The organism is Epilithonimonas hominis (assembly GCF_003730015.1).
Classification (GTDB): Bacteria; Bacteroidota; Bacteroidia; order Flavobacteriales; family Weeksellaceae; genus Epilithonimonas; species Epilithonimonas hominis.
Genome location: NZ_RJTU01000085.1, coordinates 1 through 41039 on the forward strand (window position 1 = coordinate 1; position 41039 = coordinate 41039).

44 protein-coding genes are annotated in these 41039 nt (G+C 35.8%); 22 read left to right on the forward strand and 22 right to left on the reverse strand.

Going from position 1 to position 41039, the window contains the following annotated elements; translation table 11 throughout:
• Positions 1-362, reverse strand: a 362-nt coding sequence (locus tag EGH73_RS13560) for a superoxide dismutase family protein (RefSeq protein ID WP_148041713.1), incomplete at its 3' end; no start/stop codon positions are given.
• Positions 363-941: 579 nt separating this feature from the next.
• Between EGH73_RS13560 and EGH73_RS13565 the strand changes: the two genes are divergently transcribed.
• The 5 genes from EGH73_RS13565 to EGH73_RS13585 all read left to right on the forward strand — a co-directional run bounded on the left by EGH73_RS13565 (position 942) and on the right by EGH73_RS13585 (position 5315).
• A complete protein-coding gene (locus EGH73_RS13565; RefSeq protein WP_089769895.1) occupies positions 942-1184 on the forward strand; it encodes a hypothetical protein in 243 nt (80 codons plus the stop codon).
• A 263-nt stretch (positions 1185-1447) separates the two neighbouring features.
• Positions 1448-2056 carry a DUF4271 domain-containing protein gene (locus tag EGH73_RS14425; protein WP_394338744.1) on the forward strand — a complete coding sequence of 203 codons (609 nt, stop codon included), beginning with the start codon at positions 1448-1450 and terminating at the stop codon, positions 2054-2056.
• Positions 2057-2080: 24 nt separating this feature from the next.
• Positions 2081-2821, forward strand: coding sequence for a uroporphyrinogen-III synthase (locus EGH73_RS13575; RefSeq protein WP_089769899.1), 741 nt, complete (start codon positions 2081-2083; stop codon positions 2819-2821).
• Positions 2822-2925: 104 nt separating this feature from the next.
• Complete coding sequence (locus EGH73_RS13580; RefSeq protein WP_123282297.1) at positions 2926-4971, forward strand: S9 family peptidase; 2046 nt, start codon at positions 2926-2928, stop codon at positions 4969-4971.
• 2 nt (positions 4972-4973) lie between these two features.
• On the forward strand, positions 4974-5315 hold the full coding sequence (locus EGH73_RS13585) for a hypothetical protein (RefSeq protein WP_123282298.1): 342 nt from the start codon (positions 4974-4976) through the stop codon (positions 5313-5315).
• Positions 5316-5370: 55 nt separating this feature from the next.
• Here the strand turns inward: EGH73_RS13585 and EGH73_RS13590 are convergent, their stop codons facing one another.
• A complete protein-coding gene (locus EGH73_RS13590; protein ID WP_123282299.1) occupies positions 5371-5859 on the reverse strand; it encodes an SRPBCC family protein in 489 nt (162 codons plus the stop codon).
• Between the two features lie 191 nt (positions 5860-6050).
• On the opposite strand from EGH73_RS13590, the gene EGH73_RS13595 reads away from it, so the two are divergent.
• Both EGH73_RS13595 and EGH73_RS13600 read left to right on the forward strand, forming a co-directional pair.
• A complete protein-coding gene (locus EGH73_RS13595; protein ID WP_123282300.1) occupies positions 6051-7592 on the forward strand; it encodes a sensor histidine kinase in 1542 nt (513 codons plus the stop codon).
• Positions 7593-7667: 75 nt separating this feature from the next.
• A complete protein-coding gene (locus EGH73_RS13600; RefSeq protein ID WP_123282301.1) occupies positions 7668-8357 on the forward strand; it encodes a response regulator transcription factor in 690 nt (229 codons plus the stop codon).
• A 72-nt stretch (positions 8358-8429) separates the two neighbouring features.
• On the opposite strand, the gene EGH73_RS13605 is transcribed toward EGH73_RS13600, so the two are convergent.
• On the reverse strand, positions 8430-9230 hold the full coding sequence (locus EGH73_RS13605; protein WP_123282302.1) for a murein L,D-transpeptidase catalytic domain family protein: 801 nt from the start codon (positions 9228-9230) through the stop codon (positions 8430-8432).
• 191 nt (positions 9231-9421) lie between these two features.
• On the opposite strand from EGH73_RS13605, the gene EGH73_RS13610 reads away from it, so the two are divergent.
• On the forward strand, positions 9422-10180 hold the full coding sequence (locus EGH73_RS13610; RefSeq protein WP_123282325.1) for a nitrilase-related carbon-nitrogen hydrolase: 759 nt from the start codon (positions 9422-9424) through the stop codon (positions 10178-10180).
• Positions 10180-10737, forward strand: coding sequence for a hypothetical protein (locus tag EGH73_RS13615; RefSeq protein ID WP_148041714.1), 558 nt, complete (start codon positions 10180-10182; stop codon positions 10735-10737). The genes EGH73_RS13610 and EGH73_RS13615 overlap by 1 nt, the downstream gene beginning before the upstream one ends.
• A gap of 23 nt (positions 10738-10760) precedes the next feature.
• Here EGH73_RS13615 and EGH73_RS13620 read toward each other — a convergent pair whose 3' ends face one another.
• Together EGH73_RS13620 and EGH73_RS13625 are read right to left on the reverse strand one after the other, a co-directional pair.
• Positions 10761-11063: a thioredoxin family protein gene (locus tag EGH73_RS13620; protein ID WP_123282304.1), complete on the reverse strand. Its 303-nt coding sequence runs from the start codon at positions 11061-11063 to the stop codon at positions 10761-10763.
• Between the two features lie 42 nt (positions 11064-11105).
• Positions 11106-12512 carry an MBL fold metallo-hydrolase gene (locus tag EGH73_RS13625; protein ID WP_123282305.1) on the reverse strand — a complete coding sequence of 469 codons (1407 nt, stop codon included), beginning with the start codon at positions 12510-12512 and terminating at the stop codon, positions 11106-11108.
• Positions 12513-12849: 337 nt separating this feature from the next.
• On the opposite strand from EGH73_RS13625, the gene mutS reads away from it, so the two are divergent.
• Complete coding sequence (gene mutS, locus EGH73_RS13630) at positions 12850-15405, forward strand: DNA mismatch repair protein MutS (RefSeq protein WP_123282326.1); 2556 nt, start codon at positions 12850-12852, stop codon at positions 15403-15405.
• On the opposite strand, the gene EGH73_RS14050 is transcribed toward mutS, so the two are convergent.
• Positions 15406-15582: a hypothetical protein gene (locus EGH73_RS14050; RefSeq protein ID WP_164467759.1), complete on the reverse strand. Its 177-nt coding sequence runs from the start codon at positions 15580-15582 to the stop codon at positions 15406-15408.
• Positions 15583-15726: 144 nt separating this feature from the next.
• Between EGH73_RS14050 and EGH73_RS13635 the strand changes: the two genes are divergently transcribed.
• Positions 15727-16107, forward strand: coding sequence for a ribosomal maturation YjgA family protein (locus EGH73_RS13635; RefSeq protein ID WP_312194272.1), 381 nt, complete (start codon positions 15727-15729; stop codon positions 16105-16107).
• On the opposite strand, the gene EGH73_RS13640 is transcribed toward EGH73_RS13635, so the two are convergent.
• Together EGH73_RS13640 and EGH73_RS13645 are read right to left on the reverse strand one after the other, a co-directional pair.
• On the reverse strand, positions 16094-16426 hold the full coding sequence (locus EGH73_RS13640) for a bacteriophage spanin2 family protein (protein WP_089769917.1): 333 nt from the start codon (positions 16424-16426) through the stop codon (positions 16094-16096). The two genes, EGH73_RS13635 and EGH73_RS13640, sit on opposite strands and share 14 nt — an antisense overlap.
• A gap of 37 nt (positions 16427-16463) precedes the next feature.
• Positions 16464-17681, reverse strand: coding sequence for a BaiN/RdsA family NAD(P)/FAD-dependent oxidoreductase (locus EGH73_RS13645; RefSeq protein ID WP_123282306.1), 1218 nt, complete (start codon positions 17679-17681; stop codon positions 16464-16466).
• A gap of 69 nt (positions 17682-17750) precedes the next feature.
• Here EGH73_RS13645 and EGH73_RS13650 point away from each other — a divergent pair, with 69 nt between their 5' ends.
• The 4 genes from EGH73_RS13650 (at position 17751) to EGH73_RS13665 (ending at position 20530) form a co-directional block, all read left to right on the forward strand.
• Positions 17751-18245 (forward strand): acyl-CoA thioesterase, encoded by a 495-nt coding sequence (locus tag EGH73_RS13650; RefSeq protein ID WP_123282307.1) that lies wholly within the window; start codon positions 17751-17753, stop codon positions 18243-18245.
• Positions 18246-18316: 71 nt separating this feature from the next.
• Positions 18317-19372, forward strand: a complete 1056-nt coding sequence (gene thiL / locus EGH73_RS13655; protein WP_123282308.1) for a thiamine-phosphate kinase — start codon at positions 18317-18319, stop codon at positions 19370-19372.
• A gap of 50 nt (positions 19373-19422) precedes the next feature.
• Entirely contained in the window at positions 19423-20229 is an 807-nt protein-coding gene (locus EGH73_RS13660) for a M48 family metallopeptidase (RefSeq protein WP_089769926.1), read from the forward strand.
• A gap of 31 nt (positions 20230-20260) precedes the next feature.
• The gene (locus EGH73_RS13665; RefSeq protein ID WP_123282309.1) at positions 20261-20530 is read left to right on the forward strand and encodes a lipopolysaccharide assembly protein LapA domain-containing protein; all 270 of its coding nucleotides are present in this window, start codon (positions 20261-20263) and stop codon (positions 20528-20530) included.
• 5 nt (positions 20531-20535) lie between these two features.
• Here EGH73_RS13665 and EGH73_RS13670 read toward each other — a convergent pair whose 3' ends face one another.
• From EGH73_RS13670 to pgi, 8 genes are all read right to left on the reverse strand, one after another.
• Positions 20536-21381 carry an AraC family transcriptional regulator gene (locus tag EGH73_RS13670; RefSeq protein WP_123282310.1) on the reverse strand — a complete coding sequence of 282 codons (846 nt, stop codon included), beginning with the start codon at positions 21379-21381 and terminating at the stop codon, positions 20536-20538.
• 216 nt (positions 21382-21597) lie between these two features.
• Positions 21598-22236, reverse strand: coding sequence for an outer membrane beta-barrel protein (locus tag EGH73_RS13675; protein ID WP_245985541.1), 639 nt, complete (start codon positions 22234-22236; stop codon positions 21598-21600).
• Positions 22237-22267: 31 nt separating this feature from the next.
• The gene (locus EGH73_RS13680) at positions 22268-23080 is read right to left on the reverse strand and encodes an ABC transporter ATP-binding protein (RefSeq protein ID WP_123282328.1); all 813 of its coding nucleotides are present in this window, start codon (positions 23078-23080) and stop codon (positions 22268-22270) included.
• The gene (locus EGH73_RS13685; protein WP_123282311.1) at positions 23080-23832 is read right to left on the reverse strand and encodes an MlaE family ABC transporter permease; all 753 of its coding nucleotides are present in this window, start codon (positions 23830-23832) and stop codon (positions 23080-23082) included. Before EGH73_RS13685 ends, EGH73_RS13680 begins: the two co-directional genes overlap by 1 nt.
• 29 nt (positions 23833-23861) lie before the next feature.
• Positions 23862-25229 (reverse strand): exopolysaccharide biosynthesis polyprenyl glycosylphosphotransferase, encoded by a 1368-nt coding sequence (locus tag EGH73_RS13690; RefSeq protein ID WP_123282312.1) that lies wholly within the window; start codon positions 25227-25229, stop codon positions 23862-23864.
• A gap of 12 nt (positions 25230-25241) precedes the next feature.
• Positions 25242-25874, reverse strand: coding sequence for a 7-carboxy-7-deazaguanine synthase QueE (locus EGH73_RS13695; RefSeq protein ID WP_123282313.1), 633 nt, complete (start codon positions 25872-25874; stop codon positions 25242-25244).
• On the reverse strand, positions 25867-26751 hold the full coding sequence (locus EGH73_RS13700) for a bifunctional 5,10-methylenetetrahydrofolate dehydrogenase/5,10-methenyltetrahydrofolate cyclohydrolase (RefSeq protein ID WP_123282314.1): 885 nt from the start codon (positions 26749-26751) through the stop codon (positions 25867-25869). Before EGH73_RS13700 ends, EGH73_RS13695 begins: the two co-directional genes overlap by 8 nt.
• A gap of 75 nt (positions 26752-26826) precedes the next feature.
• On the reverse strand, positions 26827-28470 hold the full coding sequence (pgi, locus tag EGH73_RS13705) for a glucose-6-phosphate isomerase (RefSeq protein WP_089769940.1): 1644 nt from the start codon (positions 28468-28470) through the stop codon (positions 26827-26829).
• A 216-nt stretch (positions 28471-28686) separates the two neighbouring features.
• Between pgi and EGH73_RS13710 the strand changes: the two genes are divergently transcribed.
• Positions 28687-29121, forward strand: coding sequence for a hypothetical protein (locus EGH73_RS13710; protein WP_148041715.1), 435 nt, complete (start codon positions 28687-28689; stop codon positions 29119-29121).
• 24 nt (positions 29122-29145) lie between these two features.
• On the opposite strand, the gene EGH73_RS13715 is transcribed toward EGH73_RS13710, so the two are convergent.
• A complete protein-coding gene (locus EGH73_RS13715) occupies positions 29146-29619 on the reverse strand; it encodes a YdeI/OmpD-associated family protein (RefSeq protein ID WP_123282316.1) in 474 nt (157 codons plus the stop codon).
• A gap of 80 nt (positions 29620-29699) precedes the next feature.
• The gene (locus EGH73_RS13720) at positions 29700-31241 is read right to left on the reverse strand and encodes a glycine--tRNA ligase (RefSeq protein ID WP_123282317.1); all 1542 of its coding nucleotides are present in this window, start codon (positions 31239-31241) and stop codon (positions 29700-29702) included.
• A 303-nt stretch (positions 31242-31544) separates the two neighbouring features.
• Here EGH73_RS13720 and EGH73_RS13725 point away from each other — a divergent pair, with 303 nt between their 5' ends.
• From EGH73_RS13725 to EGH73_RS13735, 3 genes are all read left to right on the forward strand, one after another.
• A complete protein-coding gene (locus EGH73_RS13725) occupies positions 31545-32246 on the forward strand; it encodes a pseudouridine synthase (protein WP_123282318.1) in 702 nt (233 codons plus the stop codon).
• Between the two features lie 71 nt (positions 32247-32317).
• Positions 32318-33328, forward strand: coding sequence for a quinone-dependent dihydroorotate dehydrogenase (locus EGH73_RS13730; protein WP_123282319.1), 1011 nt, complete (start codon positions 32318-32320; stop codon positions 33326-33328).
• Positions 33329-33444: 116 nt separating this feature from the next.
• Positions 33445-33672 (forward strand): putative signal transducing protein, encoded by a 228-nt coding sequence (locus tag EGH73_RS13735; RefSeq protein ID WP_123282320.1) that lies wholly within the window; start codon positions 33445-33447, stop codon positions 33670-33672.
• Positions 33673-33724: 52 nt separating this feature from the next.
• Here the strand turns inward: EGH73_RS13735 and EGH73_RS13740 are convergent, their stop codons facing one another.
• The 4 genes from EGH73_RS13740 to EGH73_RS13755 all read right to left on the reverse strand — a co-directional run bounded on the left by EGH73_RS13740 (position 33725) and on the right by EGH73_RS13755 (position 38100).
• Positions 33725-36046: a TonB-dependent receptor domain-containing protein gene (locus EGH73_RS13740; RefSeq protein WP_245985543.1), complete on the reverse strand. Its 2322-nt coding sequence runs from the start codon at positions 36044-36046 to the stop codon at positions 33725-33727.
• A gap of 43 nt (positions 36047-36089) precedes the next feature.
• Complete coding sequence (locus EGH73_RS13745) at positions 36090-36482, reverse strand: heavy-metal-associated domain-containing protein (protein WP_123282322.1); 393 nt, start codon at positions 36480-36482, stop codon at positions 36090-36092.
• A 142-nt stretch (positions 36483-36624) separates the two neighbouring features.
• The gene (locus EGH73_RS13750; protein ID WP_148041716.1) at positions 36625-36996 is read right to left on the reverse strand and encodes a hypothetical protein; all 372 of its coding nucleotides are present in this window, start codon (positions 36994-36996) and stop codon (positions 36625-36627) included.
• A gap of 219 nt (positions 36997-37215) precedes the next feature.
• Complete coding sequence (locus EGH73_RS13755) at positions 37216-38100, reverse strand: DUF4349 domain-containing protein (RefSeq protein WP_123282324.1); 885 nt, start codon at positions 38098-38100, stop codon at positions 37216-37218.
• A 481-nt stretch (positions 38101-38581) separates the two neighbouring features.
• Between EGH73_RS13755 and EGH73_RS14055 the strand changes: the two genes are divergently transcribed.
• The 3 genes from EGH73_RS14055 to EGH73_RS13770 all read left to right on the forward strand — a co-directional run.
• Positions 38582-40231, forward strand: a complete 1650-nt coding sequence (locus EGH73_RS14055; RefSeq protein ID WP_184808115.1) for a hypothetical protein — start codon at positions 38582-38584, stop codon at positions 40229-40231.
• Between the two features lie 11 nt (positions 40232-40242).
• A complete protein-coding gene (locus tag EGH73_RS13765) occupies positions 40243-40656 on the forward strand; it encodes a hypothetical protein (protein WP_123902416.1) in 414 nt (137 codons plus the stop codon).
• A 14-nt stretch (positions 40657-40670) separates the two neighbouring features.
• Positions 40671-41039 (forward strand): hypothetical protein (locus tag EGH73_RS13770; protein WP_148041717.1); only part of this gene is annotated, 369 nt, incomplete at its 3' end.

Sequence of the window (41039 nt, forward strand, 5' to 3'; positions counted from 1 at the left end):
CAAGGTTTGAGATTGATCCGAGACTTTCCATCTTTGTCTGCATCCAGATTACCGATATCACCCATATGAAAATGATCAGATTCCCATTTTCCGTGTTCATCTTTAGAAGGATTCCAGTGGCCGCCGGCAGAAGATGCATCGGTAGCACTGCAGTTCCCGAACTCGTGGATATGAACGGCATGCAACCCTGGCTTGAGTTTGAATACGCTAAGATCCATTTCCACTTTGCCTTTTTTCTGGGTAAATGTTGCAGTTCCCTGTGTTTCCGTATACGATTTTGGTCGGACAACATACTGCTTAGAAATTGTTTTGCAGGATGCCAGTGATAGACCGGCAATTCCAATGAGTATTAACTTTTTCATATTATAGTTTATTTATTTTATCGAATATAACAATTTTAAAGCCAATGTAATGGGAATTGTTTTACGTGAAACATTGACGACTCGGTAGTAAAATTTTAACAGTTCGGTAATAATTAACTCGGTTATTTCCAGCAGTAGAAATATTTTTGGATCAAAATTAACATTGTTAAAGTGCAAAGAAGAATCACCACAGCTCTATTTCTTTTGACAGATTTTATTATTTAGGCACAAACCACTGTTTCCGGAAAGTTAAATTATTAAGATAAACCGCTGTAAGACATTAATGTAACAATAAAGGATATCTATGATGTAGCAAATACTGATTCAAATGGGAGTTATTGCTTTACTAACCACGGAGAGGGTAGACAAAACGAATGGTGCGATCAATAATAATTTGTAGACAATAGAAAGAATACAAAGACTTATATTCAGCTGTCTATCATATCGCAAATTGAGCTTTTAAAAAAAACAGTTCAGCAATTAAAAAGAACTATTCAGTATAATAAAATTCATACAATTGAAAACGCAATCTATCTTTGAATCAGAAATTTACAATAATAAAATAATCAAAATATTTTCTTGACTGCAGCATTAATTTTTTTATCAGCAACTACATTTGCGCAGACTGCTTTCGAAAAAATAATAACCGAAAAAATAACCACCGTAGAAGGACAGAAAACAGCTGATGAGTATACAGCATTAGCTAATGATTTTGATAAAATCGCTACGAAGGAAAGTAACAATTGGCTGCCCTACTATTACGCAGCATTTTGCAACAATTCCGAAAGGAACGCTTCTGATGCAATCCCGAAAAACTGTTGAACTGGATGCAGTCGCTGCAGATGAGGAAAAATAAGTTGCAAAAGCCGAAGCACAATATTTTCTTAATCAGAAATAAAACACATTTTTCTATATTAACAAGGCCTTCGCTCAGCGAGGTTTTTTTTTGTTGTAGATCGCATTTTTCAATTATTTAATATCTAATTTGAAAATTTGTTTATGAATAGCAGTCTTACCATTAATCAAATTCTTATTTTTGCAAAAATTTTTAGCTGTTGATAAGGATTGCAGAACATAATGATTGGGTGGTATATTGTATTCTTGGGAGTATCTTTGTCTACATTATCCTTTTATCTGTTTTTCAGAGAGATGCGAATGTCAAAGATTTTCTAATGCAAAAGATGGAAGATTCTAGCAATCTTACACCCACCTGGATCATCGTTTCGTTCGTTAGATGTTTGATGGTAGCACTGCTGCTATCACAGTTTGTTCCGGTGATTCCTAAAGTTATATCAGATATCCATATTTTTGGATGGGAGCTTAATAAATTCGGATTTACTCTGATTACATTTCTCATTTTTGATTTCTTGAGGAATATTCTCACATTTCTGTTCTATTCCAGCGTTGGAAGTAATAAAAATCTGAAAAGTCTTACGCTCATCGCAAGCAAATTCTTTTTTCTGGAATCAATAGCTTTTATTATACTGAGTTTTATTCTCTATTACTATCCGGTAGATTTGGTACAATATTTTTATATAATTATTTTCCTGTTTATGGGATCATTCATATTAAAAAATCTAGTATATATTTTCCATAACCAGCCTATATTGCCGGAAAAGTGGTATTATAAATTTTTGTATATTTGCACGCTTCAAATAGTACCCGTTTTAGTACTTTGGAAGTTCTTGTTTTAATCAATGTAACCAACACGTTTTGAGATGAAAATCAAATCTATTTTAGTTTCACAGCCCGCTCCGAATGAATCTTCACCCTATTTGGAAATTGCTAAAAAGGAAAAAATCAAGATCGATTTTCGGCCTTTTATTCATGTACAGGGAGTGGATGCCAAAGAACTTAGAACTCAGAAAATCGACCTGACACAATACACAGGCATTATTTTCACGAGTAAAAATGCAGTGGATCATTATTTTCGTCTAGCAGAGGAAATGAGATTTGCCGTTCCGGATTCTATGCGTTACATCTGCCAGTCAGAGGCCATCGCAAATTATCTTCAGAAGCATATCGTTTACAGAAAAAGAAAAATCAGCTTTGGTGAGAAGAATTTTTCTGATCTTTCGCCGCTGTTCAAGAAACATCCAAGTGAAAAATATCTGCTACCTTCTTCTGATATCCTTACTCCGGAAATCCCGCGTGTACTGGATGCTGCCAATCTGGACTGGACAAGAGCGATTATGTACAAAACAGTTGCCAGTGATTTGACAGACATCAATGTAAAAGAATACGATATGTTGGTTTTCTTCAGTCCTCAGGGAATTAAGTCCTTAGGAATTAATTTTCCGGATTTTAAACAAGAGGAAACCAAGATTGCTGTCTTTGGAAGCACAACTCAGGCTGCTGCGGAAGAAGCGGGTCTCACCGTAAACGTGATGGCGCCTAGCAAAGAAACACCGTCTATGACTATGGCGATAGAGAAATATGTCAGAAGCATTAATAAATAGATCTTTGCTGAGATAAAATAAAACCGTCCCTCAATTTTGGGATGGTTTTTTGTTTACATTTGTTTAATCTGAAGTAATTCAGGCTAATAATTGATTTAAAAGAAATGAACGCTCCAAAAGCTAGAAAAAGAGAGAAAATCCTTACTGTTCATAATGATACAAGAATAGATCCTTATTTCTGGATGAACGAAAGAGAAAATCCGGAAGTAATCCAATATCTTGAGGAGGAAAATGCTTATTGTGATTTTGTGATGAAGGATACCGAAGATCTCCAAAACGAATTATTTGAGGAGATGAAGGCTCGTTATAAAAAAGACGACGAGTCGTTACCATATTTTTTCAACGGATATTGGTACATAGTTCGTTATGAGGAAGGTAGAGAATATCCAATTTTTTCCAGAAAGTTCCAGACTTTGGAAAACGAGGAAGAAATACTTTTGGATGCCAATATTCTGGCGGGAGACGAAGCATTTTTCGAGACTGGAAGTATTTCTGTAAGTGTTGATAATGAGGTCATTGCTTATTCTACAGATACAGTGGGAAGACGGATTTACACCATTTTTTTCAAGAATATCAAAACGGGAAAAGTTTACCCAGACATCATAGAAAACACTACCGGAAAAGCAGTCTGGGCAGGTGATAATGAACATGTTTTCTACATCAGAAAAGATGCTAGCTTACGGGCATTCCAAATCTACCGACATAAACTGGGAACCGATCCCGAAAATGATATTTTAATATATCATGAGAAGGATGAAACTTTTGATGTTAGTCTTTTCAAAACAAAATCATTGGAGTATATATTCATCGCATCATCCTCCACTAATGAAGATGAGATGAGATTTATTCCAGCCAATAATGTTTTTGCAGATTGGAAACTTATACAGCCAAGAACAGAAGATTTAGAATATTCAGTTGAGCATTATCAGGATGATTTTTACATTATTACCAATGCGGATGATGCTACCAACTTCAAGATTGTGAAAACCAAAGTAGAAACACCTTCTTTAGAATATTGGGAAGATTATATTCCTCACAGAGAAGATGTTTTATTGGAGGGTTTTGAGATTTTCAGAAACTATTTTGTGCTGGAAGAACGCCAAAAAGGACTTTTACAAATTAATATTATTGATAATCAAAACAATAACTCCTATTATCTACCTTTTTCAGATCCGACTTACACTGCATATATTGGTATTAATATGGAGTTTGACACAGATATTCTGAGGTTCGGGTATACATCAATGACCAAGCCTGCGTCTACTTATGAATATAATATGAAGGACAAAACCACCACGCTTCTTAAACAACAGGAAGTTTTGGGTGGAAAATTCTTTCCGGAGAATTATATTTCTGAGCGCATCTGGGCTATTGCAAGAGACGGAAAAGAAATTGCGATCTCACTAGTTTATCATAAAAATACACCAAAATCTGCTGACACTCCACTTTTGCTTTATGGTTACGGGAGTTACGGACACACCGTGGATGCTACATTTTCCAGCGTAAGATTATCATTACTGGACAGAGGTTTTATCTACGCGATTGCCCACATCCGCGGCGGTGAATATCTAGGGCGGGAATGGTACGAAGATGGCAAAATGCTCCGGAAAAAAAACACATTTTTTGATTTTATTGATGCTGCAAAACACTTGATTTCACACCATTATACATCTCCAAGACATCTTTACGCAATGGGAGGAAGCGCAGGTGGACTATTAATGGGAGCTGTGATGAATTACAATCCCGAATTATTCCACGGTATTGTGGCGCAGGTTCCTTTTGTAGATGTAGTGACAACAATGTTGGATGAAACAATACCCTTAACAACTGGAGAATATGACGAATGGGGAAATCCGAATGAAAAAGAATATTACGATTATATGAAATCCTACTCGCCATACGACAATATCGAAGCCAAAAATTATCCTAATATTTTGATAACAACTGGCTTTCACGATTCTCAGGTTCAGTATTGGGAACCGGCAAAATGGACGGCAAAGCTCAGAGATTTGAAGACAGACAATAACATTCTTATCTTCAAAACGGATATGACTTCCGGCCACGGTGGCGCAAGCGGAAGATTCGAAAGTTTAAAAGAAGTCGCTTTGGAATATGCGTTTTTGTTTAAAGTTGAAGGTATAAAAAATTAATTATGACAGGAGAAATCTGGAAAAAAATAGAACACTTTTTTGAAGTTAACTTTCAAACTGAGAAAAACCCTCCAATAGAAACGCTTCTATTCATTATTGGTGTTCAGGAATTGGGAAGTGGACAACAGAAATTCACCAAAGATGATAAGGTCAATTTGGTTCATATTGCTGTTTGCAGGTTGTTGGAACCTTTTGGATATTACAAATTCACGCATTATAAAGATGGCTGGCCACAATTCGAAAAGTTAGATGACCTCCCGGAATTAAAACCCAATGAACAATCATTATTAATGAAAAAAGCGATTATCCAATATTTTATAGATGAGGAAATTGAGTTGATATGATAATTAGGTAATTTGTTGATTATACAATTAATATCCTAATCAACAAATTATCAAATCATCGATTTAACAAATCCTCCAACTGATTCAGTCCCATTTTGAAGCCTTCTTCAAAACCCATATCAATGAGCTGATTCAGTTCTTCTTGGGAATTGAAATGCAGATTGAAAGTCATTCTCGTTCCTTCATCAATTCCTGTGAAACCTATTAACCAAGCAGTTTGTGGCAAATCTGTCTTGACTTTTCCTTTTTCATCTGCAAAAGCATCTGTCCACGCAATACTTCTGTGTGGCATTATTTCGCCATAACTGGCTAAGGCAAATTCTTTTTCTCCGTCCGGACCTTTCATGGCGTACAACCAAATACCATTTTCGCGGAAATCCATTTTTTCGGTTTCACATTGCCAAGGTTTTGGTGCCCACCATTGGTCTATCAATTCGGATTTGGTGAAATATTCCCAAAGTTCTGTCACATCTGCATCATAGATTTTAGAAATATAAGCGGTTGCAGAATCTAAATCTTTGTTAAAAATAATGTCGGAATTCATAACGTTCAATGTTTTTAAAAACTTAAACAGATAAAATCACACCAAACTTTTCTTGTGGCAACATTTTTGTTTATTCACAATAAAATGTTAAAAAACGATGTTTTAAGAAATTTTTAATAATTTTATATCGTTATTATTGTGTGAATATTCTTAAAAGTAGTAATTTTAACGTTTCAAAATCAATAATAATAATGGATAACAGATTTATTCCTATTATTTCTGTATTTATGACGATTTCTCTTATGGTCTTCGTTTCATTGCAGTTATATTGGATTAAAGAATTATATGGCGCATTGGAACAGGATTTTTCTAATAAAGTCTACTCTGCGCTGGAAACATCTACACAGAAAGTTAATCAGATCGAGGTTAATAAATATTGGAATGATACCTACAAAAATGTGGGTAGTGAAGTGCTTGCGTCGAAAGATCAACCAATCAAAACCTACATTCAACAAAGTTCGGACTCTGCAAACCGTTCCAACATCCTTTTCCAGACCAGCATTGTCGAAAAGCAAAATATCCCTGTTTCCGCCAAAGGTGACACACTTTACACCACCAAATTATATAAAGATGAAGGTCAGCTAAAGTTAAAACGAAGCACGCCTGAACCGCTTACTACAAACATCAGCCGAGATATTGACAATAATTCTTATCAGATGAAGGAGTTTGCAAGGCTCAGCGCCACAAATCTTCCGATTGAGAAAAGAGTGGACAGTAAGATCATTGACTCTGTGGTTACTAAAGAGCTTAAATTGAAAGGGATTGATACAAAATTTGGATTCGGCGTTATCAATAAATCCAATCAATTGACAACGATAGCTAACAATATTTACCTGGACCAAAAAGATAAAACCAATTATACTTATCCGCTTTTTACAGACAGTAAAGACAGGACTTTGTTTACGCTGGCACTGGTCTTTCCAAGAAAAGATTACTCTTTGGTAAAACATAATCTTCCAATGCTTTTGGGTACTTTTATCTCACTGCTTACGATATTGGGGATTTATATTATCTCGATTAATTATATGATGAGACAGAAAAAGATTGCCGAAATCAAAACCGATTTCATCAATAATATGTCTCACGAGTTCAAAACACCACTGGCAACAATTTCGGTGGCATCAGATTCTCTGGCCAATGATAAAATCGCCACTGACCCAGATAAAGTCAAATATTATTCAGGACTAATAAAACAGGAAAATCTGAGGATGAAAAAACAGGTGGAAACCGTTCTGAATATGTCCAAATTGGAACGCAATGAAATGCCGCTTCATCTAAAAGAAACGAACGTGCGGGAACTGATTAAAAGCATTGCAGAATCTTTCCAGTTAATCGTCAACGAGAGAAACGGAAGACTTATAACTGAGTTCAACGCTACCAAATACAATTTCAGAGTTGATGAGTTTCACTTGTCGAATGCATTGATCAACTTGCTGGATAATGCCAACAAATATTCCCCAGAAACACCGGAAATAAAGCTTTCTACTAGAAATGAAGGTAATTGGTATGTTATCGAAATTTCAGACAAAGGAATGGGAATGGAATCGCAAAATAAGAACAAGATCTTTGAAAAATTCTTCCGCGAGGAAACGGGAAATATCCACAACGTAAAAGGACAAGGTCTTGGTTTGTCGTATGTAAAGAAAATTGTGGAAATCCATAAGGGCCAAATCCTCGTAGATTCTCATAAAGGAAAAGGAAGTACATTCACTATAAAATTACCGATGGTGTAATTAAAAGTTAAAATTAGCAAATCAAAATATTAACAAACGAAGAATCTATAAATCTTCATTATTAATTTAAAAACAATGAGCAATAGAATATTATTAGTAGAGGACGACCAGAGTTTTGGGGCAGTTCTTAAAGATTATTTGACGATAAATAACTTCGAGGTAACATTAGCAACCGATGGAGAAATGGGACTGAAAGAATTCACCGAAAAAGAATTTGATATCTGTATTTTCGACGTGATGATGCCTAAAAAAGACGGATTTTCTCTTGCTGAAGACGTGAAAAAAATCGATAAAAATACACCGATTATTTTCCTGACGGCAAGAAACATGAGAGAAGACATCCTGAAAGGCTATCAGATAGGAGCGGATGACTATATTACAAAACCATTCGATACAGAGTTACTTCTGTATAAGATTAAAGCAATTCTGCAAAGAAGTGCCGTTTTGGAAAATGAAGATCAGGAGCAGTTTAAAGTCAGTAATATCTTCTTCGATTCTATGTTGAGACAACTAAGAGTTGGCGAAAACGAATACAAATTGTCTCCAAAAGAAAACGAACTTCTGAAATTGCTTTGCATCCACAGAAACGACTTTATGCCAAGAGATTTAGCATTGAGAAAAATCTGGAAAAAGGAAAACTATTTTACAGCCAGAAGTATGGATGTCTATATCGCTAAACTTAGAAAACTTCTTAAAGACGACGAAGGTCTGGAGATCATCAACGTTCACGGCGAAGGTTTCCGACTATTGGTAAAGAATCCATAATAATTATCAGTCAAAAAACCCTTCAGATTTGAAAATCTGAAGGGTTTTTTATGCGATTGAAAAGAGGAATTATCAATTCGTAGCCATTTTCTGCTGCTCCAAAGAATCCAAGATTTTATCTTTCTCCTCAGTTCCTTTAAGCCATTGCGAGCCGGCAAGATAGTTTTGGTCTGGATAATAAATAAAAAGACAAGTCTGATTTTTTATCGTGTTGATGATAGGCTCGGCAAGCTCTCTTGGGATAGCAGGACATCCCCAGCTTCTCCCAAGTCGTTTTTCTGCTTTAATAAAATCTTCACTTACATAATTGGCGCCGTGCATCACGATACAGCGTTCCAAAGCTGCATCATTATAACCTTTATCCATCCCGAATAAACGCAGGGAATAGCCATTGTCACCGGTATAAGTTTGCTCTGTGATGTAAAATCCAAGGCTGGACTGATGCGAGTTTTCTACATTAGAAAACTGGGTCGCAAACTCTTCTCCTGTACCTTTTCCGTGTGCTACAAGAGAATTAAAAAGCACTTTTTTCTCGTCCACGTTAATGACCCAAAGTCTTTTTTTGTTAGAAGACAAACTGAAATCACATACAGAAAGCAGGTTGACGGTTGACTGCAGTTTACCGGATTTTTTCAAATTTTGGAATCCTAAATAAGCTTTTTCAAAGACTTCAAAATTCAATGTTTCATCCGCAAACTGGAGTTGTCTGTAGATTTCTTCAGCTGGGTTTTTTGGAGAGAAATTCTTTTTTGGCGTTAGCTTAATTTCTTTTACTGACAAGGGTTGCAGAGATTTTTTGTTCTCGGAACCTGACGGATAAAAAGAGGTTGTTACCAGGTAAATCAAGCATAACAGTAATGGGAATTTCTTCATTAAGTATAAAATTAATTTTTTGTTTTAGTGGTGCAAAATTATATATAAATCATTATCAGAATGTTACAAACTAAATTTTTAACGGTTTTTTAGTAAACTTTAACGCAATAAGATAGGAGATAATAGATTTTTATTAAGATAATATTATGATTGAAATCTTCAAAGTTATAACTTGCAGTAAATTTATTAGAATGTCGTCAATTAGAATTGCAGGATTGAATCTGGATATTATCTGGAAAAATAAAGAGGCTAATTTCCAGCTGATCGAGCAGGAATTGAGTTCGGTTGAAGCTGATTTATTCCTTCTTCCGGAGATGTTTTCTACCGGATTTTGTATGGAAGCGGATGAAGTTGCCGACAGAAATCTAGAAACTTTGACTTGGATGAAATCCTTTGCTAAAAGGAAAAATTCGGCAGTTGCAGGAAGTGTTTCTGTGGAGGAAAATGGAAAATTCTATAATAGATTTTATTTTGTTTTTCCAGATGAAAGTTTTGAATATTACGACAAAAGACATTTGTTTTCTTATTCCGGAGAAGATAAAATCTACACGGCAGGAACAAATCGAAAAATCATTGATTATAAGGGATTTAAAATTCTTTTACAGGTTTGTTTTGATTTGCGTTTCCCGGTTTTTTCCAGAAATCAGGAAGATTATGACGCAATTCTTTATGTTGCCAATTGGCCAAAATCCAGAGTGGATGCGTGGAAAACACTTCTGAAAGCAAGATCGATAGAAAATCAAACTTTTCTTTTTGGATTAAATAGGATTGGGACAGACGGTTATAGCCTTGAATATGAGGAAAGTTCATTAGTCTATTTTCCGGATGGAAGAGATATTTCTGAACGAGAAAATAATGTCGTCTTTTCAGAATGGAAATTGGACGAGCTGAAAGAATTCAGAGCGAAGTTTCCGTTTTTGAAGGAGAGAGATGGGTTTGAAATGAAATGATGAAAAAGCTACTAATATTACTATTGTTTTCTTTAATCAATTGTAAGCAAAAAGATTTTAAGAATTATACTTTTGAAACAATAAAGGTTTCGGATTCGGCCTCAAATATTAAATGGACAAATGGCAAAATTGTTCAATTATCATCAGAACCAATCAATGATTTCTATTTGGATGAAAAAACACATATTAAATGGGCTAATAATAAATTTATTTGCCTAAGGCATTCTAATGGAAGTGATACTTGGACAGATATAATCTTACCATTAGACAATAATAATTTTAAAATAATAGAAAATGCTTTAGCATATGATAGATTAAACGGGATTGTTGTTTGTGAAACAGATTCAGCAAATTACAAATTGTTTGCTGAAAATATTAATTCGGGAAAAAGGCTTTATATTGGAAGCTATTGGGAGAACTGTTCAAGTATCTTTCCTCATTATTGCATAGATAGCATTAGCATTAAAGATAAAAAGTTATATGTTGAATGGACGTTACCGAACAACATTGAGAAAAGTGCTAAAAAACAGATTAAAAAGATTAGATTAAATCTTTAACTCTTTTTATTTTTAATCAATCTCTAACTAGAAAACCGCTCCAGCAACCCCACCAACGAATTCAGATCGTGGACACCACTTTCTTTCCAAAGCAATTCTCCGTTTTTGAAAATCGCTAAAGTCGGAACGCCACGAACACCATTTTCTGATGCAATTGTTGGAAATTGATCCACATCGATCTTGACAATTCTGGCCTTGTCTCCAATTTGTTCTTTTACCGAGTTAAGAACGGAAGATTGAACTTTGCAAGGCTGACACCACGTTGCAAAAAAGTCAATCAAAACAGGGCGTTCGGATTGTATTAGTTCTTGAAATTTCTGTGACATAAAAAAAGATATTAGAAGTTAAGTTTTAGATGTTAGATTCTACTAAGTTTTACTTTGACAAACAAAATTACTCAATGGAAATTTCTCTGTTTTCTTAATCGCATTGAAGCCACCGTCAACCTCAGTGAAATTTCTATAACCTCTTGCCTGCAAAATACTTGCCGCAATCATACTCCTGTAACCTCCAGCACAATGAATATAAAAATGTTCAGAATTATCTAAAGAATTAACCCAATCATTGATGTAAGCCAAAGGTTTGCTGTAAGCGTCATTGATATGTTCTGCTTCGTATTCTGACTCTTTTCTCACATCAACAACTTTCACATTTTCAGAAAATTCACCAGCAAATTCTTCTGCAGAGATTCTTCTAATTTCGTCGGTTTCTTTTCCTGAATTTTTCCAAGCTTCGAAACTTCCGTCCAAATAACCTAAAACATTATCAAATCCTACTCTGCTCAATCTCGTTATCACTTCTTCTTCTGTTCCTTCGTCAGAAACCAAAAGAATCGGCTGTTGGACATCTACAATCATTGCGCCGACCCAAGGTGCAAAATCACCTTTGATTCCAATATTGATTGAGTTTGGAACAAAACCTTTATGAAAAACCGCCGCACTTCTTGTATCCAAAATCAAAGCTCCGGTTTCTTCCGCCGCAATTTCAAATTCTTCCACAGACAACGGATTTTTTCCTTTTTTCAGAACTTGGTCAAAACTTGCGTAACCGCCTTTGTTCATTGCGACATTCATTCCGAAATATTTTGGCGGAGCAGTTAACCCGTCAAGAACTTCATTAATAAAAGATTCTTTGTTGGGTTGATTAAGTGCATAATTGGTTCTTTTCTGATTTCCCAAAGTATCCACCGTTTCTTTCTGCATATTTTTACCACAAGCAGAACCCGCACCGTGAGCCGGATAAACCGTGACAGAGTCGCCCAAAGGCAAAATCTTGCTATGTAAACTTTCATACAACATTCCGGCAAGATCTTTTTCGGTGATTTCGCCCGCTTTCTGCGCTAAATCCGGTCTTCCAACATCGCCTAAAAATAAGGTGTCGCCTGAGAAAATGGCTGTTTCTTTCCCTTCTTCATCAATCAAAAGAAAAGTGGAACTTTCCAAAGTATGTCCCGGCGTGTGAAGAACTTTGATTTTGATATTTCCGATTTCAAAAATCTGTTCGTCTTTTGCAATAATTGCATCAAATTCCGGCTGGGCACTTGGCCCGTAAACAATTGGTGCTCCTGTTTTGTTAGACAGATCCAAATGTCCAGAAACAAAATCTGCGTGAAAATGCGTCTCAAAAATATATTTGAGTTTCACGTTGTCTTTCTCCAAACGCTCCAAATAAGGTTTCACTTCTCTTAGCGGATCAATAATTGCCGCTTCGTTTTCGGAAACAATGTAGTACGCACCTTGCGCAAGACAGCCAGTATATATTTGTTCAACCTTCATAGGTATCGGTAGATTTTAATCAGACTTTTTTTGATATTATTGGGTTATCGTTTTGAAATACAAATATGAGGTTATTTGGATTAACAATAAATAATTTTTGAAAGATATTATGAATTATTCCAATTCATAGTTAAACGAAAGTTCAACACTCCTTGTTTTCGCAATATTTATGCCTATACTAATATAATTGTCTGTTTTTATACAAGTGTTTTATAAGCTAAAAAAAAAGCAAATCACTAAAAAAGTTTAATTATCAAGTTCCTTTTCTGCGATTTTTTTATTTCGTATTTTAGCGCTTCTAAAATTCAGGAAATTGGCAAAGAAAGAAACTCCGTTAATGACGCAATACAATACAATCAAGGCGAAATATCCTGATGCATTGTTATTGTTCCGAGTAGGAGATTTCTACGAAACTTTTGGACAAGATGCAATAAAAACATCGCAGATTCTTGGGATTGTTCTCACCAAAAGAGCCAATGGCGAAGGTCATATCGAATTGGCTGGATTTCCTCATCATTCTGTAGATTCTTATCTTCCAAAATTGGTAAGAGCCGGAATGCGCGTTGCAATTTGCGACCAGTTGGAAGACCCGAAAACCGTCAAAGGAATTGTAAAACGTGGGGTTACAGAGTTGGTGACGCCAGGAGTTACGTTCAATGATCAGGTTTTATCTTCCAAGAAAAATAATTTTCTGCTATCTCTTCATAAAGAAAAAGAAAAATACGGAATGGCACTTGTGGATGTTTCAACGGGAGAATTTCTCGTGAGTGAAGGTAATCTTGAGAAATTACTTCACATTGTTCACACTTTTGACCCGAGCGAAATTATCTATCAAAGAACTTCTGAAATTCCGAATCAGCTTAGAAATAAGAATGTTTTCAAGTTGGAAGATTGGGCGTTCAAATATCCTTATGCTTACGAAAAACTGACTTCGCATTTCAAAACGCAGTCTTTGAAAGGTTTTGGAATTGATGAACATAAATTAGGAATTACCGCAGCAGGAGCTATTTTCGCTTATTTGGTAGAAGATACGCATCACGCATTGTTGCAACACATTACGAGAATTCAAGTGATTCCGCAGGATGATTATCTGATGATGGATAATTTCACGCTGAGAAATCTGGAAATTGTTTATTCGGCTAATCATCAAGGTAAATCGCTTCTTGATATTATTGATAAAACTTCTACGCCAATGGGCGGAAGGTTATTGAGAAGACGTTTGATTCTTCCCTTGAAAAACATAGGCGATATCAATAGAAGATTGAACCTGATTGAATTTCTAAACAAAGAAGATTCTTTGAAATACGACATCAAAGATTTGTTGAAAGGTATTTCTGATTTGGATAGATTAATTGGAAAATTAGCTGCTGAAAAGATTTCACCGAAAGAATTAGGTTATCTCCGTCAAAGTATCATTAATATTAATGAAATCAGAAAACATCTTCTGAAATTTTCTGATGTTTTGGCTTGGATTGACCCTTTTATTAATCTAGAGGAATTAATAGATTTCATCAAAAATCATCTGAATGAAGAACTTCCTGTGAACATCAACAAAGGAAATGTCATCAAAGAAGGAATTTCGGAAGAATTGGACCATTTGCGAAATCTTCAAAGTAAAGGTCGCGGTTTTTTGGACGAAATGTGCCAACGCGAAATCGAAAGAACTGGAATCACAAGTTTGAAAATTGATTTCAATGGCGTTTTCGGTTATTATATTGAGGTTAGAAATACACATAAAGACAAAGTTCCGGAAGATTGGATCAGAAAACAGACTTTGGTAAATGCAGAACGTTACATCACCGAAGAGCTGAAAGAATATGAAAATCAAATTCTTGGCGCTGAAGAAAAAATTGGAAAATTAGAATTAGAACTTTACAGAAATATCTGTGAAAATGTTCTCATTTATATTGACCAGTTACAAGAAAATTCGAAACTCATTGGCGAATTAGATTGTGCTGTTGGGTTGTCAGATTTATCGGTTGAAGACAATTACACAAAACCGATTCTGAACGATTCTTTCTCAATTGACATCCAGGAAGGACGACATCCGATCATAGAAAAATCTTTACCGCTAGGCGAATCTTATATCCCGAATGATGTTTTCTTAGACAAAGATTCTCAACAAATCATAATGGTAACCGGACCCAATATGGCCGGTAAATCAGCAATCCTGAGACAGACCGCGATTATTTCTTTGTTGGCTCAAATCGGAAGTTTTGTTCCAGCTAAACATGCAGAGATTGGAACTTTGGACAAGATTTTTACGAGAGTTGGCGCAACGGATAATTTGTCTGCCGGCGAATCTACTTTTATGGTGGAAATGAATGAAGCCGCGAATATTCTTAATAATATCTCAGACAGAAGTTTGATTTTGCTGGACGAAATCGGTCGTGGAACTTCTACTTACGATGGTGTTTCCATTGCGTGGGCCATTGCAGAATATCTTCACCAACATCCGACACAACCGAAAACATTGTTCGCAACGCATTACCACGAGTTGAACGAAATGTCTGTCAACTTTGAGAGAATCAAGAATTTTCACGTCTCCATTCAGGAAGTGAAAGGCAATATTATTTTCCTCAGAAAGTTGATTTCTGGAGGGAGTGAACATAGTTTTGGTATTCACGTAGCAAAACTTGCAGGGATGCCTCCCAAGGTAGTAAATCGTGCCAATGAAATTCTTAAAACTTTGGAATCCAGCCGAGCAACGCAAGATTCTGGAGAGAAAATAAAACGTGTGACCGAAGAAAATCTTCAGCTTTCATTTTTCCAGTTGGATGATCCGGTTCTTGAAAATATTCGCGAAGAATTGACAAAAATCGACATCAATACATTGACACCAATTGAAGCTTTGATGAAACTTAATGCCATTAAAAAGATGATCGGGAAATAGCTATTTTACACCGACTGTATCTACCTTTTTATCTGTAGAAAGCGCAGCAGAATCTACACCTTTGTTTCTCATATGTTCTGCACTGTGATCGGCTTTTCTTTTATCTCTTTTGTCTTTATCCGGTACACAACTGACAATAAGTGATGATAATATTCCGATAAACAATAGATTTTTCATAATAATCAGATTTGGTTACAGTTTCCTTTTCAAAAATCAAACCGAAATTGTTCTCGATTAAAATTCATTGTCAGAGTACCGCTTTTAATAAAAAAATCGAGATAATAATTACCTCGATTTTTTGTTTTATTTAAAAATAATGCTGTGATAATTAATTTTAAATTCTATTACAAAAGCTTTCTGATTGCTATTTTCATCTTCGCAGTAGAAGTTCTGATTGCTACAGAACTTAAAAACATCTTCTTCGTAAGAGCTTATTTGGGTGATGTTTTCGTTGTAATGTTGATGTATTATTTCATCAAAGCATTTTTCGATTTCAATCCAACAAAATTGATTGTCTGGATTTTCATTTTTTCCTGCCTGATTGAGTTTGCCCAATATTTTCACTTCGGAGAATTAATGGGTTTCAAAGATAATCGCATTGTGATGATTATGCTTGGCAACTCATTCAGTTGGTTGGATATCCTTTGCTACTTTGCAGGATGTGTGATTTTATTTTTAATCACAAACATTAAATCGGAATAAAGATTACAGCAGCAAGTGCAGCAGCACCAATAATCACGGAAGATAAAATATCTGGTTTTTTGATTTCACGTACTTCGCTTCTTTCAATTTCGACCATTTCTCCAGCTTTGTTTTTACCGTAGATTTTGGTAGCGTCCACTTTCAAAACTTCGATTTTCTGAGTCTTGGCATCTTTTGTTTGGATAGAGTATTTTTTGTAAAGTTCTAATGTATTATCGAACATTGGTTTGCTAGGACTCACCACTCTTGTTTGGCAAGAAATCATCAAAGCGAACAATGATAACGTAAATAATTTGAAAATAATTTTAGGATATTTCATTATGGATAAAATAATTTTGTCAAATTTAGCTAAATTTTCACGAATTGGTATTAAGTTTTTGAGAAATTAACCAAGCTTCACTCCAGCAGGCTTGAAAATTAAAGCCACCTGTAATTGCATCAATATTAAGAACTTCTCCGCAAATATAAAAATTTGGTAAGAGTTTGGATTCCATATTTTTAAAATCAATTTCTTTAAGATCAACACCTCCAGCCGTTACGAACTCATCTTTATAAATAGATTTTCCGGTTACTTGCATTTTTTTTCTGCACAGAGCTTCCAATATCGCATTCAACTCTTTTGCGGATATATTAGCAATCTGCGTTTCCGGATTGATATTGCAGATCTCTAGAACCTTATTCCAAAATCGGTTGGTTACGTTAAATATTTTAGATTGCCCGATAGATTTTTTAGGATTTTGTGTCTTGAAGGTTTTTAAAAGGTTTTCAGCCTCAGAAATTGGTATTGAAATAAAATTTACCTCGATTTCAAATTGGTATTTTAACTCAGCCAATGTTCTTGCTTCCCACGCAGAAATTTTGAGCACAGCTGGCCCGGAAAGTCCCCAATGTGTTATCAAAAGTGGACCGGATTCTGCTGTTTTCAGGCTAGGAATTTGGATTTCGGCGTTTTCAAAACTGGTTCCGGGAAGATCCTTCAATAAGTCATCTTTAATGTTGAATGTGAATAGTGACGGAACAGGCTCTATAATTTTATGACCAAGTTTTTCAATCATTTTTAAAGATTTAGGTGCGCTTCCCGTGCAATAAATGATAATGTCTGCAAGGAAATCGCCTTGCTTGGTTTTAACCAGATAATTATTGTCTTGGTTGATAATCTCCGAAACCGAAATCTGGGTTTTTATTTCAAATTTTTTTCCAAGTACTTCTTTAGTCATTGCATTGATAATGCTTTGTGAAGAGTCCGAAACCGGAAATACCCGGTTGTCTTTTTCGATTTTTAAGGGAACATTTCTAGACTCGAACCATTCCATTGTATCTCCGGGCTGGAATTTTGTAAAAACACTGAGTAGCTCTTTGCTCCCTCTCGGATAGAAACTAGTGAGCTCTCTCGGATCAAAGCATGCGTGGGTGACATTGCAACGTCCGCCGCCGGATATTTTTACCTTTTGCAGTACGTCCGAATTCTGCTCTAGGATAGAAACGTCATATTTGTCCTCATCCAGATTTGCAGCGGCAAAAAAACCAGAAGCGCCGCCGCCAATGATAATTATTTTCTTTTTTTTTAAATCCATTATTGCAAAATTACATTTTTAATATCCACATCAAATGGTTAATTTTGAACAATCATAAAATTAAATAAAATGTCTGTTTATTATCATAAATTTGAAGTAAGATGGAGTGATATTGATGCGAATCGTCATCTTGGAAACTCAACCTATGTGGATTATTGCTCACAAACTAGAATGGCTTTTCTAAACAAAAACAAAATTGGGCTAACCCAACTGAACCGCTGGGGCGTGGGTCCTGTTATGTTGCACGAGCGCTACTCATTCTTCAAGGAAATCTATGCAGACCAGACAGTTTTTGTTGGCTTGGAGGTGTCTGCAATCTCGGAAGACGGATCTATTTATCAGTTCGTGCATAAATTTTATCTGCCAGACGGGACACATTGTGCAACAGCCGAAGCTACGGGTGTCTGGATAGATATGATGCTCAGAAAAACCACAACACCGCCTGAAGACATTATGGAAGTAATGAACGAATACAAATCAGCGAATGTACAAATCATTTCAAAAGAATTCCTGAAGACTCTACCTTTCCGTCCGGAAAATATTGATTCTGAAATTTTTAAATAAATATTAATAGTAATTGAGAGCGATTTCGATTGTTTTTAATCGTTTATAATTAATCAAATATCATTTATTAAATGCTAGAAGATAAATCACAAAACCTAACGCCGATAGCAAAACTTGGAGAGTTCGGGTTAATAAAACATCTAACGCAACATTTTCAGATTATACAGGATTCTACAAAAATTTCGGTTGGTGATGATGCTGCAGTTATAGATCCAGGAAATAAAAAAGTGGTAATTTCCACAGATATGCTTGCGGAAGGAATTCATTTCAATCTCGGATACGTCCCGCTAAAACATTTAGGATATAAAGCCGTTGTAGTAAACCTGAGTGATATTGCCGCAATGAATGCTACTCCAACTCAAATTTTGGTTTCTGTTGCTGTTTCCAATCGTTTTCCGGTGGAAGCTTTGGAAGAAATCTATGCAGGAATTGCTTTGGCTTGCAATAGATACAAAGTAGACTTAATTGGCGGAGACACAACAAGTTCCAACACAGGTTTGGTAATTAGCATTACAGCAATTGGTCTTGAAAATGAAGATAAAATCGTTAAAAGAAATGGTGCAAAACCAAATGATCTTTTGGTGGTAACCGGAGATCTTGGTGGTGCATATCTGGGACTTCAAATTTTGGAAAGAGAACATTCTGTTTATTTGGCAAACCCCAATATGCAACCAGAAATGGAAGGTTATGATTACATCCTTGAAAGACAGCTGAAACCAGAAGCCAGAACCGATATCAAGAAAAAATTGGAAGAGTTGGATATTTTGCCAACATCTATGATCGATGTTTCGGACGGTCTGGCATCAGAGATACTTCATTTGTCGGATCAGTCTGGTGTTGGATTTCATTTGTATGAAGAAAAAGTTCCAATGGACAGTGTTACTATTTCTACTGCAGAAGAACTGAATCTTAATCCCGCAATGGCCGCGTTAAACGGAGGTGAAGATTACGAATTATTGTTCACCATTTCTTCTTCAGATTTTGATAAAATTAAGAATCATCCAGACTTCACCATTATCGGTCACGCAACTGAAGAATCTCAAGGCAATTTCTTGGTAGCAAGAGGCTCAAACCAACTGATTCCATTAACTGCACAAGGCTGGGATGCCTTTCTAAATAAGGAGTAAATCTTTTGGAATAAAACTTGTAAAACACAACCATATAAATAAAAAGAACGATGAAAATTTTAAAAACTTCAGCTTTTGTAATTGCGGCATTAGGAATTACTGCTTGTGTCACTAACCCAATTACTGGTAGATCTTCCATCCAAATTGCAAATAATTCTGAGATTGCAACCGCTGCAGCTGCAGAATATAAAACCACATTATCTAGTTCCAAAGTTGTTACTGGAACTGCAGACGCCAACCGAATCAAAAATGTTGGTGATAGAATTAAAAATGCGGCTTACGCTTATTATAAACAAATTGGTCGTGAGTCTGCTTTAACTGGCTATAATTGGGAATTTAATTTAATCCAAGACAGCCAACTAAATGCTTGGTGTATGCCTGGTGGAAAAGTCGCTTTTTATACAGGAATTATGCCTATTTGTAAAGATGATAATGGTGTGGCTGTTGTAATGGGACACGAAGTTTCTCACGCGCTGGCAGGACATGGAAACGAAAGAATTTCTCAGGCGATGTTGGCTCAATATGGCGGTAGTCTTTTAGGTGGCACAATGTCTAACAGTCAATGGTCAGGCGTTTTTGAAAAAGTGTACCCAATTGGAGCACAAGTTGGATTGTTGGCTTATGGAAGAAAACAAGAGTCTGAAGCAGATGAAATGGGTCTTCAAATAATGGCTATGGCCGGTTATGATCCTAGAACTGCAATTTCTTTCTGGCAGAGAATGGAAGCTTCTTCTACAGGAACCAGACAACCAGAATTTTTATCTACCCACCCTAGTCCTGCTAATAGAATCGCTGATTTGAATGCCGATATGCCAAAAGCTTTGCAATATTACAAAGCGGCAGGCGGTAAACTTTAAACTTTTTTTTAATTAAAATAAAAACACAATTATGAAAAGTTTAATAATTATTGGTATCATTTTATTCGGTTTGGGAGGTCTTCTTTTTTACCTGAATGATATGGCGGTAGATCTACGTGTGGTTTATGGATCACTTTGTGGGATTGGCATTGGTCTTATTATAGGTGGATTAGTAGGATATATTAGCAAAGGCAGTGCTGTAAAAGACGCTCAGATCAGACGCGAATTAAAGCAACTTCAGCAGGAGAAAGCTGAACTTGAAAAACAGAAAGTGCAAACCGATATTACCAGGACTTATTAAAAAGACTATAAGTTTTTTATAAAATGTCCTGGAGTAGTGTTTGTATATTTTTTGAAAATCTTATTAAAATAAGTAATATTATTAAAACCTGTAGCATAGCAGCTTTCTGCTATGCTTTTTTCTTGAGAAAGCAATATGCAAGCTTTGTCTATTCTGTATCTATTAACAAACTCAACAAAGGTAAGCGATGTGGCTTTTTTGAAAAAATTACAAAATGCGGGTTTCGTGAGATTAGCAAGATGTGCGGCCTGCATAATATCAATTTCGTTCTGGTAACCGTTTTCTACGTATGTAAATACAGCTTCCAAACGATTTCTATTTCTAGATACGATTGTGTAAGGCATCACTTCGGTATTCATTAATTCAAAATCCTCTGTTTTTGATAGTTCAAAAAGGATTTCTAAAAGTAGCAAGTACCTTTTATAACCCTCAGCTTCAGCTATCAATTCAAGTTTTGGAATGAGTTGTTTTTTTACTTGTGAGGAAAAAAGGACGCCGTACCTTGATATTTCCAACAGCTTTCTCACAGCATTAGTGTCTGGTTCTCCCTCTGGTAGGGAAAGGATGTCTTCCTTGAACTGTATTACGATTTCTTCATGCGGATCTGTAGCATTGAGCCCAAAACCAGAATGGGGAATATTAGAGCCTATTAGAGCCAGTGCGCCATCCTCAAAATGGCTTTTATGATAGCCTACGTGTCTTGTTCCTTTTCCATGCAAAACGCAAACGATCTCAATCTCAGAATGATAATGATATTGCCAGTTGAGTTCAGAAATAGGAACTCCTTTGATATGCAGCACACGAAATGAACTGTTTTCGTCTGGTGAAATATGTTCGAGTATAACCTTCATTCAAGTTAATGTTCTTTAAAAACAAAAATAAAGAAAACATGTTAATATTGTTCAATTTTTTGTTTATTATGTTAAACAATTGTTGAATAAAAGCGCATATTTTCGTATTACAAAAATGATTTCTTAAAAGAATGTAATTTTTGTGAATTTTTAAGGTCTATATATGAAGAAGGCTGGAAAGTGATTTCCAGCCTTCTCATATTTTCTGAGTTGCAATTATTTGAAATTATAACCGATACCGAGGATAAACATACTAGGTCTATTATCGTATCTGATTTCTGTCTCGCTTCCTGGAACTCCAGCGCCTGCGTTAATGAATTTTCGAGAATCTTTAGAAAAAGCTCCTTCATATCTTGCATTGACAACAAATTTAGACAACGTTGCTTGCGCTCCAAATTGGTATCCTACAGTAAATTCTTTAGTTCCATTTTCCTTGAAGTCTCCAAAAGTATTGTCTTTTGATAAATTATATGATGCAACTGGTCCTACAAAAGCAGCTAATTTTCCAAGTAAAAAGTTATGTCCAACTAAAACAGGAACATCAATTCTATTGCTTTTGGCTTCTAGTTCTACATCGCCAGTAGTTTCTACCGTATTTTTGAAAGATGTGTAATACACTTCTGGCATTACAAACCACCCACTTGCAGGTAAATCTACTTTAAAAGCCAATCCAACATTGAATCCTGTTGCATTATCACCTTTTGAATCAACAGCTGTATTAACAGCGCCTTTAAAATTATCCCAGCTTGCAGATGAAGTATTTATTAAAGCATTGGTTCTCAATCCTACAGTAACTTGTGAATAAGCCATCATTCCTAGGAATAAGGTCATTGCACTGATCAGTTTTTTATTCATTTTCAATTGATTTTAATTTAAAATTAGTGAATTATTTTTCCTTTTTTTCGGTATTGTTGCTGTTATGCGAGAGACTTGTCTGATCATTTTCAAGCATAAATTCTCTTAATTGCTTAAAAAGCTCTGAAGAGTAAACAAAATCCAAAAGGTTCTTATTTTTTGCTGTTGCTAATATATCTTTATTGCCTTCCCATTCTTTTATGCCCAATCGCAGATAGAGAATCTTTTCCCCAATCGTCATCACGGAATTCATATCGTGAGTGTTGATAATAGTAGTGGTGTTATATTCTTTGGTGATTTCCAGTAAAAGATCATCAATTATTTTAGATGTGTAAGGATCTAAGCCCGAATTAGGTTCATCGCAGAACAGATACTTTGGATTATTAACAATAGCTCTTGCTATGGCAACCCTTTTCTGCATTCCCCCGGAGATTTCTGAAGGGAATTTTTTATTAGCATTCTGAAGATTGACACGACCTATTACTTCCAAAACTTTTCGTTTCTTTTCTCGGTAAGTAAGATTGGTAAACATATCTAGAGGGAAACTGATGTTTTCTTCAACAGTCATGGAATCGAAAAGCGCACTTCCCTGAAAAACGGTTCCAATCTCTGAGCGCAAAGCCTGTTTGTCATCTCGGGACATCTGTACAATATCTCTTCCATCAAAGAGAATGCCTCCGCTGGATGGCTCGAAAACATTCAGCAGGCACTTGAGAAATACTGTTTTTCCGGATCCGCTTTGCCCGATTACCAGGTTTACTTTGCCGGTATCAAATGTTGTGGAAATACCTTTCAGAACTTCTACCCCATCAAAACTTTTTCTTAAATCTTTAACTTCTATCATCAGCTTAACAACATTTGGGTTAGTAATAGATCCATTATAATTACAGAAACCATAGTCCATACTACAGCTTGTGTGCTGGCACGTCCAACTTCCAAAGATCCGCCTTTTACATTATAACCGAAATAAGCAGGAATTGTAGCTATTAGAAATGCAAATACAGCTGTTTTCAGAAAAGCGTACCAGATAAAATAAGATGGCATATACATCTGGATACCTGTTATATAATCTGCTTTTGTCCAATTTCCAGTTGCGATTCCGGCAATATATCCGCCCCAGATTCCTACAGCAATACTGATTGCAATGAGTAGTGGATTAAATATCACACTGGCTATAATTTTTGGCAAAATAAGAAAATTGGGAGAATTGACACCCATAATGTCTAAAGCATCGATCTGCTCTGTAACCCTCATTGTCCCGATGCTCGAAGCGATGTAGGAACCAACTTTTCCAGCAAGTATAACAGAAATAATGGTAGGTGAGAACTCCAAAATCAACACCACTTTGGTTGCGTAACCAATAAAACTGTTAGGGATAGGAAAAGATGATGCGCTGAAGTTATTATACATCTGAATAGCAACAACCGCCCCTACGAAAAAAGATGTGAATAATACCAATCCAAAGGAATTGACGCCGAGGTCATAAAATTCTCTTACCAGCAGCTTGAGATATACATTTCTTTTCTGAGGCTTGTTTAGGACTTTTCCCAACAATAGAAAATATTCTCCTACGGATTCAAATAGTCGTTTTAACATAAAGCTAAATTAGGTTTTTTTTCTAACAATCAATGCGCTTTTTTATCGCCGGTAATAATCAGAAAAATGGTTTTGAAAATGATTACAATATCCATACTAAAACTCCAATTACGGACATAAAAAGAATCTGCAAGTATTCTTTTTTTCATCTCGATGTTCATATCACCTGCGTCGCCCCGCAGTCCGCTTACCTGCGCAAGGCCGGTAATACCTGGTTTTACCATACTTCTCAAACTGTATCTGCTGATCTTCGGCTTGTAAAAATCATCCACCAAAAGCATATGTGGCCGAGGCCCAACAACAGACATATTTCCTAATAAAACATTGATAAATTGTGGCATCTCATCCAGACTTGTTTTTCTAAGAAATTTGCCAATCTCGGTAATTCTTGGATCATTTGGATCGGTCGTTTTTTTAGATGACAGAATATTGACTTTCATTGTTCTGAATTTGAAGCACTTGAAAACCTTATCATGATAACCATATCGTTCCTGAATGAAAAAGGGAGAGCCTTTGGATCCATCCAATTTTATCAGTAATATAATAATCGGAAATAGCCAGGTGCAGATACAAATAAGCACTAATAAAGAAAAAACAATGTCGAAAAGCCTTTTAACAAAAAAATTGGTAAAAATATCTAATGGATTTTTTGTTTGTGTAAGAACCGGAGCAGTTCCGATGTAATTGTATTCAAACTCAAAGAAATCATTCTGTACAGTATTCGGAACCAAGGAAATTTTCACTTTATTAAGTTCTGCCTGATGAAAAAGCGCTTCTTCGAAACTCTTTTCCAATGTATGTTCTGATGGGATAAAAACGGTATGTATGCCATTGTCTTTCCAAAATTTCGCAATATACTCCAGATTAATATTTCCTGAGTAATCATATATTCTGAAACCGAAATCTTTTCTCTCTCTTATGATGTCTCGAAGAACATTGGTAGATGCCGTTTCTGCGATAAACATAACATTCCTGTGATTTTTCCCGATACTCCGGATATATTTCAAAAGAAAAAATATCAGTGTTTTTATAGGAATTACAATTAATGCCAAGATAATCGCCAGATAGAAACGTTCCGTTTTCAGGAAATCATTATTGCTGACTTTTCCCAGCAGAACCACCCCAATAAAAAAGAAAAAAACATGGATAATGATTCTCTCCAGATATATGGTATAGGTAATATTTCTAGGAATGTGATATAATCTTGTCCTTGCGCTAAGTAAAAGCCAGAAAAAACATAATAATAAAACAGAAAGTATGTTTTGCTCCAGAGACTCCGAATCATATTTGATTTCAAAATTAATTCGGTAATATGAAACGAAAACTGAAGCTACCAGAATCATATCTAGTAGGATCACGAAGGATTTGAAATATCTAGAATATCTTAGTCGCTGCATAAACTTCCGAAATTAAGGAATATTTAGATATTTATGCGTTTGGATAGAAGACCTCCATTCCGGATTTTCAAGAATAAAATCTGTAATTTTAGGATACATCGCATCGCGTTTGCTCCATTCGCTTTGGAGATACAACACGCAGTTATCATTGGTTTTAGCCTGCTGCTCCTGAGCAAATTTGAAATCATTATTGTTGAAAATAATCATTTTCAGTTCACTGGCAACTTTATAGATATCTTCCAGTGGAAGTCCTGTTTTCTTCGGCGAGAGAGTGATCCAGTCCAGATGACCGCTCATAGGATATGCGCCAGATGTTTCGATATGAATGGTACAACCTAATTCTTTTAACCGGGATGTAAGTATTTCCAGATTCCACATTAGTGGTTCGCCACCGGTCAGAACAATGGTTTTACAATATTTTGCTGCCGTTTCCGCTATCTCTGTGGCATCCATCAAGGGGTGGAGTTTTGGATTCCAGCTTTCCTTCACGTCGCACCAGTGACAGCCTACGTCGCAGCCACCTAAGCGGATGAAATAGGCCGCTTTCCCGGCGTGAAATCCCTCCCCTTGAATAGTGTAAAAATGCTCCATCACCGGGAGCATTTTACCTTGTTTTAATAGTAATTCTTCTTGTTCTTTAGTCATTATAAACCGAAGTTTTATAAGCGATAATAGTATTTTTCATCAGCATTGCGCGCGTCATTGGACCCACTCCGCCAGGAACCGGAGTGATCCAGCTTGCTTTTTCTGCGCAGCTGTCAAAATCTACATCACCTGCGAGATGATACCCTTTTTCCGAATCATCATCTACTCTTGTGATGCCGACATCCACAATCACTGCACCTTGCTTAATCATCTCTCCTTTCAGAAAATTCGGGTCGCCCAGTGCTGTTATCACGATATCGGCTTGTTTTGTATAATCTTCTATATGTTCTGTGTAAGAGTGTGTCAGCGTCACCGTAGAGTTTCCCGGGAAATCTTTTCTTCCCATCAGGATACTCATTGGTTTTCCAACAATCCTGCTTCTGCCAATGATGACACAATTCTTACCTTTGGTTTCGATGTTATATCTTTCCAATAATGTCAATATTCCAAATGGCGTTGCTGGCAAGAAAGTATCCATCTCCAGTGCCATTTTTCCGAAATTTTCCGGATGAAAACCATCGACGTCTTTTCGCGGGTCTATTGCCATGATGATTTTTTCCTGATCAATCTGTTTAGGCAACGGCAGCTGCACGATAAATCCATCTACATCTTTTGATTTATTCAACTCGTCAATTTTTTCCAACAGCTCGGCCTCAGACACTGTGTTTGGAAATTTGATAAGCGAAGAGGAGAAACCGACCTCTTCGCAGTCTTTTACTTTGCTGTTCACATAGGCTTTACTGGCGCCGTTATTTCCTACCAGAATCGCTACCAAATGTGGCGCTCTTCTTTTGTTAGCCAATATTTTTTCTACCTCTTGCTTGATTTCAGCTTTTACTTCTTTTGAGACTTTTAGTCCATCTAGAATTTTTGCCATTGTTCTTTCTTTTTACTTTTAGATTTATTTTAAAAAAAATGAAATGTTCCTTTCCCAACAAGCCATTTTCATAATTTATCGATTTGATTTATAATAATTAATCAATCCGTTTGTAGAGCTATCGTGGGTTTCAATTTTTCCATCGGCTTCCAGCTCTGGAAGGATTTTTCCTGCCAAGACCTTTCCTAATTCAACTCCAAACTGGTCAAAACTGAAGATATTCCAGATCACACCTTGTACAAAAATCTTATGCTCGTACAAAGCAATTAATTGTCCTAATGAAAATGGCGTCAATTCCTTAAATAAGAAAGAATTGGTAGGCGTATTTCCTGAGAAAATTTTATAGTTCAATAGTTTTTCGATTTCTTCTTCCGTTTTGCCAGATGACTTTAATTCATTAAAAACTTCATCTTCCGTTTTCCCGAATGCTAAAGCTTCTGTCTGCGCAAAATAGTTTGCTAAAAGGATATCCTGATGCTCGCCAACATCATTCGGAGATTTTGCATAAGCAATGAAATCCGCAGGAATCAACTCTGTTCCCTGATGGATTAATTGATAAAAAGCGTGCTGACCGTTAGTTCCTGGTTCTCCCCAGATGATTGGGCCTGTTTCATACTCCACGAATTCGCCATTTCTGTCCACAGATTTTCCATTACTTTCCATATCACCTTGCTGCAGATAGGCCGAAAAACGGTCAAGATATTGTGAGTATGGCAAAATCGCGTAGGTTCCAGCTGCATAGAAATTTCTGTACCATATTCCCAAAAGCCCCATCAGCACAGGAATATTCTCTTTAAAATCTTTGGTCTGGAAATGCACATCGGTCTCATACGCACCTCTAAGCAGTTGTTCAAAATTTTCGTAGCCAATGGATAGAACAATGCTCAATCCGATTGCGCTCCATAGCGAATATCGGCCACCAACCCAATCCCAGAACTCAAAAATATTTGCTTCTGCAATCCCGAATTTTTTTACAGCTTCAATATTCGTTGATAATGCCACAAAATGTTTGGCGACATCCTCATTTTTAGCACCAGATTTCAAAAACCATTCTTTTGCTGAGTTGGCATTGGTCATAGTTTCCTGTGTGGTAAATGTTTTGGAAGCAATGATGAACAAAGTGGTTTCAGGGTTCAGGTTCTTCACAACCTCGGCCATATGATTGCCATCTACGTTGGATACAAAATGAACATTAAGCCTTGTTTTAAAATGTTTTAATGCAGAACAAACCATCACCGGACCAAGATCTGACCCTCCGATTCCCACATTGACCACATCTGTGATTTCCTTGCCGGTAAAACCTTTGTGAACGCCAGAAATAACGGATTCTGAAAAAGATTTCATATGATCCAAAACTTTCTTTATGGCTGGTTTGATATTCTGGCCGTCAACCAGAATTTCTTTATTGGAAAAATCTCTCAAAGCTGTATGGAGAACTGCTCTTCCTTCAGTTTCATTGATTTTATCGCCGGAAAACATTTTTTCCATCGCTTCTTTAAGCTTAACTTCTTCAGCAAGGTCGAGAAGTAAGTCCAGAGTTTTGGAATCGATGAGGTTTTTTGAAAAATCGAAAAGATAGGAATCGGTTTTTACCGAAAATTCATTGAATCGGTTAGGATTAGATTGGAAAAGTGATCGTAACTCAAAATCGTGGTTTGCAAAGTGCTGATCCAGGGCTTTCCATGCTTTCGTTTGTATCGGATTTATTTTTGGTAACATTCTTTTAGATATTTATATTAGAAGAAGTGAGATCTTTTTATCTGACCTGCAAATTTAAGAAAAAATATAGCAGCAGTTTTAATCTTGTTTTTCGAGGATATTTTATTCTTGCCGATACGGATGATTAAACAAAAGAGATTTGTAATTTTATGAGATAATTTCTTGTTTTGGAAAACAATTTGATAATATTGCTTAGAAAATTTAAAATCAGAATCGATGAGACCAACATTCCTCCTACTAAGCCTACCCGTGCTAAGCCTTCTATTATCCTGCAAAAAAGATCAGGACAGTAAAATGATGAAAGAAACCTATTCATCGGAAACAACAACCGTAGATGACAACGGACAAAAAGATAGTATGACCACCACTTCTGTGGAAAAAGAAATAGATGGTAATAGAAACGGTTCGTATTCCTATCCTTACAAAGCTTCGGACGGCAGCCGTGCTAAGGCGACATTTATGAATAACGGACGTTCTAAAACCATTTTGATAGAAGCCAATAACAGAAAATTTGAGCTAGACTTTAAAAATAAAACACCGGAGGGTGAGCTTTATGAAAGAAGCGGAATTTCTGCAGAGTCAAAAGGAGATTCTCTGATTATCAGTCAGGATAACAATGAGATAGCTCTCGTAAGGGTGAATCTTAATTAAAAATAAAAGGGGATTTGAAAATATTTAAATCCCTTTTTTTCCCGTAAGAAGCATTTCTATCATTTTCACTTTCCGGCGTTCGCGGGTTTCTTCTTTTTTGGCATCGTCAATCCAGTGGATGTATTCTTTTTTATAAGTGTAGGACATTTTATCATAGAATTCTTTCGCTTTTTCGTTTTGATTAATTAATTCCTGAACATCATTGGGAACAATAACAATCCGTTCTTCTTTGTCTTCCCAAAGTTTAACTTCAACAATGTCTCCAAATGTCTTCCCTAATTCTTTTCTAATCGCCTGAGTCAATCCTAATCTGTGACAACCGCCGCCCATATTGGCAAGACTGCTTCTGTACACCACTTTATCATCTAGCAGAACTTTCACTTTAACTTGTCCTTTCTTGCCGAATAATTCAACGGTATCAAATGGAAAATTGACAAAAGCAGCATTGATGTCTTGGTGTTGCTGGATTTCTGCGGAAAATGTGATTGGTTTATTCATAGCTTAAAATAAAAAATCCCGAACTCAAATGTCGGGATTTTTATTTTATTAATTTTTATCAGTCTGATGCTCTCAAAGACTTAAATCTTAGAAAGCAACGTTCTGAAATTCACTTTCTCATCAATAATTCTTCTCAGTTCAGAAACCGGAACTCTTTCCTGTTCCATTGTGTCTCTGTATCTTAAAGTTACAGTATTGTCATTCAAAGAATCGTGATCAACTGTGATGCAGAAAGGTGTTCCGATCGCATCTTGTCTTCTGTAACGTTTTCCGATGCTGTCTTTTTCTTCAAAAATCACATTGAAATCAAATTTCAAATCATTGAAAATCTTATCAGCAAATTCCGGTAAACCATCTTTCTTCACCAAAGGCAAAATCGCTGCTTTTACTGGTGCTAAAGCTGGTGGTAAACTCAAAACAGTTCTTTCGGAACCATCTTCCAAAACTTCATCTTTTAATGAGTTGGAGAAAATTGCTAAGAACAATCTGTCCAGACCAACCGAAGTTTCTACAACGTAAGGCACATAATTCTCATTTCTTTCCGGGTCAAAATATTGGATTTTTCTACCGGAGAATTTTTCGTGAGCCGAAAGGTCAAAGTCCGTTCTACTGTGGATTCCTTCCAGTTCTTTGAATCCAAAAGGGAAATTAAACTCGATATCGGCCGCTGCATTAGCATAATGTGCCAATTTTTCGTGGTCGTGGAAACGGTAATTATCTTCGCCTAAACCAAGAGCCAAATGCCAGTTAAGACGCGTTTTTTTCCATTGCTCATAGAATTCCAGCTCAGTTCCAGGTGGAACAAAATATTGCATTTCCATCTGCTCAAATTCTCTCATTCTAAAGATGAATTGTCTCGCAACAATCTCATTTCTAAAGGCTTTACCAATCTGAGCAATCCCGAAAGGCAGTTTATGACGAGAAGTTTTCTGAACATTTAGGTAATTCACAAAAATTCCCTGAGCCGTTTCTGGTCTTAGATAAAGGTCAGTTGCAGAATCTGCTGAAGCACCCAATTTAGTTCCAAACATTAGGTTGAATTGTCTCACTTCCGTCCAGTTTTTAGAACCAGTATCCGGGTCAGCAATTTCCAATTCCTCAATCAAAGCTTTTACATCTGCCAAGTCTTCTTTTTCAAGAGATTTTGCCAATCTGGAAAGAATGGCTTCTCTTTTTGCTCTGTATTCCAAAACTCTCGGGTTGGTCGCTACAAATTCAGCTTTGTTGAAAGCGTCACCAAATCTCTTAGCCGCTTTTTCTATTTCTTTATTTTCCTTGTCTTCGATTTTAGCGCAGTAATCTTCTACCAAAACATCCGCACGGAAACGTTTTTTAGAATCTTTGTTGTCAATCAACGGGTCGTTGAACGCATCCACGTGTCCGGAAGCCTTCCAGATGGTTGGGTGCATAAAAATGGCAGAATCAATCCCAACGATATTTTCGTTCAGCTGAACCATCGCTTTCCACCAGTATTGTTTGATATTATTTTTCAGTTCCGCACCGTTCTGTCCGTAATCGTAGATGGCCGAAAGTCCGTCATAGATCTCGCTGGAAGGAAAAATAAAACCATATTCTTTAGCGTGGGAAACCACTTTTTTGAAAACATCTTCTTGCTTTGCCATAATTTATGTTGAATTGAAGAGCAAAAATAAGGAAAATGTAGGAAGTTGGAAGATGGATGGAGGAAGTTTTTAACAGATTCATTTTTAGGAGCCGGGAACCTGCTATCCGTTGCAATTCCTCGCGCCAAGCTTTCCCATAGCTTGCTGTGGGATTTCCACTACAAAGCGAACTATGAGCTTCGACGATTCATTATAAATACCATATAACCAATGAGTCAATCAGGACTAGTTACTTTTCCCCATTCCTTAGAATCCTTGTCTTACGTAATAACTGATTCTACAGAAAATCTCTACTTTTGCCCAATGTTAGAAATTCTTTATCAAGACGACTACCTTATTGCCATCAACAAACCGAGCGGACTTTTGGTTCATAAGTCAAAATATGCCGGCCCAGCAGACGAATATGCGGTAGAGAAATTAACGAATCAAATTGGCAAAAAGGTTCATCTTGTGCATCGTTTGGACCGGAAAACTTCGGGTGTTTTACTGTTTGCTTTTGATAAAGAAACTCTTAAACTAATAAGTGACCAGTTTATGAATCGTGAAGTGGAAAAAAAATATCTGGCGATTCTGCGTGGTTGGACAAAAGAGGAAGAAACAATTGATTACGATTTGACCAATGAAAATGAAATCGTCCAAAACGCCATCACCTATTATCGTCGTCTGCAAATTTCTGAAATCGATCTACCATTTCTAAAACATCCAACTTCTCGATATTCTTTTGTTGAAGCGATTCCCGAAACTGGTAGATTTCATCAGTTAAGAAAACATTTCAAACATATTTTACATCCGATTTTAGGCTGTAGAAAACACGGTTGCAATAAACAGAATAAGCTGTGGCTTAATAGTTTTAATGTGACTGCAATGCCGCTGCATTCTCATCAGCTTAATTTTAAACATCCTGTTACCAATCAGAACATTTCCCTCAGAGCAACTCTGAATGTGAATCCTGGGTTTTTAGAAATAGGAAAAATCTTAGGTTTCAATTTTCAGGAATATATTTAGTTTACCGAGAAATCCTTATAAATTGGAAGAATTGTCCTTACAAAAACCTAAATTTGTAAAACTTTTCTCCGATGTACAAAAGCCTAATTCGTCCGATACTTTTCAAATTCGATCCCGAAGAAGTTCATCATTTTACATTTTCTTTTTTGAAGAATTTTGGATTTCTAGCCAAATTATTTCTACCAAAACCAATTGAAGACAAACGTCTCGAGCGTGAAGTTTTTGGATTGAAATTTAAAAATCCTGTTGGATTAGCGGCGGGTTTTGATAAAGACGCCAATTTGTTTAATGAATTGTCTGACCTTGGATTCGGATTCATAGAAATCGGAACTTTGACACCGAAACCTCAAGCTGGAAATGATAAAAAACGATTGTTTCGACTGAAAGAGGATTCTGCAATTATCAACAGAATGGGTTTCAATAACGGTGGTGTTGATGAAGCAATAGAACGTCTGAAAAAAAATAAAAATGTTCTGATTGGTGGAAATATTGGAAAGAATAAAGTCACTCCAAATGAAGAAGCCGTTAACGATTACAAAATCTGTTTCGAAAAATTATTTCCTTTCGTAGATTATTTTGTAGTCAATGTCAGTTCTCCCAACACACCAAATCTACGTGAACTTCAAGATAAAAAACCTTTGACAGAGCTATTATCAACGCTTCAAAATCTCAATCTTGAAAAGCCAAAACAAAAACCAATTCTTCTGAAGATCGCTCCGGATTTGAGTGATTCTCAACTTTTGGATATTATTGATATTGTTAAAGAAACTCAGATTGCAGGTGTTATTGCAACAAACACAACTTTGTCTAGAGAAAATTTGATTTCAGAAAACAAATCCGAAATGGGTGGATTATCCGGAAAACCTTTAACGAAACGTTCGACAGAAGTCATTAGGTTTTTATCCGAAAAAAGCGGAAAAGCATTTCCAATCATCGGCGTTGGCGGAATTCATACTGCGCAAGATGCATTGGAAAAACTGGAAGCAGGAGCAAGTCTTGTTCAGCTTTACACAGGATTTATCTATGAAGGTCCGGAATTGATTAATGAAATCAACAAAGCGATTCTAAAACAAAAGCTTTAATATTTGAAGAGAAATAAAGTCTTCGACTCCGCTCAGACTGACATTTCTTAAAGAAAGTTTACTATGTCACGCTGAGCGGAGTCGAAGCGTTTGAAATTAAATTATAAAAATTACTTATGGAACTCATCACACTCAAGATTTTCAATACAGAAATAGAAGCCGAAATTCTTAAAATCTTCCTGGAAACCAATGACATTGAAACTTATGTTTTCGGAAATATTTTAGCGAATACTTACAATCTTTTCAACAATACAAGTGGCGGCGTTCAGCTAAAAGTGTCAGAAAATGACTTCGAAAAAGCAAATGAATTGATGACTGAATTTTATAATAAAGACAATCAATAAAAGCAAAACCTCGTCAAATCGACGAGGTTTTTTAATAATTATTTTTAAAGATTTAAAACTTAAAATCTACACCAACATAGAAATTCTGTTTCATAATCGGTGCATAAACCATTCCGCCATCAAAGTAATTTCCGAAAGGGTTTGCTGAGTCAAGAATTACAACTTTTTGCTGATAACCGGTTAAGTTTTCTCCACCTAAATAAACTCTGATTTTCTCAGAAAAGTTTCTGGAAATCTGAGCATTCAAAGTGGCGTAACTTGGCGAATAATCACCTAACTGAAATTCTGTCGGATTTGATTTTGTATTCGGAAGTCTCTGTTTTCCAACTAAATTTAAAGTCGTGTCAAAACTCCAAAATCTGCCTTTCTCAGTTTTATTGGTTGAATAAGCCAGGTTAGCAAATCCACGATGTTTCGCCATAAACGGAACTTTTTTCAATCCGCTCAAGTAATCTAATGCGACATCATAATATTTGTAAGCGATTCTGAATTCCAGATTTTTCACAGGCTGAAAATCCCATTGTGTTTGGAAACTATTCGCAAACGATTTTCCTTCAAGATTGTAAAACAAGATTTTCTGAGCGGATTCATCCAAATCTGTCACCACCTGATTCTGGAAATCGGTTCTGAAAAAATCAGCTAAAACAGTCGATTTTCTTCCAAACAATTTAAATTCCTGCTGAAGACTTACGCCATAGTTCCAAGCAATTTCTGGCTTCAAACCATAGATTTCGCCACCATTATTGATGATTTGGATTTGACGATTGGATGCAAAATAAGACTGACTTTCTGCAAAGATATTCGCAGTTCGGAAACCTCGCCCAGCAGAAATTCTGAAAATCGTTTTCGGGGTCAAATCATATTTGAAATTCATTCTAGGTGTAAATTGCGTTCCTGCAAGATTGTGAAAATCAACACGAGCACCTGTCACCAAAGTGAATTTTTCGCCTGTCAAAGTATATTCTGCAAACAATCCCGGAACAGTTTCGGTTCTCTTGTAATTGTCCAAAAGATAATCTTCATCGTATTTGTCATAAAGGAAACTCGCACCAACTTTATACTTATTATTTGTATTTCCGATGATACTTTCGAAAATCAAATTAGAGTAATATGACGTTTCTTTCCCGAAATAATTTCTCAATCCGAAAAAGCTATCTTGCTGATGATAAGTCAATTGATTCATCCAGCCGAGACTTTGATAAGGTTTTCCTTTGAAAACATAACCCGTTTTGTTCCACAATTGAAATCTCGAAATATCAATACCAACACCATAAAGCGATTGGTCTTTCTGTGGAATCCTTTTATTGAATCCGATTTGTCCTGCTGTTCTTTCGTCTTTCAGATAATTAATTCCGAAGTGCGAAGCAAATCCAGAGTTCTCCAAATCATTGTAATTCAAAAGATAAGCAACATTTAACTGACTTCCTTTTGGTCTGTCAAGAAAACCGTCATCGTTCATATCTGTATCGCCAAAAGTTCCGTTTCCGTGAAGCAAAACACTTTGAGTCCATTTGTCAGAAATCTGAGATGTACTCGTCACATTGGCTTCCACACGACCATTGTTATCAGAGAATAAATTGATTTCAGTTTCCGATTTTTTATCATCGTCGTGAGACTTCAGAAGTTCCGTATTGATTTGTCCTGTGATACTTTCGTAACCATTTACAACGGTACTTCCGCCTTTTGTCAATTGGATTCCGCCAATCCATTTTCCAGGAATAAAATTGAGCCCATAAGGCGAAGCCAATCCTCGGATTTCAGGTAATTGTTCTTTGGTTAAAAGTGTATATTTCTGGTCAAGTCCGAGCATTTTCAATTGCTTAGTTCCTGTGACCGCATTACTGAACGAAACATCCACAGTCGCATTGGTTTCAAAACTTTCGGAAAGATTACAGCAAGCCGCTTTCAACAATTCTTTGGAGCTGATATTGAAAATCAATCCCGCTTCTTTTTTACTGATAGCCGTTGCTTCTTTTTCTCTCGTCAGCATTACACCTTCAATCTGATTCGTTTTTTTATCAGAATCTGAATGATGTTCAAGCGTGTCATTCGGTTTTTCAAAATCAGAACCTCTTGTGTATAAACAACACGCAGGCAAGTTTTTGTATGCATCTTCAGGTGCTTTGAATTTCTCGTTATCGTGACCAACTTCAGCGATTTGTTTCAGGATATCGTCACATTTCACTTTTGATTCGTCAAGCGTCATCGTCAAAGTTTGATTTTCTGCGGTCCAGTTGGCTGTTTGTGCGCCAGCTTTTATGGCTGTTTTCTCGATTCGTTCTTTGCACATATTGCAATTTCCTTTTACCAAAAACTGTTCTGTAACGGTTTGCGCGAATGAAAATATCGAACAAACGAGCAGCACAGAAAACATAAGTTTTCTACTTAAATAATTCATCGTCAAAAATTTTAATTAATTACTTAAGATCGCAGACTTGTTTTGTATCAGCGTTTTTTGCCAATTTTTTGCTGTTGTCAGGACGGTCGTACTGGCAGCAAGCGTCCAAATCATCGTAAGCTTTGTCAGAAGCACGGAACATTTCGTTGTCGTGACCAACTTCGGCTACGCTTTTCAGGATTGCTTTTTTGTCAGTTTTAGAAGCGTCATAACTCACGGTCAAGACTTTTTTGCTCATACTCCAGTCAGCTGATTTTACATTTTTATCAGCTTTAACAGCAGTTTCGATGCGTTCTTTGCACATTCCGCAGTTGCCTTCTACTTTGGCTTTGAAAGATTTGGTTTGAGCAGAAAAATTTGAAAATAGAAATATGGAAAGGAATAAAATTCCTGATTTTATAATTGTATTCATTTTGATTAATTTTAATGGTTTGAATTAAGATTTTATAAAAATCTTGAAGTTTTACATTCTCGCAGATTTTACGGATTTAGCAGATTAATTTTCAGAAAAATCTGCAAGATTTGCTTAATCAGCGAGAGATTGTTAATTAAAATTAACCCAATTTAGGCGGTTGCCATATATTGAAAGACCTTGCTAATGGTGATTGTGAATAGTAAGAAAATGGATTATTGATTTCGAAAACCAACGTTTTCAGTTTGTTGTCGAAGTTATTCAGAACAACCGAAAAAACAAATCCTGAACTGCAGGTTTTGCAAGTGGTACAATTGTCTTTGCAGTCTTTTTCTTTTTTGGAATCGTGATGACAAGAATCTGATTTTTTCTCATCCTTTTTGCAACAGTCAGAATTGTCTTTCTGAGCTTCACAACAAGAACTCTGCGCCAACTGAACATTAAAATTCTGCTTTGGAAACACAAAAATCCCCAAACAGAAAATCATTAATGTCAATTGAAACTTTCTCAGCATCGTTTTGCAAAATTATGAAATTTATATTAACCACAAAAGACACAAAAGCTTTTATAAAACACTTTAGTCACTTAAGATTTAAATAATGTTTGCAGCGAAAAGTTCACATCAGAAGAAAATCTTTGATTTTAAAAACTAATGTGAACTTATTTTTACTAATTGTTTTCAACAATTAAATCAACTTAAGTGTTAAGCTTTTGTGCCTTTTGTGGTTAAAACCTATTTCTCAGTTTTCACAAACGCTTTTCTTTTTCTCAAAAAGTAAAATACCAATCCTCCAATCAAAACAATTGGCCAAATAGAAATCAGAAAAACAAACAATTGCTGAATCAAGTAAAATCCTTCTACAAAAGCATTTTTCACATCATAAAAGAAATTGTATTTGTACTCGTTGTCAATGTTTTTGGTGTTGATAATTGGGATTTTCGCAACGCTTGTTTTAGGTTCTTTGATGAAAATATCAACGGTTGAGAATTTCAAATTATCGGCAAGAATTTCGTCAGAATATTTCTGCATATTTGCTTCCGACATATTGTTGTCATCAAGATTCACTTTATCTTTTCCGGCTTTCAGTTGAGAAATATTGGATTGAGTTTTAGCTTGTCTTTCAGATTCCATTTTTGCCAATCTTATTCCGGCAGAAACATCTTCTGCAGAGATAATTCTGGAATTAAGAAACACTTTTTTGTCATTAATGAAAGTCAAAAATTCACCCAATTTTTCTGTCGGAACTCTAACCTGCATTTTATTCTGATTCTGATATTTTCTCACCAACATAGACGATTCGTCTGAAATATTATAAGTGTCTTCTGACATCGTTTGCGCTTCCAATCGGCTTTGCGTTACAAATCCACCCATCGAAACCAGTTGTTTTTCTATGGAAATGGTTGCGTCATAAACATCCCTCACTTCCATATCGACTTCCGCGGTTTTTACAAATTGTTTGTCCTTTATCGTTTGTGATGCGACGACGGCAATGCTGTCAGAAGCCATTGCCATATCTTTGGCTTCAGAATTATCGTGAGCACTTTCTGCTCTTTCCGCTTTATTACAGCCAATCAAAAGAATGGCAATTAAACTGATTGATAAGATTTTCGTTTTCATAATAGATTATTTTAAAGATTAATATTTTTATTTGGGCAGCTTTATCCGCCTTCCGTTCCCGCTTTTTTCTTTTTTATTCAAAAAAGAAAAAGAGCTCCACTCAAGTCGGGCTGCGGGTTTAGTCGTTCCAAATTCCGCTCAGACAATCAATCGAAACTGCCTATTCCAAAATTGATAATTAAAATGAAAGCTATTTTGCAAATCAATCCGAATCTATTTGTAAACCAGACTGATGTTTTAACTTGTTGATTTTTAATTTTTTGTAAAACTAATTTTCAGAGAGATATCGTGCTAAATAAAAAAGAAGGAAATTTTGTAACTCAAAAGACTTTTAAGGCTGCAAAAAAATGCTTAAAAATAATATTATATGTGAATAAATTATTTTTGGCTTTTATTTAGCTCTATATGAAAAAAAAATTAAATTAATTTTCTACATTTAAGAAAAAATGTTAATTTAGAATCAACTATAAAACAAAAAAGTATGAAAAAAATCTATTTAAGAATTATTGCGATAATAATTATTACTTTTTTCTTTGCCTGCAGGCAAGAAATTGATACAATTACAACTGAGCAAAAAGTACGAGAGACTGAATTTTTCAAAACAAATCTTGAAAAACTATCCGAAGAACAAAAGCAAATTCTTCATTATCTAGATAATGAAAACTCCAAAACAAATTTTATTAGTCGTCTGAATGACAGAAAAGGAATCCCTATTTGGGACAAAATGATTATCAAAACGGATAAAAAGACAGAAAGCCTGTCAAAATCAAATTCCGAAGAAGAAACCTATATTATTATTCCAGTTGCTAAGGATGAAGATGAATTGTCTTCCGTTATCTATGCAAAAAAAGTGAATGGCAGTTTTGATTTTAATAATATTACCAACAGTTCTTTGAGAAGTTTTGTGTTTGACACAACTATTCCAATATCAATGAGAGAGGAAGTATTGATTGCTTATCTTTTTGCAGACCATTATGTTTATGGAACACAAAACTATGTGCGACTTCCGAATGATTTACTTCCAAAATATATAAAAAACGGGAAATTAAGTATGAAATCTCAGACAACGAGCGGAAGGACAGTTGCGGAACATTCTGATGGATATCCCAATACTTCAAATTTCGCCGTTCCGATGATGGAATGTCTTTTATTAAGTGACTCCAATAAATGTAATTGTCCAAGTTCTTGGGGACACTGCGATATGTGTGGTTCCTGCACCTCAGTATTTTGCAGCATTATTTGGGTTGAATCCGGAGGGGGTTCAGGTAGTAGTGGAGGTTCCGGAACAGGAGGAGATGGTGGAGGCGGTGAAGGCGGCGGAACAGGTGATGGTGGTGGTTCTGAATGCTCTTCTGGTGGTTGGTATAAAATAATTCCCGGTGGTTGTAATCCTGAGCCACCGGAAGAACCTACCCCTTGTGAATATATCCCAACTAAAAATACTAAAGCAAAAGAATTTATTGAGAAAACAAAGGCAGCGGGAAGAAAAGCTGAAATAACAGCCACGTTATCTACTGACACTCAGGAAAAAGGATTTTCATACGGTGTTGATTCCTCAGGAAATGAACAAGTAACTGGAGTCAAAACTGGGATAGGGGGAAATGCTGTCGACGTAGATGTTTCCAGTTCCTCTTTTTTTGTTGTAGGAGCCGCACATACACATACTCCTTCCGTTTATAATGTTCCTTCTGCAGGAGATGTCTATAATTTTTTTACAGCAAGAGCGGCAAATTCTAAATTTAGTTTTTACAATACATTTGCGCAGGATAATAACGATTATGTTTTTGTAATTGCTGACCAAACCAAGTTCGACACCTTTATAACCACTTATCCAAAAGCTACTTATTTTGACCCGGCGACTGCTTCGTGGAAAGAAGGAACAAGTATAGGGAATGAATTTAAATATATTAAAGACCAACAAATAAAAGTTGGAAAATCAGATGATGAAGCTTATGATTTAGCAATGGCTTTTGTACTTAACAAATATGGAACAGGCATTGCAATGAGTAATAAAGATGCAAGCGGAAATTATCAGCCGGTTTTCGTAAAAGAAAATCTAATTTCTATCAACACCGGAGGTATTATGGTCTTTGTTAAAACCTATGAACAGACAACAGAATGCAACTACTAAAAAAAATAATTATGAAAAATATAAATAAAATAGTCTTTGTTCTTATAATACTTGGAGCTTATGCTAAATCCAATGCTCAGCTAGATACTTTAAATTATTTAAAAACTAATTTCGAGCTTCAAAAAGCTGAATATATTGGGAAGCCTTTTTCTTATTTATTAAGTAAAATGACTCAAATTCAACCGCAAACAGTTTGGTCACAAGGTCCATTAAATAATAGGAATATAAGAACTACGACAGATTTTAGATTTGCTACTATGAATGCTTCATTTTATAATGTAATTAATTTGACTATAGAATGGCAGGAATCAATCCCGGCAACTGATGTTAAATACTATCAAAATAAAAATAAATTTTATTTTACGAATGATGAAAAAAATTTCTATGGTAGTAAAATAGTAAAAGATATAAGGGCTTATAGATAATGAAAAGATAAATTATGAAAATAATCTATGTCTTCTTTTTTTTATTTTCTAATCTAAATTTTGCTCAATTAGATACTCTGAATTACTTGAAACAACATTTTGAACTTAAAAAACAAAAATACGTTGGGAAGCCTTTTAAAAAAATTTTGAATCATATCAAAATTTATCCTCAGAGTTTTTACTCTAATTACACAGATTGTTACTCTGATACACAATTTTGGTTTACTCCAAAGACTCTTGGTAGTAAGACCAAAATGATAATCACTTGGGAAAATGCTTATGGATTAGAAAGGAATATTGATGAAGCCAAAGGCTTGTTTGATAAAGTAACAAAGGAGCAATATGAGGATAATATTATAAAAGATCATCCTCGTCCGATAAAC

Excerpts from the sequence above, each read along its gene's own strand:
- EGH73_RS13755 (WP_123282324.1), bottom strand. The coding sequence starts at position 38,100 with ATGAAAACGAAAATCTTATCAATCAGTTTAATTGCCATTCTTTTGATT.
- EGH73_RS13735 (WP_123282320.1), top strand. The coding sequence starts at position 33,445 with ATGGAACTCATCACACTCAAGATTTTCAATACAGAAATAGAAGCCGAA.
- EGH73_RS13600 (WP_123282301.1), top strand. The coding sequence starts at position 7,668 with ATGAGCAATAGAATATTATTAGTAGAGGACGACCAGAGTTTTGGGGCA.
- EGH73_RS13605 (WP_123282302.1), bottom strand. The coding sequence starts at position 9,230 with ATGAAGAAATTCCCATTACTGTTATGCTTGATTTACCTGGTAACAACC.
- EGH73_RS13750 (WP_148041716.1), bottom strand. The coding sequence starts at position 36,996 with ATGCTGAGAAAGTTTCAATTGACATTAATGATTTTCTGTTTGGGGATT.
- EGH73_RS14055 (WP_184808115.1), top strand. The coding sequence starts at position 38,582 with ATGAAAAAAATCTATTTAAGAATTATTGCGATAATAATTATTACTTTT.
- EGH73_RS13620 (WP_123282304.1), bottom strand. The coding sequence starts at position 11,063 with ATGTCACAGAAATTTCAAGAACTAATACAATCCGAACGCCCTGTTTTG.
- EGH73_RS13730 (WP_123282319.1), top strand. The coding sequence starts at position 32,318 with ATGTACAAAAGCCTAATTCGTCCGATACTTTTCAAATTCGATCCCGAA.
- EGH73_RS13700 (WP_123282314.1), bottom strand. The coding sequence starts at position 26,751 with ATGGCAAAAATTCTAGATGGACTAAAAGTCTCAAAAGAAGTAAAAGCT.
- EGH73_RS13690 (WP_123282312.1), bottom strand. The coding sequence starts at position 25,229 with ATGCAGCGACTAAGATATTCTAGATATTTCAAATCCTTCGTGATCCTA.
- EGH73_RS13695 (WP_123282313.1), bottom strand. The coding sequence starts at position 25,874 with ATGACTAAAGAACAAGAAGAATTACTATTAAAACAAGGTAAAATGCTC.
- EGH73_RS13710 (WP_148041715.1), top strand. The coding sequence starts at position 28,687 with ATGAGACCAACATTCCTCCTACTAAGCCTACCCGTGCTAAGCCTTCTA.
- EGH73_RS13745 (WP_123282322.1), bottom strand. The coding sequence starts at position 36,482 with ATGAATACAATTATAAAATCAGGAATTTTATTCCTTTCCATATTTCTA.
- EGH73_RS13615 (WP_148041714.1), top strand. The coding sequence starts at position 10,180 with ATGAAAAAGCTACTAATATTACTATTGTTTTCTTTAATCAATTGTAAG.
- EGH73_RS13595 (WP_123282300.1), top strand. The coding sequence starts at position 6,051 with ATGGATAACAGATTTATTCCTATTATTTCTGTATTTATGACGATTTCT.
- EGH73_RS13685 (WP_123282311.1), bottom strand. The coding sequence starts at position 23,832 with ATGTTAAAACGACTATTTGAATCCGTAGGAGAATATTTTCTATTGTTG.
- EGH73_RS13625 (WP_123282305.1), bottom strand. The coding sequence starts at position 12,512 with ATGAAGGTTGAACAAATATATACTGGCTGTCTTGCGCAAGGTGCGTAC.
- EGH73_RS13645 (WP_123282306.1), bottom strand. The coding sequence starts at position 17,681 with ATGGATTTAAAAAAAAAGAAAATAATTATCATTGGCGGCGGCGCTTCT.
- EGH73_RS14050 (WP_164467759.1), bottom strand. The coding sequence starts at position 15,582 with ATGAAAAATCTATTGTTTATCGGAATATTATCATCACTTATTGTCAGT.
- EGH73_RS13660 (WP_089769926.1), top strand. The coding sequence starts at position 19,423 with ATGAAAATTTTAAAAACTTCAGCTTTTGTAATTGCGGCATTAGGAATT.
- EGH73_RS13640 (WP_089769917.1), bottom strand. The coding sequence starts at position 16,426 with ATGAAATATCCTAAAATTATTTTCAAATTATTTACGTTATCATTGTTC.
- EGH73_RS13725 (WP_123282318.1), top strand. The coding sequence starts at position 31,545 with ATGTTAGAAATTCTTTATCAAGACGACTACCTTATTGCCATCAACAAA.
- EGH73_RS13580 (WP_123282297.1), top strand. The coding sequence starts at position 2,926 with ATGAACGCTCCAAAAGCTAGAAAAAGAGAGAAAATCCTTACTGTTCAT.
- EGH73_RS13670 (WP_123282310.1), bottom strand. The coding sequence starts at position 21,381 with ATGAAGGTTATACTCGAACATATTTCACCAGACGAAAACAGTTCATTT.
- EGH73_RS13665 (WP_123282309.1), top strand. The coding sequence starts at position 20,261 with ATGAAAAGTTTAATAATTATTGGTATCATTTTATTCGGTTTGGGAGGT.
- EGH73_RS13720 (WP_123282317.1), bottom strand. The coding sequence starts at position 31,241 with ATGGCAAAGCAAGAAGATGTTTTCAAAAAAGTGGTTTCCCACGCTAAA.
- EGH73_RS13740 (WP_245985543.1), bottom strand. The coding sequence starts at position 36,046 with ATGTTTTCTGTGCTGCTCGTTTGTTCGATATTTTCATTCGCGCAAACC.
- EGH73_RS13575 (WP_089769899.1), top strand. The coding sequence starts at position 2,081 with ATGAAAATCAAATCTATTTTAGTTTCACAGCCCGCTCCGAATGAATCT.
- EGH73_RS13680 (WP_123282328.1), bottom strand. The coding sequence starts at position 23,080 with ATGATAGAAGTTAAAGATTTAAGAAAAAGTTTTGATGGGGTAGAAGTT.
- EGH73_RS13585 (WP_123282298.1), top strand. The coding sequence starts at position 4,974 with ATGACAGGAGAAATCTGGAAAAAAATAGAACACTTTTTTGAAGTTAAC.
- mutS (WP_123282326.1), top strand. The coding sequence starts at position 12,850 with ATGACGCAATACAATACAATCAAGGCGAAATATCCTGATGCATTGTTA.
- EGH73_RS13650 (WP_123282307.1), top strand. The coding sequence starts at position 17,751 with ATGTCTGTTTATTATCATAAATTTGAAGTAAGATGGAGTGATATTGAT.
- thiL (WP_123282308.1), top strand. The coding sequence starts at position 18,317 with ATGCTAGAAGATAAATCACAAAACCTAACGCCGATAGCAAAACTTGGA.
- EGH73_RS13765 (WP_123902416.1), top strand. The coding sequence starts at position 40,243 with ATGAAAAATATAAATAAAATAGTCTTTGTTCTTATAATACTTGGAGCT.
- EGH73_RS13590 (WP_123282299.1), bottom strand. The coding sequence starts at position 5,859 with ATGAATTCCGACATTATTTTTAACAAAGATTTAGATTCTGCAACCGCT.
- EGH73_RS13675 (WP_245985541.1), bottom strand. The coding sequence starts at position 22,236 with ATGAATAAAAAACTGATCAGTGCAATGACCTTATTCCTAGGAATGATG.
- EGH73_RS13715 (WP_123282316.1), bottom strand. The coding sequence starts at position 29,619 with ATGAATAAACCAATCACATTTTCCGCAGAAATCCAGCAACACCAAGAC.
- pgi (WP_089769940.1), bottom strand. The coding sequence starts at position 28,470 with ATGTTACCAAAAATAAATCCGATACAAACGAAAGCATGGAAAGCCCTG.
- EGH73_RS13610 (WP_123282325.1), top strand. The coding sequence starts at position 9,422 with ATGTCGTCAATTAGAATTGCAGGATTGAATCTGGATATTATCTGGAAA.